Origin of the sequence: Streptomyces sp. NPDC005794 (assembly GCF_042871445.1) — a bacterium.
In the GTDB taxonomy this organism is placed as follows: Bacteria; Actinomycetota; Actinomycetes; order Streptomycetales; family Streptomycetaceae; genus Streptomyces.
Genome location: NZ_JBIAIN010000001.1, coordinates 1 through 57,671, shown reverse-complemented (window position 1 = coordinate 57,671; position 57,671 = coordinate 1). Strand labels below are relative to the sequence as shown.

General features: G+C 69.3%; 44 protein-coding genes, 2 tRNA genes and 5 pseudogenes (1 of these 51 running past the window's edge). 25 read left to right on the top strand and 26 right to left on the bottom strand.

The window, feature by feature from the left end; genetic code table 11:
• Positions 1–1,109, bottom strand: the 5' portion of a protein-coding gene (locus ACFYQ5_RS00255) for a LacI family DNA-binding transcriptional regulator (RefSeq protein ID WP_389190890.1). Its footprint begins 4 nt before the window's first position; only the first 1,109 of its 1,113 coding nucleotides appear in the window; it begins with the start codon at positions 1,107–1,109; its stop codon lies off the left edge, out of view.
• Positions 1,110–1,510: 401 nt separating this feature from the next.
• On the opposite strand from ACFYQ5_RS00255, the gene hisC reads away from it, so the two are divergent.
• From hisC to ACFYQ5_RS00230, 5 genes are all read left to right on the top strand, one after another.
• Complete coding sequence (gene hisC, locus ACFYQ5_RS00250) at positions 1,511–2,590, top strand: histidinol-phosphate transaminase (protein WP_389190888.1); 1,080 nt, start codon at positions 1,511–1,513, stop codon at positions 2,588–2,590.
• 288 nt (positions 2,591–2,878) lie between these two features.
• Complete coding sequence (locus ACFYQ5_RS00245) at positions 2,879–4,387, top strand: cytochrome ubiquinol oxidase subunit I (protein ID WP_389190886.1); 1,509 nt, start codon at positions 2,879–2,881, stop codon at positions 4,385–4,387.
• A 19-nt stretch (positions 4,388–4,406) separates the two neighbouring features.
• Positions 4,407–5,408, top strand: a complete 1,002-nt coding sequence (gene cydB / locus ACFYQ5_RS00240) for a cytochrome d ubiquinol oxidase subunit II (protein WP_389190884.1) — start codon at positions 4,407–4,409, stop codon at positions 5,406–5,408.
• Between the two features lie 97 nt (positions 5,409–5,505).
• Complete coding sequence (cydD, locus tag ACFYQ5_RS00235) at positions 5,506–9,087, top strand: thiol reductant ABC exporter subunit CydD (protein WP_389190882.1); 3,582 nt, start codon at positions 5,506–5,508, stop codon at positions 9,085–9,087.
• Positions 9,088–9,140: 53 nt separating this feature from the next.
• Positions 9,141–10,847, top strand: a complete 1,707-nt coding sequence (locus tag ACFYQ5_RS00230) for a GAF domain-containing sensor histidine kinase (protein ID WP_389190880.1) — start codon at positions 9,141–9,143, stop codon at positions 10,845–10,847.
• 89 nt (positions 10,848–10,936) lie between these two features.
• Here ACFYQ5_RS00230 and ACFYQ5_RS00225 read toward each other — a convergent pair whose 3' ends face one another.
• Together ACFYQ5_RS00225 and ACFYQ5_RS00220 are read right to left on the bottom strand one after the other, a co-directional pair.
• Positions 10,937–11,779: a Cof-type HAD-IIB family hydrolase gene (locus ACFYQ5_RS00225; RefSeq protein ID WP_389190879.1), complete on the bottom strand. Its 843-nt coding sequence runs from the start codon at positions 11,777–11,779 to the stop codon at positions 10,937–10,939.
• A 130-nt stretch (positions 11,780–11,909) separates the two neighbouring features.
• Positions 11,910–12,068, bottom strand: a pseudogene (locus ACFYQ5_RS00220) (LLM class flavin-dependent oxidoreductase); the annotation flags it as partial.
• Here ACFYQ5_RS00220 and ACFYQ5_RS00215 point away from each other — a divergent pair.
• Positions 12,063–12,287, top strand: a pseudogene (locus ACFYQ5_RS00215) (MobC family plasmid mobilization relaxosome protein); the annotation flags it as partial. The pseudogenes ACFYQ5_RS00220 and ACFYQ5_RS00215 sit on opposite strands and share 6 nt — an antisense overlap.
• Positions 12,284–13,995, top strand: a pseudogene (locus ACFYQ5_RS00210) (relaxase/mobilization nuclease domain-containing protein). The pseudogenes ACFYQ5_RS00215 and ACFYQ5_RS00210, both read left to right, overlap by 4 nt.
• A 610-nt stretch (positions 13,996–14,605) precedes the next feature.
• Here ACFYQ5_RS00210 and ACFYQ5_RS00205 read toward each other — a convergent pair.
• The 5 genes and pseudogenes from ACFYQ5_RS00205 to ACFYQ5_RS00185 all read right to left on the bottom strand — a co-directional run.
• Complete coding sequence (locus tag ACFYQ5_RS00205; protein WP_389190877.1) at positions 14,606–15,388, bottom strand: serine hydrolase domain-containing protein; 783 nt, start codon at positions 15,386–15,388, stop codon at positions 14,606–14,608.
• A gap of 87 nt (positions 15,389–15,475) precedes the next feature.
• Positions 15,476–15,883: a thiol-disulfide oxidoreductase DCC family protein gene (locus ACFYQ5_RS00200; protein ID WP_389190875.1), complete on the bottom strand. Its 408-nt coding sequence runs from the start codon at positions 15,881–15,883 to the stop codon at positions 15,476–15,478.
• A gap of 216 nt (positions 15,884–16,099) precedes the next feature.
• A complete protein-coding gene (locus tag ACFYQ5_RS00195; RefSeq protein ID WP_389190873.1) occupies positions 16,100–16,594 on the bottom strand; it encodes a hypothetical protein in 495 nt (164 codons plus the stop codon).
• Between the two features lie 323 nt (positions 16,595–16,917).
• Positions 16,918–17,406 (bottom strand): hypothetical protein, encoded by a 489-nt coding sequence (locus ACFYQ5_RS00190; RefSeq protein ID WP_389190871.1) that lies wholly within the window; start codon positions 17,404–17,406, stop codon positions 16,918–16,920.
• Between the two features lie 68 nt (positions 17,407–17,474).
• Positions 17,475–17,951, bottom strand: a pseudogene (locus tag ACFYQ5_RS00185) (transposase); the annotation flags it as partial.
• Positions 17,952–18,362: 411 nt separating this feature from the next.
• On the opposite strand from ACFYQ5_RS00185, the gene ACFYQ5_RS00180 reads away from it, so the two are divergent.
• The 3 genes from ACFYQ5_RS00180 (at position 18,363) to ACFYQ5_RS00170 (ending at position 20,169) form a co-directional block, all read left to right on the top strand.
• Entirely contained in the window at positions 18,363–18,842 is a 480-nt protein-coding gene (locus tag ACFYQ5_RS00180) for an NUDIX domain-containing protein (protein ID WP_389190869.1), read from the top strand.
• Between the two features lie 117 nt (positions 18,843–18,959).
• Positions 18,960–19,862 (top strand): LLM class flavin-dependent oxidoreductase, encoded by a 903-nt coding sequence (locus tag ACFYQ5_RS00175; RefSeq protein ID WP_389190867.1) that lies wholly within the window; start codon positions 18,960–18,962, stop codon positions 19,860–19,862.
• Positions 19,863–19,884: 22 nt separating this feature from the next.
• Entirely contained in the window at positions 19,885–20,169 is a 285-nt protein-coding gene (locus ACFYQ5_RS00170) for a hypothetical protein (RefSeq protein WP_389190865.1), read from the top strand.
• Between the two features lie 13 nt (positions 20,170–20,182).
• Here ACFYQ5_RS00170 and ACFYQ5_RS00165 read toward each other — a convergent pair whose 3' ends face one another.
• Both ACFYQ5_RS00165 and ACFYQ5_RS00160 read right to left on the bottom strand, forming a co-directional pair.
• Positions 20,183–20,725 carry an RNA 2'-phosphotransferase gene (locus ACFYQ5_RS00165; protein ID WP_389190863.1) on the bottom strand — a complete coding sequence of 181 codons (543 nt, stop codon included), beginning with the start codon at positions 20,723–20,725 and terminating at the stop codon, positions 20,183–20,185.
• Positions 20,726–21,083: 358 nt separating this feature from the next.
• Positions 21,084–22,865 carry an SDR family oxidoreductase gene (locus ACFYQ5_RS00160; RefSeq protein ID WP_389190861.1) on the bottom strand — a complete coding sequence of 594 codons (1,782 nt, stop codon included), beginning with the start codon at positions 22,863–22,865 and terminating at the stop codon, positions 21,084–21,086.
• 289 nt (positions 22,866–23,154) lie between these two features.
• Between ACFYQ5_RS00160 and ACFYQ5_RS00155 the strand changes: the two genes are divergently transcribed.
• From ACFYQ5_RS00155 to ACFYQ5_RS00130, 6 genes are all read left to right on the top strand, one after another.
• Positions 23,155–24,129 (top strand): ABC transporter ATP-binding protein, encoded by a 975-nt coding sequence (locus ACFYQ5_RS00155; RefSeq protein WP_389191908.1) that lies wholly within the window; start codon positions 23,155–23,157, stop codon positions 24,127–24,129.
• Positions 24,119–25,027 carry an ABC transporter permease gene (locus ACFYQ5_RS00150; protein ID WP_389190859.1) on the top strand — a complete coding sequence of 303 codons (909 nt, stop codon included), beginning with the start codon at positions 24,119–24,121 and terminating at the stop codon, positions 25,025–25,027. The genes ACFYQ5_RS00155 and ACFYQ5_RS00150 overlap by 11 nt, the downstream gene beginning before the upstream one ends.
• Complete coding sequence (locus tag ACFYQ5_RS00145) at positions 25,024–25,935, top strand: ABC transporter ATP-binding protein (RefSeq protein ID WP_389190857.1); 912 nt, start codon at positions 25,024–25,026, stop codon at positions 25,933–25,935. Before ACFYQ5_RS00150 ends, ACFYQ5_RS00145 begins: the two co-directional genes overlap by 4 nt.
• A gap of 30 nt (positions 25,936–25,965) precedes the next feature.
• Entirely contained in the window at positions 25,966–26,685 is a 720-nt protein-coding gene (locus ACFYQ5_RS00140; RefSeq protein ID WP_389190855.1) for an ABC transporter permease, read from the top strand.
• A gap of 286 nt (positions 26,686–26,971) precedes the next feature.
• On the top strand, positions 26,972–27,664 hold the full coding sequence (locus ACFYQ5_RS00135) for a hypothetical protein (RefSeq protein WP_389190853.1): 693 nt from the start codon (positions 26,972–26,974) through the stop codon (positions 27,662–27,664).
• A gap of 292 nt (positions 27,665–27,956) precedes the next feature.
• Positions 27,957–28,042, top strand: a tRNA-Ser gene (locus tag ACFYQ5_RS00130).
• Between the two features lie 24 nt (positions 28,043–28,066).
• Here ACFYQ5_RS00130 and ACFYQ5_RS00125 read toward each other — a convergent pair.
• The 9 genes from ACFYQ5_RS00125 to ACFYQ5_RS00085 all read right to left on the bottom strand — a co-directional run bounded on the left by ACFYQ5_RS00125 (position 28,067) and on the right by ACFYQ5_RS00085 (position 37,747).
• On the bottom strand, positions 28,067–28,882 hold the full coding sequence (locus ACFYQ5_RS00125) for an HAD family hydrolase (protein WP_389190851.1): 816 nt from the start codon (positions 28,880–28,882) through the stop codon (positions 28,067–28,069).
• On the bottom strand, positions 28,879–30,156 hold the full coding sequence (gene serS, locus ACFYQ5_RS00120) for a serine--tRNA ligase (RefSeq protein WP_389190849.1): 1,278 nt from the start codon (positions 30,154–30,156) through the stop codon (positions 28,879–28,881). Before serS ends, ACFYQ5_RS00125 begins: the two co-directional genes overlap by 4 nt.
• A 558-nt stretch (positions 30,157–30,714) precedes the next feature.
• Entirely contained in the window at positions 30,715–31,650 is a 936-nt protein-coding gene (gene pheA / locus ACFYQ5_RS00115) for a prephenate dehydratase (protein ID WP_389190847.1), read from the bottom strand.
• A 39-nt stretch (positions 31,651–31,689) separates the two neighbouring features.
• Positions 31,690–33,003, bottom strand: coding sequence for an iron uptake transporter deferrochelatase/peroxidase subunit (gene efeB, locus ACFYQ5_RS00110; RefSeq protein ID WP_389190845.1), 1,314 nt, complete (start codon positions 33,001–33,003; stop codon positions 31,690–31,692).
• 5 nt (positions 33,004–33,008) lie between these two features.
• Positions 33,009–34,946 (bottom strand): copper resistance CopC/CopD family protein, encoded by a 1,938-nt coding sequence (locus ACFYQ5_RS00105; protein ID WP_389190843.1) that lies wholly within the window; start codon positions 34,944–34,946, stop codon positions 33,009–33,011.
• 14 nt (positions 34,947–34,960) lie between these two features.
• The gene (locus tag ACFYQ5_RS00100) at positions 34,961–35,407 is read right to left on the bottom strand and encodes a copper chaperone PCu(A)C (RefSeq protein ID WP_389190841.1); all 447 of its coding nucleotides are present in this window, start codon (positions 35,405–35,407) and stop codon (positions 34,961–34,963) included.
• The gene (locus tag ACFYQ5_RS00095; protein ID WP_389190839.1) at positions 35,404–36,060 is read right to left on the bottom strand and encodes an SCO family protein; all 657 of its coding nucleotides are present in this window, start codon (positions 36,058–36,060) and stop codon (positions 35,404–35,406) included. The genes ACFYQ5_RS00100 and ACFYQ5_RS00095 overlap by 4 nt, the downstream gene beginning before the upstream one ends.
• A 47-nt stretch (positions 36,061–36,107) precedes the next feature.
• A complete protein-coding gene (locus ACFYQ5_RS00090) occupies positions 36,108–36,839 on the bottom strand; it encodes a YcnI family protein (RefSeq protein ID WP_389190837.1) in 732 nt (243 codons plus the stop codon).
• 101 nt (positions 36,840–36,940) lie between these two features.
• Positions 36,941–37,747 carry a hypothetical protein gene (locus tag ACFYQ5_RS00085; protein ID WP_389190835.1) on the bottom strand — a complete coding sequence of 269 codons (807 nt, stop codon included), beginning with the start codon at positions 37,745–37,747 and terminating at the stop codon, positions 36,941–36,943.
• Positions 37,748–38,006: 259 nt separating this feature from the next.
• Here ACFYQ5_RS00085 and ACFYQ5_RS00080 point away from each other — a divergent pair, with 259 nt between their 5' ends.
• Positions 38,007–38,594, top strand: coding sequence for an ATP-binding protein (locus ACFYQ5_RS00080; protein WP_389190833.1), 588 nt, complete (start codon positions 38,007–38,009; stop codon positions 38,592–38,594).
• 48 nt (positions 38,595–38,642) lie between these two features.
• Here the strand turns inward: ACFYQ5_RS00080 and ACFYQ5_RS00075 are convergent, their stop codons facing one another.
• Positions 38,643–40,106 (bottom strand): aminopeptidase P family protein, encoded by a 1,464-nt coding sequence (locus ACFYQ5_RS00075; protein WP_389190831.1) that lies wholly within the window; start codon positions 40,104–40,106, stop codon positions 38,643–38,645.
• Between the two features lie 108 nt (positions 40,107–40,214).
• Positions 40,215–41,525 carry a PP2C family protein-serine/threonine phosphatase gene (locus ACFYQ5_RS00070; protein WP_389190829.1) on the bottom strand — a complete coding sequence of 437 codons (1,311 nt, stop codon included), beginning with the start codon at positions 41,523–41,525 and terminating at the stop codon, positions 40,215–40,217.
• Between the two features lie 688 nt (positions 41,526–42,213).
• On the opposite strand from ACFYQ5_RS00070, the gene ACFYQ5_RS00065 reads away from it, so the two are divergent.
• Complete coding sequence (locus ACFYQ5_RS00065; RefSeq protein WP_389190827.1) at positions 42,214–42,897, top strand: bifunctional DNA primase/polymerase; 684 nt, start codon at positions 42,214–42,216, stop codon at positions 42,895–42,897.
• A 586-nt stretch (positions 42,898–43,483) separates the two neighbouring features.
• Here the strand turns inward: ACFYQ5_RS00065 and ACFYQ5_RS00060 are convergent.
• The 3 genes from ACFYQ5_RS00060 to ACFYQ5_RS00050 form a co-directional block, all read right to left on the bottom strand.
• On the bottom strand, positions 43,484–44,449 hold the full coding sequence (locus ACFYQ5_RS00060; protein ID WP_389190825.1) for a DUF5926 family protein: 966 nt from the start codon (positions 44,447–44,449) through the stop codon (positions 43,484–43,486).
• A 126-nt stretch (positions 44,450–44,575) separates the two neighbouring features.
• On the bottom strand, positions 44,576–45,082 hold the full coding sequence (locus tag ACFYQ5_RS00055) for an ATP-binding protein (RefSeq protein WP_389190823.1): 507 nt from the start codon (positions 45,080–45,082) through the stop codon (positions 44,576–44,578).
• Between the two features lie 222 nt (positions 45,083–45,304).
• The gene (locus tag ACFYQ5_RS00050; RefSeq protein WP_389190821.1) at positions 45,305–46,141 is read right to left on the bottom strand and encodes a glycerophosphodiester phosphodiesterase; all 837 of its coding nucleotides are present in this window, start codon (positions 46,139–46,141) and stop codon (positions 45,305–45,307) included.
• A 197-nt stretch (positions 46,142–46,338) separates the two neighbouring features.
• On the opposite strand from ACFYQ5_RS00050, the gene ACFYQ5_RS00045 reads away from it, so the two are divergent.
• The 4 genes from ACFYQ5_RS00045 (at position 46,339) to ACFYQ5_RS00030 (ending at position 54,944) form a co-directional block, all read left to right on the top strand.
• Positions 46,339–47,838, top strand: a complete 1,500-nt coding sequence (locus tag ACFYQ5_RS00045; protein ID WP_389190819.1) for a S1C family serine protease — start codon at positions 46,339–46,341, stop codon at positions 47,836–47,838.
• 861 nt (positions 47,839–48,699) lie between these two features.
• Positions 48,700–52,692, top strand: coding sequence for a hypothetical protein (locus ACFYQ5_RS00040; RefSeq protein ID WP_389190817.1), 3,993 nt, complete (start codon positions 48,700–48,702; stop codon positions 52,690–52,692).
• 693 nt (positions 52,693–53,385) lie between these two features.
• Entirely contained in the window at positions 53,386–54,174 is a 789-nt protein-coding gene (locus ACFYQ5_RS00035) for a GntR family transcriptional regulator (protein WP_389190815.1), read from the top strand.
• Between the two features lie 5 nt (positions 54,175–54,179).
• The gene (locus ACFYQ5_RS00030) at positions 54,180–54,944 is read left to right on the top strand and encodes a glycosyltransferase family 2 protein (protein ID WP_389191905.1); all 765 of its coding nucleotides are present in this window, start codon (positions 54,180–54,182) and stop codon (positions 54,942–54,944) included.
• On the opposite strand, the gene ACFYQ5_RS00025 is transcribed toward ACFYQ5_RS00030, so the two are convergent.
• Both ACFYQ5_RS00025 and ACFYQ5_RS00020 read right to left on the bottom strand, forming a co-directional pair.
• Complete coding sequence (locus tag ACFYQ5_RS00025; protein ID WP_389190813.1) at positions 54,920–55,069, bottom strand: hypothetical protein; 150 nt, start codon at positions 55,067–55,069, stop codon at positions 54,920–54,922. The genes ACFYQ5_RS00030 and ACFYQ5_RS00025 overlap by 25 nt on opposite strands.
• Positions 55,070–55,074: 5 nt before the next feature.
• Entirely contained in the window at positions 55,075–55,998 is a 924-nt protein-coding gene (locus ACFYQ5_RS00020) for an FkbM family methyltransferase (RefSeq protein WP_389190811.1), read from the bottom strand.
• A gap of 351 nt (positions 55,999–56,349) precedes the next feature.
• On the opposite strand from ACFYQ5_RS00020, the gene ACFYQ5_RS00015 reads away from it, so the two are divergent.
• The 3 genes and pseudogenes from ACFYQ5_RS00015 to ACFYQ5_RS00005 all read left to right on the top strand — a co-directional run.
• Positions 56,350–56,919 carry a hypothetical protein gene (locus ACFYQ5_RS00015; RefSeq protein WP_389190809.1) on the top strand — a complete coding sequence of 190 codons (570 nt, stop codon included), beginning with the start codon at positions 56,350–56,352 and terminating at the stop codon, positions 56,917–56,919.
• A gap of 170 nt (positions 56,920–57,089) precedes the next feature.
• Positions 57,090–57,176: transfer RNA gene (locus ACFYQ5_RS00010), tRNA-Ser, on the top strand.
• Positions 57,177–57,249: 73 nt separating this feature from the next.
• Positions 57,250–57,579: pseudogene (locus tag ACFYQ5_RS00005) on the top strand (tyrosine-type recombinase/integrase); the annotation flags it as partial.
• Positions 57,580–57,671 lie beyond the last annotated feature (92 nt).

Below are 57,671 nucleotides of genomic sequence, written 5' to 3'. Positions count from 1 at the left end.
TCCCCGGCCGGTGATCGCGGAGCGCTGACCGTGGTGCGAGGCGGACGGCGCTGGGAGGACGTCCGGACGATGAGCTCCGTCGGTATCACCTGCTCCACCGGGCCGTCGTGTTCGACCCCTTCGATGGCGTCGATGAGGAGCTGGACGACCGCCGTGCCGATCCTGCGGGGCTTCAACGAGAGGGTGGTGATGGGGGGTTCGGTCGACGCGTACACGGTGGATTCGCTGCAGCAGACCAGCAGGAGGTCCTCGGGGACCCGTAGGCCGTAGCGCCGCGCCGCGGCGAGCAGATCGGTGCCGTTGGGGTCGAAGAGCCCGTAGACGGCGTCGGGGCGGTCCGGGCGGGCGAGGAGGCGGTCCGCGGCGACCGCGCCCGCGCAGGGGTCGTGGGCCGGATAGGACTCGTAGACCGGGTCCTGGCCGACCCGCTCGCACCAGTGGAGGTAGGCGGTGGTGGAGAGGCGGGTGTACGTGTCCGTGGTGGTGCCGGTCAGCAGCCCGATACGGCGGGCTCCCGCGGCCGCGAGGTGGTCCAGGAGGTCGAGGACGGCCGCCCGGTGGTCGTTGTCGACCCAGGCGGTGACGGGAAGTGTGCCCGCCGGGCGGCCGTCGGAGACGACGGGCAGACCCTGGCGTACGAGCTCGGTGACCACCGGGTCCTGGTCGGAGGGGTCGATGACGACCGTCCCGTCGAGGGCGACGTTCGACCACACGTCGTGGCGTGATGTGGCGGGAAGGATCACGAGTGCGTAGCCGCGTGCGAGCGCAGCCGATGTGGCGGCTCTCGCCATCTCCGCGAAGTACGCGAATTCGGTGAAGGTGAAAGGTTCATCCCCGTACGTGGTCACGGTCAGGCCGATGAGACCCGACTTGCCGGTGCGGAGGGTTCGGGCCGCCGCGGACGGGCGGTAGCCCAGCCGTTCGGCGACCTCGCGGACATGGTGGCGGGTGGCGTCCGGGAGCCTGCCCTTGCCGTTGAGTGCGTCGGACACGGTCGTGATGGAGACTCCGGCCGCTGCGGCTACGTCCCGGATCCCCGCCCGTCCTTGCCTGCCGTTGCGCCGGGGCGTCTCTGTCCGGCTCACCTGGTGCTTCCCTGCTGCTGTCATGGCGAGCCGATAGTAGGGCTCCGGCGCCGGGTCGGGCTGGTCGCATATGCCTGCGTTGACAGGCACGTTTTTGCATGATCAACAATGTGTAAATGCCTTGTGAAGCAAGGGCGTTGGGCCCATCGGCACCAATGTCTCACACATCGGCAGGCATGAACCTGCTGAATGGCCCAGGTCTCGTAGCGGTCGCAACTCACCTGTTCGAGGGATGCGCGCCACGGAGTGAGCGACCGGCGCGCGGCGGGATGCTCAGTGCTCCCCCTCCTGAAGGCTGCCGGAGTCGCCCAGGGCGGGCGCTTCCGGCAGGGCGGGGCGATTTCGGATCCCGGCCATTCGCACGGGCGCCCAATCCTCATAAGGTGAGCAGTATTGATGTGTACGGATGTCGAGGAGGACCCGCGGTGAGCGAGACGAGCCCGAAACTGCGCGCCGAGCTGGACGGCGTCCCTGCGTACGTGCCGGGCAAGCCGGCGTCCGCGGAGGGGCCGGTTGCCTTCAAGCTGTCCTCCAACGAGAACCCGTATCCCCCGTTGCCCGGTGTCATGGAGTCGGTGCTCTCCGCGGCCGCCGCCTTCAACAGGTATCCGGACATGGCCTGTACGGGTCTGATGAACGAGCTGGCCGACCGGTTCGGTGTGCCGGTCTCCCACCTGGCCACCGGTACGGGATCCGTCGGTGTCGCCCAGCAGCTGCTCCAGGCCACCTCGGGTCCGGGGGACGAGGTCATCTATGCCTGGCGCTCGTTCGAGGCGTACCCGATCATCACGCAGATCAGCGGTGCGACGTCGGTCAAGGTGCCCCTGACCGGCGGTGAGGTGCACGATCTCGACGCCATGGCCGGCGCGGTCACCGACCGGACTCGGATGATCTTCGTCTGCAATCCGAACAACCCGACCGGCACCGTGGTGCGCCGGGCGGCGCTGGAGCGGTTCCTGGACCGGGTCCCGGACGATGTCCTGGTCGTGCTCGACGAGGCGTACAAGGAGTTCATCCGGGACCCTGACGTGCCGGACGGGATCGAGATCTACCGGGACCGGCCCAATGTCGCGGTGCTCCGGACCTTCTCCAAGGCGTACGGCCTCGCGGGTCTGCGGGTCGGCTTCGCGGTGGCGCACGAGCCCGTGGCGGCGGCCCTGCGCAAGACGGCCGTCCCCTTCGGTGTCAGCCAGGTCGCCCAGGACGCCGCGGTCGCCTCGCTGCGCGCCGAGGACGAGCTGCTGGGACGGGTCGGTTCGCTGGTCGGCGAGCGTGCCCGCGTGTACGACGGTCTCGTGCGGCAGGGCTGGACCGTTCCGGAGTCCCAGGCGAACTTCGTCTGGCTGCGGCTCGGGGACCGGACGCTCGATTTCGCCGCGGCCTGCGAGCGGGCGGGTGTGGTCGTGCGGCCCTTCGCCGGTGAGGGTGTGCGGGTCACGATCGGGGAGGCCGAGGCCAATGACGTGTTCCTGAAGGTGACGGAGTCCTTCCACCAGGAGCCGTAGCGGCTCGGCCGTTGCGTGAGGAACCTCCGGTGGCCCCGGATCTCGGTGACCGGGGTCCGGGGCCACCGCTCTTTCCGCGCCCCGGAGGGCGCGGCGCCCCTGTCCGGTTTCGGCTGGCCCGGCTGGGTCGGCCGGAAAACACCCCCCACCCGATGGCTTCGAAGACATGTGCGCCATAATGCTTGTGAATGTGAACGCGTTCACAAGCGCGCCCTGCTTCCTCCCGTGATCGGGTGGAATGACCGGGCGATCTGCGGCTGTGATCACGGCGACGTAAGGAGAAGAGTCGTGGACCTGGCTCTGGCACCAGAGACTCTGGCGCGATGGCAGTTCGGCATCACCACCGTCTACCACTTCCTGTTCGTCCCTCTGACGATCTCTCTCGCCGCGCTCACCGCCGGCCTGCAGACCGCCTGGGTGCGCACGGACAACGAGAAGTACCTCAGGGCGACCAAGTTCTGGGGCAAGCTCTTCCTGATCAACATCGCCATGGGTGTGGTCACGGGCATCGTCCAGGAATTCCAGTTCGGCATGAACTGGTCCGACTACTCGCGGTTCGTCGGTGACGTCTTCGGCGCCCCGCTCGCCTTCGAGGCGCTGATCGCGTTCTTCTTCGAGTCCACCTTCATCGGCCTGTGGATCTTCGGCTGGGACAAGCTGCCGAAGAAGATCCATCTCGCCTGCATATGGATGGTGTCCATCGGCACGATCCTCTCGACGTTCTTCATCCTGGCCGCCAACTCCTGGATGCAGCACCCGGTCGGTTACCGGATCAACGAGGAACGCGGTCGTGCCGAGCTCACCGACTTCTGGAAGGTGCTCACCCAGGACACCGCGCTCACCCAGTTCTTCCACACCATCACGGCGGCCTTCCTCGTCGGTGGCGCCTTCATGGTCGGCATCTCCGCCTTCCACCTGGCCCGCAAGAAGCACATCCGGGTGATGCGCACCTCACTGCGGGTCGGGCTGGTCACGGTGGTGGCCGCGGGCATGCTCACCGCGGTCAGCGGGGACACGCTCGGCAAAGTGATGTTCAAGCAGCAGCCGATGAAGATGGCTGCGGCGGAGGCGCTGTGGGAGGGCGAGGAAGGAGCCCCCTTCTCGCTCTTCGCGGTCGGTGATGTCGCCGAGGGGCACAACGACGTGGAGGTCTCCATACCCGGGGTGCTCTCCTTCCTCGCGGACAACACCTTCACCTCGTACGTCCCGGGCATCAACGACATCAACGAGCAGTTGCAGGAGACCTACGGACCTGGTGACTACCGGCCCAACATCCCGGTCGCCTTCTGGAGCTTCCGCTGGATGATCGGCTTCGGAATGGCGTCCTTCGGGCTCGGTCTGCTGGGGCTGTGGCTCACGCGGAGGAAGTTCCTGTTGCCGGCGGCGCTGCGCACCGGTGAGGACGAGGTGCCGAATCTGGTCCTGTTCAGGAACAAGGCGCTGAGCCCGAAGCTCGCCAAGCTCTACTGGATCACTGCCCTCTGGACCATGATGTTCCCCTTGATCGCCAATTCCTGGGGCTGGATCTTCACCGAGATGGGCCGCCAGCCCTGGGTGGTCTACGGGGTGTTCCAGACCCGTGACGCGGTCTCTCCGGGGGTTTCGCAGGGGGAGATCCTCACCTCGATGATCGCCTTCACGGCGCTCTACGCGGTGCTCGCCGTCATCGAGGTCAAGCTCCTCCTGAAGTACGTCAAGGCCGGACCGCCCGAGCTCACCGAGGCCGACCTCAACCCGCCCACCCGGATCGGCGGTCACGACCAGGACGCCGACCGGCCGATGGCCTTCTCCTACTGAGATCAAGCGGAGCTGAGAGATGGAACTCCACGACGTCTGGTTCGTGCTCATAGCCGTCCTGTGGACCGGCTACTTCTTCCTGGAGGGATTCGACTTCGGTATCGGGGTCCTCACCAAGCTGCTGGCACGTGACCGCAAGGAGCGCCGGGTCCTGATCAACACGATCGGGCCGGTCTGGGACGGGAACGAAGTGTGGCTGCTCAGCGCGGGCGGCGCGACCTTCGCGGCCTTTCCGGAGTGGTACGCCACCCTGTTCTCCGGCTTCTACCTGCCTCTGCTGGCCATCCTCCTCTGCCTGATCGTGCGCGGGGTGGCGTTCGAGTACCGGGCGAAGCGGCCCGAGGAGCGCTGGCAGACGAACTGGGAACACGCGATCTTCTGGACCTCGCTGATCCCGGCCGTTCTCTGGGGGGTGGCCTTCGGGAACATCGTCCGCGGCGTGAAGATCGATGCCGACATGGAGTACGTCGGCAACCTCTGGGACCTGCTCAACCCGTACGCCGTCCTGGGCGGCCTGGTCACGCTGTTCCTCTTCACCTTCCACGGCTCGGTGTTCGCCGCGCTCAAGACCGTCGGAGACATCAGGAAGCGTGCACGCGGGCTGGCGCTCAAGCTGGGTTCGGCCACGGCGGTGCTCGCCCTTGCCTTCCTCGGCTGGACCCAGGCGGACAACGGAAACGGCTGGAGCCTGACGGCGATGATCATCGCCGTGGTGTCGCTGGTCGTGGCCATCGGTGCCATCGCGGCGGGGCGTGAGGGCTGGTCCTTCGCGTTCTCCGGTGTGACCATCGCGGCAGCGGTAGCGATGCTCTTCCTTACGCTCTTCCCGAACGTCATGCCGTCCTCGCTGAACGACGCGTGGAATCTGACGGTCTCCAACGCCTCCTCCAGCCCGTACACCCTCAAGATCATGACCTGGTGCGCCGGCATCGCCACTCCGGTGGTGATGCTCTACCAGGGCTGGACGTACTGGGTGTTCCGCAAGCGCATCGGTACGCACCACATCGCGGACGCGCACTGAGCCCGCCCTGTGCCTGATCCCGCCCTGCGCACCGAGCGTGCCCTGAGCGCCGAACTAGCTGAGCGAAGGTCATGAGCTCACTGGGGAGCTGTTTCACGTGAAACCGATCGACCCACGTCTACTCCGTTACGCCCGGGCCACCCGGTTCTTCCTGGCGGCCGTGGTGGCGCTGGGGCTGGTCGGAGCCGCTCTGGTCATCGCCCAGGCCATGCTCGTCGCCGAAGTGGTGGTGGGCGGGTTCGAGGACGGGCTGACCGTTTCCGGGCTCCGCACACCGCTGCTGCTGCTCGCCGCTGTCGCCCTGGGGCGAGCCATCGTGGCCTGGCTGACCGAACTGGCCGCGTACCGGGCGAGTGCCGCGGTCAAGTCAGAGCTGCGCGGCCGGCTCATGGAGCGGGCGTCAGGCCTGGGGCCGGACTGGTTGAGCGGGCAGCGCACCGGGTCGTTGATCGCGCTGGCGACCCGGGGCGTCGACGCGCTCGACGACTACTTCTCGCGCTACGTCCCGCAGCTCGGCCTCGCAGTCGTCGTTCCGGTGGCGGTACTGGCCCGGATCGTCACCGAGGACTGGGTCTCGGCGGCGATCATCGTGGTGACGCTGCCGCTGATTCCGCTCTTCATGATTCTGATCGGATGGGCCACCCAGTCCCGGATGGACCGGCAGTGGAAACTTCTGTCACGGCTCTCCGGGCACTTCCTCGACGTGGTCGCCGGACTCCCGACGCTGAAGGTCTTCGGGCGGGCCAAGGCGCAGGCCGAGTCGATCCGTAGCATCACCTCGCAGTACCGCCAGGCCACGCTGAAGACCCTGCGGCTCGCCTTCCTTTCCTCCTTCGCCCTGGAGCTGCTGGCGACGCTCTCCGTGGCCCTGGTCGCCGTGACGATCGGGATGCGGCTCGTTCACGGAGAACTCGACCTCTACACGGGCCTGGTGGTGCTCATCCTGGCGCCGGAGGCCTATCTGCCCATCCGCCAGGTCGGCGCGCAGTACCACGCGGCCGCGGAAGGGCTCTCGGCCGCGGAGGAGATCTTCGCCGTACTGGAGACCGAGCCCGCGGCCGGTGGATCCCAGGCCGTGCCGCAGTCGCTGCGGCTGGAACTGGAGGGGGTTTCGGTCCGCCACCAGGGCCGGACCGAGCCCGCGCCGGCTGCCGCCTCCCTCGTGGTCGAGCCGGGTGAAACCGTCGCCCTCGTCGGTCCCAGCGGCGTAGGCAAGTCCACGCTCCTCGGTGTGGTGCTCGGTTTCACCGCCGCCGACGAGGGGCGGGTGCGGGTCGGCGGGACCGATCTGTCCGCCCTCTCCCCCGAGCGCTGGCGTGAGCAGATCGCCTGGGTTCCTCAGCGCCCCCATCTCTTCGCCGGGACGATCGCGGAGAACGTACGGCTGGCGCGCCCGGACGCGGACGACGCTGCGGTCATGACCGCGCTGCGGGAGGCAGACGCGTACGACTTCGTGGACGCGCTGCCGGACGGCGTCGGGACGCTGCTGGGAGAGGACGGTGCCGGACTCTCCGCGGGGCAGCGGCAGCGCCTCGCACTGGCCCGGGCCTTTCTCGCGGACCGGCCTCTGCTGCTGCTCGACGAGCCGACGGCGAGCCTGGACGGCGAGACGGAGGCGGGCATCGTCGACGCGGTGCGGAGGCTGGCCGAGGGGCGCACCGTGCTGCTGGTCGTGCACCGGCCGGCGCTGCTCGCGGTCGCGGACCGGGTGGTGGTGCTGGAACCGGGGGCGGGCGGGACGCCGGCCGGCCGGAAGGATCCGGACGGCGGGACGGTTCGGGGCCCTGGCGATCGAGGCGACCGGGGCGATGCCGAGCGGGTGAGCGCGGGGGAGCCCGCGCTGTTCGCGGAGACCGCCGAACTGCTCAAGGACACCGCCCCCAGGGCCGGTGGCCGCGTGCTCGCCCGGGTCCGGGAGGCCGCCGGTTCGCAGCACGGGAAGCTGGGTCTGGCTCTGCTGCTGGGCAGCCTCGCCGTGGCGTCCTCCGTCGGCCTCATGGCCGTCTCCGGCTGGCTGATCTCACGCGCCTCCGAGCAGCCCCCGGTGCTGTATCTGATGGTCGCGGTCACCGCGACCCGGGCCTTCGGGCTCGGGCGGGCCGTCTTCCGTTACGCGGAGCGGCTGGTGTCCCACGATGCGGTGCTGAGGATGCTCGCCGAGCTCAGAGTGGCCGTGTACCGGGGGCTGGAGCGCATCGCGCCCGCCGGTCTTCGAGCCACGCGACGAGGCGACCTGCTGTCCCGGCTGGTCTCCGACGTGGACGCGCTGCAGGACTACTGGCTGCGCTGGCTGTTGCCCGTGGGGACCGCGCTCGCGGTCGGCGTCGGATCTGTTGCCTTCACCGGCTGGATGCTGCCTGAGGCAGGCGCCGTCCTGGCAGCAGGGCTGCTCCTGGCGGGCGTGGGCGTGCCGTGGCTGAGCGGCTCGTTCGCCCGGCGCGCCGAGTTCCAACTGGCGCCCGCCCGGGCCGCGCTGGCCGTCCGGGTCGCCGACCTTCTCGGGGGTACGGCCGAGCTGACCGTCGCGGGTGCGCTGCCCGCCCGTAAGGAGGAGGTGCGCACGGCGGACGGCGTCCTCACACGGATCGCCTCGCGAACGGCGGCCGCGACCGCGCTGGGTGGCGGGCTCTCCGCCCTGATCTGCGGGCTCACCGTCGTGGGCGCGGCGCTCGTCGCGCTGCCCGCCGTGTACGACGGACGGCTGGCGGGTGTCGAGCTCGCCGTCGTCGTACTCACTCCGCTCGCCGCGTTCGAAGCCGTGACGGGGCTGCCGCTCGCGGTGCAGTACCGCCGGCGGATCAAGCGAAGCGCGGAGCGGGTCTTCGAGGTGCTGGATGCTTCTGTACCGGTCGACGAACCTGTCGAGCCGGCCGGGGCGCCGGTGTCTCCCTTCCCGCTCGACGTTCGAGGGCTGTCGGCCCGGTACGACGGCGCGGAGTGCGATGCCCTGGACTCCGTCGATCTGACGCTGACCCCCGGGAAGCGGGTCGCTGTCGTGGGCCCGTCCGGCTCGGGGAAGACCACGCTCGCCCAGGTCCTGCTCCGTTTCCTGGAGGCCAGGGAGGGCACGTACCGTCTCGGCGGTGTCGAAGCTTCAGCGCTGGACAGGGACACGGTCCGGACCTTCGTCGGGCTGTGTGCTCAGGACGCTCATGTCTTCGACAGCTCCATCCGCGAGAACCTGCGGCTCGCCCGCACCGGCGCGACCGACGGTGAGCTGAGAGACGCCCTCGCCGCGGCCCGGCTGCTGGACTGGGCCCAGTCGCTGCCCGACGGCCTCGACACGCTGGTGGGTGAACACGGGGCCCGGCTGTCGGGCGGCCAGCGGCAGCGGCTGGCACTGGCCCGCGCGCTCCTCGCCGACTTCCCCGTACTCGTACTCGACGAGCCTGCGGAGCACCTCGACCTGGCGACGGCGGACGCGCTGACCGCGGATCTGCTGGCGGCCACTCAGGGGCGCACGACCGTGCTGATCACCCATCGGCTGGCCGGGCTGGAGGCGGTGGACGAGGTCCTGGTGCTGGACGGGGGCCGGGTGGTGCAGCGGGGCCCGTACGCCGCTCTGGCCGCGCAGGACGGCCCACTGCGCCGGATGCTCGAACGCGAACAGGCGCCGGTGCGTACGGGACCGGAGCGGTTGCGGGCGGTGCCTGCGGTTGTCGGGGGCCGAGGGTGGTGAATCCGCCCAGGTTCTGACTTTCCGGACTGTTCGGTGCTTACTAGGCTCGGATCATGCCCGAGCCGCATGCGAAGGACGCGCCCGAAGCGGCGCAGCAGAGCACCGGAAGTCTGCGAGGGCTCTCCGCGGAGCTGACCGCACGCGTTCCCCAGCTGCTGGAGGCGACGAGATCCGTGGGCGCGGGCCTCGAGCTGCATTCCACCCTCGAGCGCGTCTGTGAGACCGCGGCCGAACTCGCCCACGCCCGCTATGCGGCCATCGGCGTCGTCGAGAGGCCCGGTGAGGCTCTCAGTGACTTCATCACCCATGGGGTGCCCGAGGAGACCGCCCGGGAGATCGGCCGCCCTCCCGACGGGCACACCGGTCTCCTGGGCGCACTGATCCAGGAAGGCGTGCCCATCCGGCTGGAGGATCTTGAGGACGACCCGCGCTTCGGCGGGTTCCCGGCCGCCCACCCGAAGATGCGCACCTTCCTCGGGGTCCCGATCCGGGTCCAGGGCAAGATCTTCGGCAACCTCTACGTGATGGAGAGGCACGGCGGGGGCGCGTTCGGCGATGACGAGCTGCGCATGCTGCGCGTGCTGGCCACGGAGGCCGGGATCGCCATCGGCCACGCACGGACGTACGACGCCGCCCGACGGCGCGAACAGTGGATCGACGGCTCGGTGGCCGTCACCACCGCACTGCTCTCGGCCGGGGACGCCGACGAGGCACTCGCCGTCGTCGCCGAACAGGCGCGCCGCCTCGCCGACGCCGCGGCCGGCATCGTGCTGCTTCCCACCGAGGGAGGAGGCCTGGAGATCGTCGCGGTCTCCGGGGACGAGCCGTCCGCGTCCCTCGGGTTGATCATCCCGCCGCAGAGCCCTGTGGCGGCGGCCCTTCTGAGGGGGGAGGAGGTGGTCCTGGACGATTCGGGGACGGACCCCCGCCTGATCACCAGGCTGGCCGATCAGTTCGGCCCGCACATGCTGCTCCCTCTGCGCAGTGGTGGCCGGGTACTCGGAGCGCTCTCCATCCCACGGGTCCGGGGCGGCCGGCCGTTCACCCGGATGGAGCGGATCCTGGCCACGCACTTCGCCGGGCAGGCCGCCCTGGCGCTGAAACTGGCCGAGGCCCAGCGGGACCGGGAGAGCCTCGCCGTCTACGAGGACCGGGACCGGATCGCCCGGGACCTCCACGATCTGGTCATCCAGCGCCTGTTCGCCACCGGGATCATGCTGGAGGGCGCGCAGCGTCGCTCTCCGCTGCCCGCGGTGCGGGCAGGCATCGGACGGGCGGTGGACGAGCTGGATGTGACCATCCAGGAGATCCGTACGGCCATCTTCGCGCTGCAGCAGGAACCGGCTGAGGCGCCGTCAGGGCTGCGGACCCGGGTACTGCGGGAGATCAACATGGCGGCGGTGCCCCTGGGTTTCATGCCCTCGCACCGGTTCCTGGGACCGGTCGACTCCCTGGTGGGGGAGCTCGCGGGCAAGAACCTCGTCGCGGCTCTGCGTGAGGCGCTTTCCAACACGTACCGCCACGCTCGGGCCTCACACGTCGAGGTGAGGGTGGACGCGACCGCGGTACTGCCCGACGGGCGGGACGCGGTGCGGCTGACGGTCACGGACGACGGGGTGGGGATCCCGGACGGAGGCCGGCGCAGCGGCCTGCGCAACCTGGCCCGGCGCGCCGAGTCCCTGGGTGGCGCCGGCTGGTTCGGGCCGGGGGCCGGGGAGGACGGCAGCGGCACGACGGTGACCTGGCAGGTCCCGCTCTGATCGGACGGGCCCCGGCGCCCGGTCTCGGCGTGCGTGCTCGGCGTGCGGTCGCGGCGTGCGTGCTCGGCGTGCGGTCTCAGCGCGCGGTCTCAGCGTGCGGCGAGGATCCGCTCGATGACCACCGCGACACCGTCCTCGTCGTTCGTCAGCGTCACGCCGGACGCGGCGGCCACGGCGGCCGGATGGGCGTTTCCCATGGCGAACGAGGCGCCGGCCCAGGTCAGCATCTCCACGTCGTTGGGCATGTCCCCGAAGGCGACCACCTCGTCCGGGGCGATCCCGCGCTCCGCGCAGCACGCGGCGAGCGTGCGGGCCTTGGAGACCCCGAGGCCACTGATCTCCAGCAGTGCGGTGGGGCTGGACCGGGTGAACGACGCACGGTCCCCCGCGAGTTCGCGGGCCAGCGCGAGGAAGGCGTCCGGGGTCATCTCGGGGTGATGGGCCAGGACCTTCAGGACCGGTGTGCCGGTGCCGGGAGCCTCTTCGTGGAGCAGCTTCTCCGCGAGGGCGACAGTGGCACCCGGGTCCATGTGGAACGGGGGGTAGGCCGGTTCGTAGTGGATGCCCGTGGCCAGTTCGACGGCGAACGACACCCCGGGCGCCGCCTCGCGCAGGACGTCGACCACGTCCAGGGCGATCGCACGGTCCAAGGGGTAGACCTCGAGCAGCCGGCCTTCGTGAAGATCGGCGACCGCGGCGCCGTTCGCGCAGATCGCCATGCCGTGGCCCTGCACATGAGGGCTGACGACGTCCATCCAGCGGGCGGGCCGCCCGGTGACGAAGAAGACCTCGATGCCCGCCGCTTCGGCGGCTGCCAGGGCGGCGGTCGTACGGTCCGACAAGGTCTTGTCGTCGCGTAGGAGGGTGCCGTCCAGATCGGTGGCGATCAGCCGGGTCACGGCAGGCAGAGGCGGGTCGGTAGCTGAGGTCACCCGGTCATTCTCCCGTACGGAGTCGCACGGGCGTGCAGAGGGGCGCCCATCTGAGAAGGCGGGTCCCTGAACTGCGGAACATGACTTCGGCATATGCCGAAGGCCCGTCACGCGTCCGTCCCCGTCGTGGTCAGCCGAGCTGGGCCAGGGCCTCGGTGGCGATCCGTTCGAACACGTCGGGGTCCACGGCGAAGTCGGAGTCCGGCACCGGCCGGTGGACGACGATCTCGGTGAACCCGAGGTCGAAGTGCGTTCCCGCGAAGTCCACGAACGCGTCGAGGGACTGCAGCTGTCCGAGGACCGGCGCCGCACCCACATGTTCCGCGCCCAGGTGCTGCGTGAGCTCAACCGCACCGGCGTCAACATCAACCAGATCGCCCGGGCCCTGAACAGCGACTACACCCCGCCCGACATCCGCCGGCGCCTCGACGAACTCCAGCGCCTACTCGCCCTGACAGCCGAGGCCCTGCGTGAGCCCGCCGAACCGACGAAGGACTCGTCCGCGTGATCGCCGCCATCAAACCGGCCGGATCCAACACCCGGGGCCTACTCGCCTATCTCTACGGCCCCGGACGCCACGACGAACACCTTGACCCCCACCTCGTCGCCGGGTTCGCAATGCTCGGAATGCCCGACCCCGGCCGTAACCAGGACGCCACGCTCACCCAGCTCGGCCACCACCTCGACGCACCCGTACGCCTGCGCAACAGCGAGTTCGGCAAACCCGTAACCGACCACGTCTGGCACTGCCCCGTGCGCGCCGCACCCGAGGACTGCCGCCTCTCGGACACCGAGTGGGGCGAGATCGCCCAGCGCATCATCCACGCAGCCGGCATCGCCCCCGCCGGCGATGACCTGGCCTGCCGGTGGATCGCCGTACGCCACGCCGACGACCACATCCACATCCTCGCCACCACTGTCCGCGAAGACGGCCGCCGCCCCAAACTCCACGGCAACGGTGTCCGCGTCGGCGACGAATGCCGAAAGATCGAGAAGGACTACGGACTACGGCAGTTGAAGAAGGGCGACCGCACCGCCGCCCATCGCCCCACCCAGGCCGAGATGCACAAGGCCGAGCGCCTCGGCTGGGACCAGACCAGCCGCGCATGGCTCCAGGACCGTATCCGCGCCGCCATCCCGCACGCGAGGAGCGTCGAGGAACTGCTCGCCTACCTCGAAGCCGGCGACATCCTGGTCAAGCCCCGCCGCGGCCCGTCCGGAGACCTCCTCGGCTACGCCGTAGGCCGGCCCGGCGACGTGAACAAGGACGGCGAGCAGATCTACCACCCCGGCGGAAAGATCGCCCCGGACCTCACCCTCCCCAAGCTCAAGGCATGGCTGGAGACCACGGCACCGGAGGAGCACCCCACCGCACGCCGCAACCACCCCACCACTCCGTGGCATCGGGCTACCGACGCTCTCGACACGCTCCACGCCGACATGGCCGACTCCACCCACGCCCAGGCCCACATCACCGCCCTCGGCGATCTCCTCGAAGCCATCGCCCAGAAGGCTCCCGTTGACCTTCGCGCCGAACTGCGCTCCGCCAGCCAGACATTCGCCCGCGCTCAACGCTCCCAGACCCGTGCCGGCCACCAGGCCGCCCACGCTCTACGCACGGCGCCCGCGACATCGCCGGCGCTGCCACCGGCCCTGACGGCAGCGCTCTCGCCGCTCTGACCGCCGCACTCGTCTGGGCCGCCATCCTCGCCGCACGCTGGCACGACGCCCAAGGCCACGCCCACCAGGCCGACGCCGCCCGCCAAGCCGTCCACCACCTCCAGGCAGCAGCCGCCACCGCACTCGTCCCGACCCTCACCGAACTTGAAACCCGCCGCCCCAAGCAAGAAACCCGCCGCACCCTGGCCAACGACATACGCGCAGCCATCCCCGAACACGCCAATCGGATCCTCGCCGACCCCGCCTGGCCGGCCCTCTCCACCGTCCTCGACGACGCCGAAGCCGGCGGCCACCAACCCCACCGACTCCTCAAGGAAGCCGCCGCCCGCCGCGGACTCGGCACCGCACACAGCCCCGCCCGCGTCCTGATCATCCGCATCCAGCACACCAGCCGCAACCCCGCGCTCAATCTCCGAGCCGAAGCAGCCCGCCTGCGCAGCACCACCGCGTCAGCCTTCAGCACACCGTCCCCCGGCACCCAGCCGCCCACGGCAACAGCGGCCCGCACGAGCCAGCCGCGCCGTCCCCGCCGCTGACCCTGAGGAGGACTGGGCGGCTGCACTCATGCACATACCTCTTGCTCAATAACCCGAGCGATAACCCGAGCGATCTCTGGCCAGGAACGAGCGGAGGGCTAAGAAGCGACCAATAGTCGTAGAGGTCTCGGACCACGGCGCTGACACCGAGGCGCACAGCGTTCGAGTCGATCGAACCGATGACCCGCCGCATGATTCCACCGGCCCCTCGAGGCGAGGAGCGATCCCATGGCCCAGGAGGAGAGTGGCAGTGCGGATGGCGTCCAGCCGCGCCCAAGCTCGGCATCCGAAGTCTCGCTCTAGGTGTCCGCCTGATCAGGCGCTGGGAGTCCGCCACACCGGCCTGGTCTCAGCCAGACGTGCACCGTGTCCTGCCCCACTTGCTGGGCCTGGGCTTCACCCCGCCCTGGGGAACTGAGGGCCGCCTGCTTGAAGTGACAGTCAGCGACACATCGCGCCGACGCCGGCCCGGAGCGCGGCTGGCCTCAGTCCCTGCGCAGTCCACCATCGCGACGCAGCCGGCCACCGTCGGCAAGGGCTTCGAAGCCGTCACACGTTCTCACAGTCACCCGTACTGGTCCTTGGCACCAGCCACCAACCCCGGCGCGGTTCAGGTTTCGCTGGACGGCGGTTTGGTTACCGCGTCCTTGAGGATCTGGACGGCCAATTGCTCCGTCGGCGCCGGCTTCCCGGACAGGCGGTGGACCATGACCCAGGTCCCGTCCGCCATGGCTCCCGCGAAGACGGATGCGTCACGGGTCGCGCCGTTGTGCCAGCGCAGCGGGCCGGTTGTCTGCCAGGAGGGGGCAGGCTCGCCCAGTCTCCGTTCCACGAGCAGCCGGGTCACCAAGTGAGCCGTTTCGCGCGGGGTGGCCCACATTCCTCCAGCGGGCAGGATCGCGCCGCTCATGGTCCAGGGGCGTAGTGGGCGGCCCAGGAGTCCTCGTCCGCCCAGCCGCCTGTCCTGCGGCGGGTTCGAGGTCACATCTGTGAGGCCCAAGGGAGCCAGCACGTACTCGTTCAGCAGTTCCTCGTAGGGTGCGCCCGCTGCCGAGCTGAGCGCGGCGCCGAGAACGGCGTAGCCGAGGTTGGAGTACTCGGCCTCCCCGCCGGGAGGGCCGGTGGTGAGGAAGTCAAGGCGCTGTACGACAGCGCTCAATGCCTCGGTGTCGAATGCGGCGTACGGGTCGCGCCTTCGCAGACGGGGTGGGACCCGGGGCAGGGCCGCCGTGTGCTCCGCGAGGTGGCGCAGGGTGATGCCGGTGCCGGCCGGGGCGGTCAGGAACTGTTCGACGGGATCGTCGAGTTGCAGCAGCCCGGTCGATGCCAATTGGACGAGCAGGGTGCCCGTGAGCGGCTTGGTCAGCGAACCAATCTGGACGAAGCGGTCCACATCGTGGCCGTGGCTGGCTCGAGGTGTGGAGGAACTGCTGAGAACGCACGTGGGGACGGGAGGCATAGGAGCGGAGCCTATTCAGTTTCAGTGGTTTGGACGGGGGACCGCACAGGCCGCTGTGCCGCCCGGCATGCGGTGCCGGTTCTTGGCCACACCGCGGTAGATGAGGTGCGCGACCAGAGAGATCAGGGGAAGCTGCAGGCACCGGCCCGCGACCTGGTAGGGGCGGGCGGGGGATGAGCCGAGGTAGTCGGCCAGAGCTCGGGCGCCGCCGTAGCGCACCCGGCGCCCGTCGAAGAGCAGCACTTCGCGGTCCAGGCGCTGCAGATGCGGTTCGGTGAGCTCCGGAGGGAGGGTCTGCCAGGCGGCGGCTTCTGTCCGGGGCTTGGCATGGGTCTGGATCTGCCGGACAGCGGCCTGGCAGAAGCCGCAGTCGCCGTCGAAGGCGAGCACGGTGCGCTGTCCTGCGTGGTGGGGCGCAGCGTTACTCATGGCGGTGTCCTCTTTGATGGGAGGCCCTTCTCCTTCGCACGAGCGAGAAGGGCATGGAGGTGGGAAGAAGCGCGGGAACAGGGGGCGCCCGTGCGCGGGGCGGACCCGGGGCGGTCGGCAGCCAGAGGTGCCTCCGTGCGAGGGCACGTCGTCAGCCCTCCTGATCAGGAGTCGTCGTGGCCGTGTGATGCGGGGCGTAGGCGTGCGGGCCGCATCTCACAGCAAGGGAGCGAGCCAGTCTTCCAGAATGTCCTCCCGTTGGCGTGAGCGCAGGACTTCGACCGGCCGGTTCTCCGCCCACCATCGGGTCAGCGTGGTGGGCGAGGCGCTGCCACGCACAAAGTGGGAGAGCAGACCGTGCGAGAGGTCGACCTCCCGTTGCGTGTACGCGTTGGCCGCAGCGGAAGCCGGCGTCTCGACACGCTGGCCCGGGGTGTGCACCACCACGGTCAACTCCGACGGGCTGTCGGGGCCCCAGGCGTTCAGTGCCGCAGCGGCGAAGGTCGTTGCCCGGGCCGCCCACCGTGCGGCCGCGGAGCGGACAGGAACGTCGAGCACCTGGACATCCATCACGTCCGCCCAGGACCACGCCAGTTGCGTAGGGCCGACCATCGAGAGCCCGGAGGGGGAAAGGAACACGCCAGGGGCATCGTCGGCCGGAGGCGCACCCAGGCAGACCGTGTCCTGCTCTATCCAGAAGAGGCCGATCATGCTCCCCTCCCGGTCGGGTCCGTCGTTCTGGGACGATGGCGCTTCCAATTCCAGCTCCGTTCCTCGATCACAGAAATGGATGTCTCCGCACTCACCGAGCGACGGGCCTTCCATTCGTGCCCCGCCGCGCTCAGGGGCCGCCCAGACATGCGCGGAGCACCGACTCTGTCAGCCGGACGGGGAGGTGCCGCACCGTACCGGCCACGCCAGGGATCCCGGTACCCGTCGCGGCACCGGTACATCCGAAGGTGTGCCGGCATCTTGGAAAGTTGCGCGCGTCAGCCCCTCACCGATGCGAGATGCGGGTGACTGACGGCCTGTCCTCAAGCGGACAGGTGCACGGGCAGGTCCTTTTCTCCGGGCTGCCTGTCTTCGGACGGGTGCTCTTCAGGCGCTTTTCGATCCACGGCGTTGCCCCCGGACGTGCGGGAGCGAGCCTTCTGAATCAGCCGGGTGCTGAAGAGTACGGCCTCGTCCAGCCCTTTGCTCAGGAAGACCAGATCGCAAGCCACCATGGTCAGGGCGAATCCGGTCAGCCCCATGAGCAGCCCGATCCCCAAGTGGAAGCCGATCGACATGACCGTGGCCCAGGGCCGTAGGGCAGGGACGAGGATGCCCAGGGGGAAGTAGACGAGGAAGAGCACCGTCACGTAGGTGCCCGAGAAAACGAGGAGGTCATTCTCGTAGACGAAGTGCGACAGCTCGGGGAAGCTGAACTCCGGCACTCTGAGGACGTAGAAAAGAGCGGTGCCATCCTGCCACATCTGCCCCTGTACCTTGTAGAGGCCGCTGACGACATAGACAAGACACATCTGCAGGGCGATCGCGAGTATGCCGATATTGTGCAGCGGCGTTGCGACTGCGCGAACTTGACTTCTTCATTTTCTCCCCTTTGTGCTCCGTCGGAGACCATGCCAAGTGGGACGCCGCAGGCATCGGAGGCGACTGAGCGCTTCAGCCCCTGCTTGCCTCGGTCCACCGGTGAGCGCCCCGCCTTCTCGCCGCCGGACGGGGCCTTGGTGATGCAGCCGTCGACCGAGATCTCGGTCAGTCCCAGTCCGATCAAGCGGTCGTAGGCTTCGAGGGCCGGAGCGTGCACTCTCTGCGCTATTCCCAGCTCAGCCCACTGCTTGACCCGACGTCGGATCGTTCGGTCCGAGCATCCAGTACTTGCGATGCGTTCGTATCCCGATCCGTGGACCAGAGCCAGCACGACGTGCTCGAACACCACGCGGTCCGGGACTCGACGACGGTGACACCCCAGCGGATGACTCGCCGAGAACCCCTGCCGCGTCGGCAGGAGAGCGGCGAACTGGTCCCACAGGGGTTCGAGCAGGCAAGATGGCACCGCAGGCACGGGTCCTCCGTGTGATCACTGAGCGTCGAGAACTCCATGATCACGCAGGGCCCGTGCCTGTCTCACGTCCGGGACCCCGCACCGACTCCCAGCCTCACCATTTGCCGGTCGGTCTAAGCAGGGCGAGAGCGCCGCCGGCATCATCAACGCCCTCCGCGAACATGGCTTTTACGCTTACGCGCTCACGAACGACTACGACCCGGCCACCTACCCCCGGGCCATGCGCCGACCGCAATCGCCCGTCCGATGCACCGAAACGCCGACCCACATGACCGACCTGGTCTTCTCCCGCATCAACGCCGACCGCCTAATGCTCGGGTGCTGAGATGCACTCGTACATTCCGAGCGGCGGGCCCAGGCCCCACCACGCACCGGACTACCGACATCTTCTGGCATCAAGGAGTGGGCACTGTGCCGAGCACCAGCGTGATGAACAGCCGCAACATGGTCAGCGTGATCGTCCATGACAAGCGCGCCCGCACGATCGCCGCGGTGCACTACGCCGCACGCAACTGGTCCCCACAGCCGGCCTGGACCCTCCCGGGTGGCAAGGCCGAACCTGGCGAAGCCCTCGATGAGGCAGCCGCCCGCGAACTCAATGAAGAGACCGGCCTGCTCGTCGACCCGACGGATCTCGCACTCGTCCACGTCATGCACATCGAACAGGGCCGGGACCAGGCCGGTCAGTTCGTCCTGTTCGTCTTCGCAACCGACATGTGGGCCGGAGAACTGACCAACGCCGAGCCGGACAAGCACCTGACCGCCCAGTGGGTCCCTGCCGACCGCCTGCCCGAGCCTGCGTTCCCGACCTCTGCACAGGCCCTGGCCGCGTATCGGAACAGTGGCCCCGTCTTCTCCCGCTACGGCTGGTCGGTCACCGGCGCGCGATGAGCGGACGCCACGGGACCGACGATCTCGCCGCCACGTGCGACGTCGAGCAGCCCGTGCAGCCCCGCTCGTCTTCGCGCGGGAGGAGACGAGGGCCGAGTCCGGCATAGGCTCGGTGGCATGAGCCTGCGCCTGAGCACCGTGATCCTTCCCGTCGACCGTTGGCACGAGGGAGGCTGCGCCAAGTGGCAGCGCGCCGAGGAACTCGGCTTCCACGCCGCGTACACCTACGACCACCTCTCGTGGCGCACTTTCCGGGACGGTCCGTGGTTCGGCGCTCTGCCCACCCTCACCGCCGCGGCCACGGCAACGGACCGCCTGCGCTTGGGCACCCTCGTTACGTCGCCTAATTTCAGGCACCCGGTGACGCTCGCCAAGGAGCTGATCTCACTCGACGACATCTCCGGCGGGCGGATCACCCTCGGCATCGGAGCCGGCGGCAACGGCTTCGACGCGACGGCGCTCGGCCAGGAGGCGTGGACACCGAAGGAGCGGGCGGACCGGCTCGGGGAATTCGTGCCGCTGCTCGACCGCCTGCTCACCGAGAGCTCCGTCACGCACGAGGGGAACTTCTACTCGGCGGACGAGGCCCGGAACATCCCCGGCTGCGTACAGCGGCCCCGGCTGCCGTTCGCGGTGGCGGCGACCGGCCCACGCGGCCTGAAGCTGGCCGCCCGCCACGGGCAGGCGTGGGTGACGACCGGCGACCCGAAGCTGTACGAGATGGGCACACCGGACCAGTCGGTGGAAGCCCTTCGCGGCCAGATTGAGAAACTCGGCAAGGCATGTGCGGAGATCGACCGAGACGTGGCCGAACTCGACAAGATCCTGCTCCACGGCTTCACTCCCGACCGGAACCGGCCGCTAGATTCCGTAGATGCCTTTGTTGATTTCGCTGGCCGCCACCGTGAGCTCGGTTTCACCGAAATCGTGTTTCACTGGCCGATTCCCGACTCGGACTTTGCCGCTGACCAGGCGGTCTTCGAGTTGATTGCCACCGAAGGTCGCAAACAACTCGGCTAATTGCTGCGCTATCGAAAGTAGGATGCTGCTCACCGCGCACATGGACACCGAGACGGCAAACCGTGCGGTGTCCGACGGCAGCATGACCAAGATCATTCAGGAGATGGTCGAGCAGCTCAAGCCCGAAGCGGCGTACTTCACGATCCAGGACGGCCGGCGCACCTGTCTGATGGTCTTCGGCATGAAGGACTCCGCCCAGATGCCGCCGCTCTTGGAACCCTTGTTCCACGCGCGTTCCGAGATCGCCCTCCAGCCCGTCATGAACCTCGACGATCTGCGTGCGGGCCTCGGCGGAATAGAGCGCTGACCTGCCGGACGTGTCATTCACGCAGGCGCAGGAACTCCGGCGGTACGGAGTCCGTCAGCCATACCCCGTTGGCGCTGACGTGGAAGACGTGACCTGCCTGGTGCATGGCCCCCGTGTCCACGGCGAGGACGACCGGGGCGCCACGCCGGGCACCGACCCGGACCGCCGTCTCGCGGTCGGGGGAGAGATGGACGTGGTGGCGGTTCATGGGCCGGAGTCCTTCGGTACGGATGGCGCCGAGCGTCCGTGCCACGGTGCCGTGGTAGAGGTACGCGGGCGGTTCGGCCGGAGGCAGGCCGAGATCGACCGTTACGGAGTGGCCCTGGCTCGCGCGGATGTGATCGCCGTCCACGGCGAAGCGCTGTTTGTCGTCGGCCGCGACGACGTGGTCGAGTTCGTCCCGGGTGACGGCGACGCCATGCCGGGCGCAGGCCCGCAGAAGCTCGTCGACGGCAACCCAGCCCTGGGGGTCGAGACTGATCCCGATCCGGTCGGGGCTGTGGCGCAGGTGTTTCGACAGGTATCTGGACACCTTGACGGTGCGTCGTTCGTCCATCTCCTCAGCGTGCCCGTTGCGCTGTTTTCGGCGCACCTCGATTTCACTCGACGTTTCGGTATTCACGACCGTCATCAGGTTTGATCCACAGCCAACTCGGGTTATCCACAGGCTTTTTGGCTGCGCTGTGGACAAGTGGCGTGCCATAAAGGCTGTTTGCCCAACTTGGTGGATATCATGCCCATATGGTCACTGAGATGTATGTGTATGCCCAACTGGGGCCTGCACTCAGGCGTTCGGCGAAGTAATCTGCTGCGGCGCTCAGTTGGGGTACGAGGGCGCCGAAGCACGCCAAGCCGGGCGTCCGCACGAAGGCTTGGCCGGGCACGAGCGCTGACCACCGGTCCCGGCCCCGGACTTACAGAGGCGGCCTCAGCCGAGCCACGCGACGGCGTATCCGAGGGCTGATCCGGGACAGCAGGCGTGCGCCTCGGGCCTCGGTCGTCACCGGCACCACGGCCCGGTCGTGCACCACGGCATCGAGGATCGCCTGAGCGACCTTCTCCGCGGGGTAGTTACGCAACGAGTACAGCCGCGACGTCCGCCTCCGCAGCCGCTCCTCCTCCGCGTCGTCAGCCCCGGCGAAGTGTGCGGTACCGGTGATGCCCGTGTTGATGAAACCCGGGCATATCGCGCTGACTCCGATCGACCGCTCGGCCAGTTCCGCGCGCAGGCACTCACTGAGCATCAGCACCGCCGCCTTGGACGTGCCGTACGCGGACAGCACACGTGACGGCTGATGAGCGGCCGCCGAGGCGATGTTGACGATGTGGCCGCCCTGGCCCCGGTCGGCCATCTGTCTGCCGAAGATCCGGCATCCGTGGATGACTCCCCACAGATTGACGTCGAGGACATTCCGCCAGTCCTCGATCGTCGTCTCGAGGAAGGGACCCGACAGACCGATACCGGCGTTGTTCACCAGGACGTCCACGACGCCGTGTTCGGAGGCGACCTTCTCCGCGAGCTTCTCCATCGCCCGTTCGTCACCGACATCCACCACCTCGCCCCACGCGGCGGGCGCGCCGATCAGCCGGGCCGCCTCCGCCGTCCGGGCCACGCCCTCCGCGTCCCGGTCCACGGCCACCACCCGCGCGCCGGATTCCGCGAACGCCAGTGCTGTGGCACGCCCGATGCCGGCTGCCGCCCCCGTCACCAGCACCAACTGGCCGCCGAACCGCTCCGCATGAACACCCGTGGCCACCGCGCCGGACGTGCCTGCTCCAGCGGTGCCCTCCCGGCCGCCGCTCTCCACGTCGTCCACGAATTCGCTGATCCAGGCGGCCAGCTGATCCGGCCTGGTGCGCGGGACCCAGTGCTTCGCAGGCAGGGAGCGGCGCCGCAACCGGGGCACCCACGCGTCCAGTTCGTCGTGGAGCGACGGTGAGAGGAAGGCGTCACCGGTCGGTGTGATCAGCTGCACCGGTACATGGGCGTACGCGTCCGGGCGGGGCCTGCACAGGCGGTCCCGGACATTGTCCCGGTAGAGCCAGGCGCCGTGTGCCGCGTCCTGCGGGAGCGATGCCGTGGGATACCCGTCCGCGGGCACCTTCTCCATGCGCCGCAGAATCCGCGGCCACTGTCTGCCGAGCACCCCACGCCAGGCCAGCTCCGGCAGTACCGGCGTGTGCAGCGCGTACACGTACCAGGACTTGACGCCCTGGCCGAGCAGCTGCCCGACGCGGCGCGGACTCGGATGGGACATCCGCTGCTTGATCCAGTGCCCGAAGTGGTCGAGGGACGGGCCGGACATCGAGGTGAACGAGGCGATACGTCCCTTGGTCCGCTCCACCGTCGCGAACTCCCACGACTGGACCGAGCCCCAGTCGTGGCCGACCACATGGACGGGACGGTCCGGGCTCACGGCGTCCACGACGGCCAGGAAGTCGTCGGTCAGCTTCTCCAGCGTGAAGCCGCCGCGCAGCGGCCGGGGCGCCGTCGACCTGCCGTGCCCCCGCACGTCGTAGAACACCACATGCCACCGCTCCGCCAGTCGTTCCGCGACCTGGGACCAGACCTCCTTGCTGTCCGGATACCCGTGCACCAGCACGATCGTCGGCCGTGACGGATCGCCCGTCTCGGCCACGCACAGCTCGACCCCGCCCGTACGCACCCAGCGCTCGTGCGCGCCTCGCAGATCCACGCCGCCTCCTCGGTCCCGTGCCGGCGTTGCGGTACGCGTCCGTAACGTGACACCGCTGAATGTGGCAAGCGACGTACGGTCACGTCAAGGGATGCCCCGAACCTGTGGACAACGCGGGATCGGCCCGGACCGCGGTGTCCTCCCTCGTGGGGTTCCCCCTACGGGTCCGTACGCCTGGAGTCGGACGCGGATACAGCCGTCTGGTCTGACGACTCCTGTGGTGCGCGCCACTACCTTCGTAGACGTGACTGTGATCGCAACCGAAAGCCTGAGCAAGCGGTTCCCGAGGGTGACCGCGCTTGACCGGCTCTCCTTGGACATCGGACCGGGCGTAACCGGCCTGGTGGGTTCCAACGGGGCCGGCAAGTCCACGCTGATCAAGATCCTGCTGGGTCTGTCCCCCGCCACCGAAGGCCGGGCCGCGGTGCTCGGGCTCGACGTCGCCACCGAGGGCGCCGCCATCCGGGAGCGGGTCGGATACATGCCCGAGCACGACTGCCTGCCTCCCGACGTGTCGGCCACCGAGTTCGTCGTACACATGGCGCGGATGTCCGGACTGCCGCCCACCGCGGCGCGCGAACGCACCGCCGACACCCTGCGCCACGTCGGGTTGTACGAGGAGCGTTACCGCCCCATCGGCGGCTACTCGACCGGTATGAAGCAGCGGGTGAAGCTGGCCCAGGCACTGGTCCACGACCCGAAGCTGGTCCTCCTCGACGAACCGACCAACGGCCTGGACCCCGTCGGCCGGGACGAGATGCTCGGCCTGATCCGTCGTGTCCACACCGACTTCGGCATCTCGGTGCTGGTCACCTCGCACCTCCTCGGTGAGCTCGAGCGGACATGCGACCACGTCGTCGTCATCGACGGCGGCGCGCTGCTGCGCTCCAGCTCCACCGGAGACTTCACCCGGACCACCACGACGCTGGCGGTCGAGGTCACCGACAGCGACAGGCACCCGGACGGCACCGACGCGCTGCGCCAGACCCTCACCGGGGCGGGGGTCACACTCATCGGGCACGACGGCCTCGACGCCGAGGGGCTGCCGGGAGCCGGCCACATCCTCCTGGTGGAGGCCACGGGCGAGGAGACGTACGACGTGGTCCGCGACAGCGTCGCCGACCTGGGACTGGGCCTCATCCGGATGGAACAGCGGCGCCATCACATCGCCGAGGTCTTCCGCACCGAACAGGCACCGCAGGCGGCCGTGGCCGCGACAGCGGGTGCCGGACAGCAGAAGGGGAGCGGTCGCGATGAGCACTGAGACCGGGACCGCCACCGGGAGCGACAGCTCCCGGATCCACAACATCGGATACCGCTCCTACGGCGGAGCACGCCTGGGACGGGCCTACGCCCGCCGCTCGCTGTACTCGCAGTCCCTGCGCGGCTCGTTCGGACTGGGCAGGTCCGCCAAGTCCAAGGTGCTGCCGATGCTGCTCTGCGGGGTGATGTGCCTGGTGGCGCTGATTCTCGTCGCGGTCGCCATCGCCGCGCCCGGTATGACGAAACTTCCCATCGGCTACACGGACTTCGCGATCTACCTGCAGGCCGTGATCGGACTCTTCATCGCCTCCCAGGCGCCGCAGTCCGTGTCCAGGGACCTGCGCTTCAAGAGCGTGCCGCTGTACTTCTCGCGGCCGATCGAACGCGTCGACTACGTACTCGCCAAGTTCGCCGCGATGGCCTCGGCCCTGCTCCTCCTCACCGGGCTGCCCCTCGTCATCCTCTACGTGGGCGCGCTGCTGGCCGAGTTCGACTTCGCCGATCAGACCAAGGGCTTCGGACAGGGGATGGTCTCGGTGGCCCTGCTCTCCGTGCTGTTCGCCGGACTCGGACTGGTGGTCGCCGCCCTGACCCCGCGCAGGGGCTTCGGCGTGGCCGCCGTGATCGCCGTACTGACCATCACCTACGGCGCGGTCTCCACCGTCCAGGCCATCGCCTGGCAGACGGACTCGGCCGATGCCATCACCTGGCTGGGGCTGTTCTCGCCCATCACGCTGATCGACGGGGTGCAGACCGCGTTCCTCGGCGCCTCCTCCGCCTTCCCCGGTGGTGAGGGCCCCGGAGCCGCCGCCGGTGTGGTCTATCTGATCGTTGTTCTCGCGCTCGTCGCCGGCTCGTACGCCGTACTGATGCGCCGCTACCGGAGGGTCGGGCTGTGACCACCATCGAGATCGACCACACCTCCCGCTGGTTCGGCAACGTGGTCGCCGTCAACGACGTGAGCATGACCGTGGGTCCGGGAGTCACCGGGCTGCTCGGCCCCAACGGAGCCGGTAAGTCCACGCTGATCAACATGATGGCCGGTTTCCTCGCGCCGTCGACCGGCAAGGTGACGCTCGACGGCACCCAGATCTGGCGCAACGAGGCGGTCTACAAAGCGATCGGCATCGTGCCGGAGCGGGAGGGCATGTACGACTTCCTGACCGGCCGCGAGTTCGTCGTCGCCAATGCCGAGCTGCACGGACTGGGCGACGCGGCCGCGGACAAGGCGCTGGCCACCGTCGAGATGGAGTACGCGCAAGACCGCAAGATCTCGACGTACAGCAAGGGCATGCGCCAGCGCGTGAAGATGGCGTCCGCGCTGGTCCACGACCCGTCGGTGCTGCTCCTGGACGAGCCGTTCAACGGAATGGACCCGCGGCAGCGGATGCAGCTCATGGAACTGCTGCGCCGGATGGGCGCCGAGGGGCGCACGGTGCTCTTCTCCTCCCACATCCTCGAGGAGGTCGAGCAGCTCGCCTCGCACATCGAGGTGATCGTGGCGGGCCGCCATGCCGCGTCCGGTGACTTCCGCAAGATCCGCCGGCTGATGACGGACCGGCCGCACCGTTATCTCGTCCGGTCCAGCGACGACCGTGCCCTCGCCGCCGCGCTCATCGCGGACCCTTCGACGGCGGGGATCGACGTCGATGTGACGGAGGGGGCCCTGCGCATCCAGGCGGTCGACTTCGGGCGGTTCACGACGCTGCTGCCGACCGTCGCGCGCGAACACGGCATCCGGCTGCTCACCGTCTCCCCGTCCGACGAGTCCCTCGAATCGGTCTTTTCCTATCTCGTAGCGGCCTGAGTAGTGGCCTGAAAGGAGCTGTGAAGCGTCATGTACGACCCCACAGTCGCCCGGCTCACCTACCGGGCCCTGCTCGGCCGGCGCCGGGCCGCCATCCTGTTCGTCCTGCCGGTCCTCCTGGTGGCCATCGCCGTGGCGGTGCGGACGTTCGCCGGGGCCGATGACGGCGTCGCGTCCGGCGTGCTGGGCGGTTTCGCCATCGCCACCATGGTGCCGCTCATCGGCGTCATCGCGGGCACCGGCGCCATCGGGCCGGAGATCGACGACGGTTCGATCGTCTACCTGCTGGCCAAGCCGGTGAAGCGGCCCACGATCATCTTCACCAAGCTGATCGTCGCCGTATCCGTGACGATGCTCTTCTCGGCGCTGCCGACGTTCGTCGCGGGCCTGATCCTCAACGGCAACGGCGGACAGATCGCCGTGGCCTACACGATCGCGGCGCTGGTCGCCTCGATCGCGTACAGCGCGCTGTTCCTGCTGCTGGGCACGGTCAGCCGGCACGCGGTCGTCTTCGGCCTGGTGTACGCACTGGTGTGGGAGGCGCTCTTCGGCAGCCTGGTCCCCGGGGCCAGGACGCTCAGCGTGCAGCAGTGGTCCCTCTCGGTCGCAGAGAAGGTCGCCGGGGAGGGTGCGGTCACCTCGGACGTCGGCCTCCCGCTCGCGACCGTCCTGCTGATCGGCGTGACGGTCGTGGCCACGTGGTACGCCGGTCAGAAGCTGCGGGCACTGAAGCTCGCCGGCGAGGAGTGAGACCGGCCGCCGCGCACACCCTGCAACCCCCGCCCACCGGGCGGGGGTTGTTCTGTGTGCGGCGAGAGGACCGCGTGACTGTGCGGTCGTCGGCTCGTTGCGCAGAGTGCGTGGAGGCAGTTGGAATCTGTGGCGTCGAGCTTTCGTGAATTCGGGGAATGCCGGCAGCGGTGAGGCAGAGCCCGCCCGGCCGGTCATCGAGTGAGTGGCAACCGTGAGCGTCCTCCGCCCTCGCAGCCCGGGGACAGGGCTCTCCTTGTCGTTCCCACGCACGAGAGGCACACCCATGCCCACGGAAGTAGCCCTGCTCGAATCCCAAGCCCTCCGGGTTGAGCAGATGGGGCGCGTCGAAGTCCTCGACAAGGTCAAGAGCCTTGTCATGCTCCCTGATGGAATTCACCTTCGCACAGAGGAGGTGGCGCAGTACTTCGAAGTATCCACAGAGGTCGTCAAGAAGCTGACGCAACGCCACCGAGTCGAGGTGGAGCAGAACGGCCTCAGGCTGCTGCGCGGCGCTGAGCTGCGCATCTTCCATAGGGACATGGTGTCCCTATGGGGCGGCGATGCGGCGGAAAGTTATCCACAGGCGGCCACGCAGCTCACGCTCTACACCCGCAGGACCGTGCTCAACGTCGCCATGCTTCTTCGCGACAGCGACATCGCGCGCAGCGTCCGGACCCACCTGCTCGACGCGGAGGAGGACCTCAGGGCGTCCTACGTCTCGCTCGACCGGCGCGTCACCCGCATCGAGGGCTGCCTGGCAGACGTGGGAAGCGCGCTCCAGGAGCTCGGCCCCGTGCTCGGCCGGATGTCGCAGCGGCTCGACTCGCTCGACCGGAAGCTCGATGTCACGCACCAGGCCGTCGGTGCCATCAGCATCCGGCTCACCGACGTCTCGCACGACGTCATCCGGCTCGATGCCCGCATGGACGAACTCGCCCACCGGCTGAGGGATCTGGGTCGCCGAAGGAGCGGCTGACGTACGTCCGGGGGCCACCTGAAAAAGGGGCCACCTGAAAAAGGGGCCACCTGAAAAATGGGTGGCCCCCGGACTCCGGTCTCCGGCACAGTGAGGGGGCGGCACGGGGGGAAGGTGCCGATCATGGGACGGGGAGAGGAGCACGGCGATGACCAGGAGTCCGAGTCCGTCGTGTTCCCGACAGGGCGGTCCGCAGCCGGCGCCGCGGTAGCTTCATCAGCTGCCCGCGGGCGCCCGCAGCAGGACCCCCGGGTGGCCCCCGCCGCGCGTCGCGCGGGTGGCCACCCCCCCCGGAGGATTGGCCGAGTGGTAAGGCAGCGGCTTGCTAAGCCGTCGTCGGGGCGTAACCCCGCGCGCGTTCGATCCGCGCATCCTCCGCCGGAGCCCGAAGAACAGCCCCGTCTACGCGCGCGTGGCCGTCCGGAGCAGCTCCTCCAGCACCACCGCGATGCCGTCGTGCTCGTTCGACGCGGTGATCTCGTGCGCCACGGCCTTCAGGTCGTCGTGCGCGTTGGCCATGGCCACGCCGTGCCGCGCCCAGCCGAACATGGGGATGTCGTTCGGCATGTCACCGAACGCCAGCGTGTCCGACGCCTTGAGTCCCAGGCGGCGGGCGGCCAGCGAGAGGCCGGTCGCCTTGCTCAGTCCCAGGGGCAGGATCTCCACGACCCCCGGGCCCGCCATGACCACGTTCACCAGGCTGCCGACGGCCTGCTGTGCGGCCAGAGCCAGAGCGTCGTCGTCGAGGCCGGGATGCTGGATGTAGACCTTGTTCAGCGGAGCGGTCCACATCTCGGCGGGGTCGTTCATGAAGACAGCGGGCAGCGGCCCCTCCTGCACCCGGTAACCGGCCCCGACCAGCACCTCGCCCTCGAGGCCGTCACGGCTCGCCGCGAGCGCGAGCGGACCGACCTCCGCCTCTATCTTGGACAGCGCGAGCCCGGCGAGCTGCCGGTCCAGGGTGAGGGAGGTCAGCAGCTTGTGCTCGCCGGCGTGGTAGACCTGCGCACCCTGACCGCACACCGCGAGGCCCTGGTAGCCCAGGTCGTCCAGGATGTGCCGGGTCCACGGCACCGCCCGCCCGGTGACGACGATGTGCGCCGCGCCGGCCGCGGTGACCGCGGCCAGCGCCTCACGGGTGCGTTCGGAGACCGTGTGGTCGTCGCGCAGCAGCGTGCCGTCGAGATCGGTGGCGACGAGCTTGTAGGGGAAGGTCACTTGGAGACCGGCTCCAGAACCTCGCGCCCGCCGAGGTACGGACGAAGGACCTCCGGCACACGCACCGAACCGTCGGGCAGCTGGTGGTTCTCCAGGATCGCCACGATCGTGCGCGGTACGGCGCAGAGCGTGCCGTTCAGCGTGGACAGCGGCTGGACCTTCTTGCCGTCGCGCATGCGGACGGAGAGCCGACGCGCCTGGAAGCCGTCACAGTTCGACGCGGAGGTCAGCTCGCGGTACTTGCCCTGGGTCGGGATCCACGCCTCGCAGTCGAACTTCCGCGAGGCCGACGCCCCCAGGTCACCGGTGGCGACATCGATCACCTGGAACGGCAGCTCGAGAGCGGTGAGCCACTGCTTCTCCCAGTCCAGGAGCCTGCGGTGCTCGGTCTCGGCGTCCGCCGGGTCGACGTACGAGAACATCTCGACCTTGTCGAACTGGTGGACGCGGAAGATGCCCCGGGTGTCCTTGCCGTACGTACCGGCTTCGCGGCGGAAGCACGGCGAGAAGCCCGCGTACCGCAGCGGCAGCTTGTCCGCGTCGAGGATCTCGTCCATGTGGTACGCCGCGAGGGGTACTTCGGACGTGCCGACGAGGTAGTAGTCGTCCTTCTCCAGGTGGTACACGTTCTCCGCGGCCTGGCCGAGGAAGCCCGTGCCCTCCATGGCGCGCGGACGGACCAGCGCGGGGGTCAGCATCGGGACGAAGCCGGCCTCGGTGGCCTGCGCGATCGCCGCGTTGACCAGGGCCAGCTCGAGCAGCGCGCCGACGCCGGTCAGGTAGTAGAAGCGCGACCCTGACACCTTGGCGCCGCGCTCCATGTCGATGGCGCCCAGCGCCTCGCCGAGCTCCAGGTGGTCCTTGGGCTCGAAGCCCTCCGCGCCGAAGTCACGGATCGTGCCGTGCGTCTCCAGGACGACGAAGTCCTCCTCGCCGCCGACCGGCACGTCCTCGTGGACGACGTTGCCGAGCAGCAGGAGCAGCCGCTTGGCCTCGGCGTCGGCCTCGTCCTGTGCGGCGTCGGCCGCCTTGACCTCGGCCTTCAGCTGCTCGGCCTTCTTGAGGAGCTCGGCACGCTCCTCGGGGGTGGCCTTGGGGATCAGCTTTCCGAGCGACTTCTGCTCGGAGCGGAGTTCGTCGAAGCGGACGCCGGACGACCTGCGCAGCTCGTCGGCGGAGAGCAGGGCGTCGACGAGCGCGACGTCCTCTCCACGGGCGCGCTGGGAGGCGCGAACACGGTCGGGGTCCTCACGGAGCAGGCGAAGGTCAATCACCCCTCAAGGCTACCGGTGCGGGGATCCACCGCTCGAACCGATATCGACCAGCGTGGCACTTTGTCTGAATTGCCGGAATCGATAATTCAGGTGAGAATCGCGGCCGGGTCGGAGGGCGGAGACGTCAATAAAAGTGCCCCATTGCCTCGAAAGGGGAGTAAGTGCCCCTGTCGTCTGACGCATGATCCGTGCACGGTCGGGGAGTTGGGGCGCCGGAGGGGATGTGTTGTCCACAGGCTTCCCTTAATCCCATTAGTTATCCACAGGCTGTGAAGAAGATCTGTGGATGCGGGAGGGGGTATTCCGAAACCGGCATGACGGGACAGGGGTTCGCGCCTCAAACCCGACCCGTGCACTCATTCGGGTGGGTATTCCCCACTCTGGCGGGGTGACCAGTGGAATGGGAGGGGTGCGAGGAGGTTGGGGCTCCCTGGGTGATCCAGGGTCACCGGGGCGATTTGTCGACCATGTCGGGTTGTGGTGTCGACTTGTCCCCAGGCGAAAGAGGTGACCTGTGGATAACTCTGTGCGGAAGGGCGATCTGGATCTCCGCAGGGTTCAGACCCGGCCGTCCTGGCTGCGCGCCAGCCAGTCGGATGCCTCGGCGAAGTCCGTGTCCGACGTCCCGATCCGCAGATCACTCACCTCGTCGGGCGTCACTCCTGCGCGCGGGTACGAACCCAGGAACCGCACTTCCGGGCAGATCCGCTTCAGCCCCATCAGAGCCTCGCCGACGCGACGGTCCGCGATGTGTCCCTCCGCGTCCACGGCGAAGCAGTAGTTCCCGATGCCCTCCCCGGTGGGCCGGGACTGGATCAGCATCAGGTTGACCCCTCGGACGGCGAACTCCTGGAGCAGTTCGAGGAGAGCCCCCGGCCGGTCGGCACCGAGCCAGATGACCACGGAGGTCTTGTCGGCTCCTGTGGGCGCGGACGGCCTGGCCGGGCGTCCGACCAGCACGAAGCGGGTCTGGGCGTTCTCCGCGTCGTGGATTTCGGTCACCAGCGGCTCCAGCCCGTAGGTGGCCGCGGCGAACTCACCGGCGAAGGCGGCGTCGTAACGCCCTTCCTGGACCAGCCGGGCAGCGTCCGCGTTCGAGGCCGACGACTCCCACAGCGCGTCGGGCAGATGGGCCGCCATCCAGTTGCGTACCTGGGGCTGCGCGGCCGGGTGGGCACTGACGGTCTTGATGTCCGACAGCTTCGTCCCAGGACGCACCAGCAGCGCGAACGTGATGGAGAGCAGTACTTCGCGGTAGATCATCAGCGGAGCGCCCGTGGTCAGCTCGTCGAGGGTCGCGCTGATCCCGCCCTCCACGGAGTTCTCGATGGGGACGAGCGCCGCCGCGGCCTCCCCGCCGCGCACCGCGTCCAGGGCGGCCGGAACCGAGACCATCGGGACGAGTTCACGGGTGGCGGCTTCGGGGAGCGTGCGGAGGGCCACCTCGGTGAAGGTGCCCTCGGGGCCGAGATAGGCATAGCGCGTGGCTGACATACGGTCACCCTAATGGGACGCCGGACGGGGCCTTGCGCCTCACGCCTCCAGCAGCCGCTGCCCCACGTACTCCCCGGACGCGGCACCTCCGGGGACGGCGAAGAGGCCGCTGGCCTCGTGCCGGATGAACGGCGAGAGCGCGTCACCACGGTCGAGTTTGCGCTGGACCGGGATGAAGCCCTTGAACGGATCGGCCTGCCAGCAGATGAAGAGCAGCCCGGCGTCCGGGGCGCCGTCGTCCGAGATGCCGTCGTGGTACGAGAACGGGCGGCGCAGCATCGCGGCGCCACCGTTCTTCTCGGGGGAGGAGATCCGGGCGTGGGCGTTGTCGGGGATCAGCAGCCTGCCGTCCGGCCCCGCCTTGTCCAGGTCCATCGCGGTGTCCTCCGAGCCGCCGCTGAGCGGGGCGCCGTTCGCCTTGCGCCGTCCGATGACCTGTTCCTGCCGCTTGACCGTGAGTTCTTCCCAGTCGTCCAGGAGCATCCTGATCCGCCGGACCACGGCGTACGAGCCGCCTGCCATCCAGGCGTACGCCGATGAGCTGCCGGACGGCACGAAGATCCGCTCGTCGAAGTCGCTCTCGGCCGGCTTCGGGTTGTTGGTGCCGTCGACCTGGCCCATCAGATTGCGTGTGGTCATGGGCCGGCCCGTGGCGCCTGGGGTGCGGTTGAAGCCGTTCATCTGCCACCGCACCCGGGCCGTCGAGCCGGCCTCCTTCTGCAGGGCGCGCAGGGCGTGAAAGGCGACGAGGGCGTCGTCGGCGCCGATCTGGACCCAGAGGTCGCCGTCGGACCGCTTGGTGTCGAGGTGGTCGGAGGAGAAGGCCGGCAGCGGGTCCAGGGCGGGCGGCCGGTGGCCGGTCAGGCCGGTGCGGGTGAAGAAGGTCCGTCCGAATCCGAAGGTGACGGTCAGGGAGGACGGCCCGGCGTCCAGGGCCACCCCGGTGTCGTGTCCCCGGCTGTCCGACGGCTCACCGGCCATCAGCCGTTCCGCCGCGGCCGACCAGCGGCGCATCAGGGCGGCTGCCTCCCGGCGCCCCGTGCCGGGCGTCAGATCGAAGGCGACCAGGTGCCCCCGGGCCTGAAGCGGAGTGGTGATCCCCGCTTGATGTTTCCCGTGAAACATCGCCTCGGTCGCGCCGACCGTGGTCAGCGGCGCCGGCTCCTCCCCGCGCGTCGCCGCATAGCCGCCCGCACCGCCCGCCGCGCCCAGGACAAGGCCGGCCGCCCCGGCCGCTCCCGCGCTGCCGATCAGCCGTCGTCGGGAGACGATGCTCGCGCCGCCGGGACCGGATCCTTCGCGGCGGACGGCGGGGGTGCCGCTCTCCTCGGTGCCGTTCTTCTTCTTGCTCACCCTGCTCAGCCGATCTTCACGTTCTTGTCGATGGTGGTCTGGTCGATGTCGGACGTGCGCACCGTCACGGCGACCGTCCAGTCGCCCGCCATCGGAATCTGCACACCGCTCGCCGTCCAGTGCCCCTCGGCGAGGCGTTCGGGGACGACCGGCAGCGGGCCGATGTCCTTGGACTCCAGCGTGAAGGCGAGCTTCACCTCGGGGACGTCCATCGGGCGTTCGTCGGGTCCGTCGATCCAGAGGTGCACGCTGTTCGAGCCCGTTCCGCCGGGCGAGATGTCCAGGCGCACCGTCCCCTTGCCGTTCCGGCCGCCGGTGTCGAAGGGCAGGCTGAGATTCACCTGCCCGCCGGTCACCGGCGCCGCCGCCGTGCTGCCGCCGCGGGCGGCTTCTTCCTCGGTGCGGCCGGGCTCGGTGGACGTCAGGATCGTCGTGACGACGAGCAGCACCACGGCGATGCCCGTCTCCACCAGCACGGAACGCCGCAGCCCGGAGCGCTCCGGATCGGCGTCGCGGTCGCGCTTCTCCTTCGTCGCCGTCAGCGCGGCGCGCTGCCGGGAGAGCTGGGCGGCACGCTCGGGCGCCAGTTCCTCCTCGGGGGCGGCGGCCGGCTCAGGTGATTCCACGGGTTCCGCCGAAGTGGCCTGGTCGGCGTCCTGGGCGGACACGGATGCGGCGCGCTCGGCCAGCCGCCCCGTCCAGCGCCGGGATATCCACGCGACCCCGACGAGCAGGGCGACGAGCGCCACCTTGACGAGCAGCAGCTGTCCGTACCGGGTACCGGTCAGCGCCGACCACGAACCGACCTGACGCCAGGACTGGTAGAGCCCGGTCGCGGCCAGGACGAGCACACTGGCGAACGCCACGCGCGAGAACCGTCGTACCGCGCTGCTCGTGATGTCCGGCGTCCGGTACAGGGCGACCAGCAGCGCGGCGAGTCCGCCCAGCCAGCCGGCGACGGCGAGCAGGTGGAGCACGTCGACCGGCATGGCGATGCCCGGCTGGATCCCCGTCGAGGCGTGTTCGGCCAGGGCCCACGTACCGGCGATGCCCACGGCGATGACCGCTCCGCCTGTCGCGAGTCCGAAGGTGAGGTCCTGCTTCTCCTTCTTGTCCTCACGCTGTGCGTACGCCCCGAAGAGGACGGCGATGAAGAGGGCGGAGGCGCCCAGGAGCAGCAGCCGGGAGACCAGCGCGGCTCCCGGCTTGGTGTCGAGCACGGACTGCAGTCCGTCGAGATCGAAGGCATCCGCGAGCTTGCCGGATCCGGTGTACGGGTTGCGCAGGAGCAGCATGGCCAGGGTGGCCGCGGTGAGCGTGATCCAGCCGCGTACGACGAGCCGCTGCAGCGGCCGCGCGCCCGCCCCGCGCTGCCAGCAGGCGAGCACGAAGGCGGACCCGCCCGCGAGCAGGATGAAGCCGGCGTACGCGGCGTAGCGCGCGATGCCGTAGAGCGCACCCACGAGACCGCCGCCGGCTTCGTCCGACGGCAGCACCACGGTGGTTTCCGAGGGGGCGCCGACGGAGAAGGTGAAGGCTCCGGAGACCGGATGGCTGTCCGCGGACACGGCCTGCCAGGCCACGGTGTACGTGCCGTCGGGCAGACCGCTGTGGAGCTGGACGCCGTACCGCACGGCGCCGCCGCCGGTCAGATCACGGGGAGCGCCGTTGTCGGCCCGTTTGCCGCTGGGATCGAGGACTCGGATCGAGTCTTCGCCCATGGCGATCTGCTCGGAGAAGGTGAGGGTGATGTCCTTGGGGGCGGTGGCGACCACCGCCCCGTCCTGCGGGTCGCTTCCCGTGAGAGCGGCGTGCGCGGACGCGGGGCTCGCGCCGGCCAGCGCCAGGCCGAACAGCGAGCTGATCAGCGCGGCGAGGAGCGCGACCGCGGCGAGCGGCCGTCGTGTCGGAGAGGGCCCGAAGCGCGGGGCGGTGGCTGTCATGGGGTGTCAGTACCTCACTGCTTCTTCGGGTTGTAGGTGGTCTCCTTCACGGGAATGTCGACCGTGATGGGGTCGGCCTTCTCGAAGTGCAGTTCCACGGAGACGGTTTCCCCCCGCTCGGGCCGCTGCTTCAGTTCCGTGAACATGATGTGGCTGCCGCCGCGTTCGAGATCGAGCTCGCCACCGGCGGGCACCTCGAACGACGTGACCATCCGCATCGTCTGGTTCTTCGTCTCGTGGATGGAGACGTGGTCCGAGAGCGAACTGGTCACCGAGGTGAGCCGGTCGTCGGCGGCGCCGGTGTTCTTGACGAGGAGGAAACCGGCCGCCATGTCGCTGACGGGCTGTGGCATGAAGGCCCCGGTCACCTCCAGCTGCGGCACGGTGTCCGAGGAACACGCCGTCAGCGCCAGCCCGGTGGTGAGAGCCAGGACGCCGGCGACGACTGTGCGGCGGTTCACGGGGTCTCTCCCTTGACGAGCTCCGGGAGGTCCTCGGTGTAGTTCTCGGCCGTGGTGTCCTCGCCGTAGAGCACGTACCCCTTGTCGGTCTTCGGAGAGAAGGCGATGACCTGGGCGCCGTGCATCGAGACGACCGTGCCGTCCTTCTCCTTCTTCGGCGCGTCGATGCCGATGCCGATCTGGCGTGCTCCGGCCTGGATGGTCGGGAAGTCGCCGGTGAGGCCGGTGAAGTCGGGGTCCTGGGCCTTGAGCCAGGTGCCCAGGGACGCCGGGGTGTCCCGTTCGGGGTCCGTCGTGACGAAGACGACCTGGAGCTTCTCCTGGTCGGCCTCGGGCAGTGCACGCTTCGCGATGGCGATGTTGCTCATGGTCAGCGGGCAGACGTCGGGGCAGTTGGTGTAGCCGAAGTAGATGAGTGTCGGCTTGCCCTTGGTCTGCTCGCGCAGGTCGTACTTCTTGCCGTGCGTGTCGGTGAGGACGAGGTCGGGCTTGGTGTACGGCTGGTCGAGCACGGTCGCGGGCTTGGACTCGGTCTCGGAGGAGACCTCGGCGACGGAGTTGTCCGCCGAGTCGCCGCCGCTGCCGCAGGCCGACAGGGTCAGTGCGGCCACGGCGGCGAACGCTGCGGCCAGCACCGTCTTCTTGCTGTGCATGGAGCTGATTCCTGATCTGTGAAATGCGGGTGGGTGAGTCTGCGGGATCAGGCGCTGCGGCGACGGCCGGCGAGGACGCCGAACGCCACTCCCGCGATGCCGACGACGATGCCGACGATGCCGAGGACGCGGGCGGTGCCGTCGGTGCTCGACGAGGACGCGTCGTCCGAGGACGCCGTCGTTTCCTTCGTCTCCTGGGCCTCACCGCTCTTGTGGTCCGCGGCGGCACCGTGGGTGTCGGCAGCCGGGGCGGTCAGCGCGAGGACGGGAGCCGGGCTCTCAGGCTCCTCGCCGCCCTCGGTGGGCTCCTCGATCCAGCGGACGACTTCCTTGTTGCTGTACGTCTGGAGCGCCTTGAAGACGAGCTGGTCGGCGTCCTCGGGCAGCTGCCCGACCGAGAGCGGGAACTGCTGGAAGAAGCCGGGCTCGATACCGTCGCCGTCCGCGGTCCAGGTGACCTTGGAGACCGCTTCGTTGATCTTCTTGCCGTGCACCTCGAGCGGCTTGGCCAGCTTGCTCCTGGTGACGTCGATCTTCCAGCCCGCCACCGGTTGCGGGCTGACGGAGGCCAGCGGGTGGTCCGTCGGGAAACTGACCTCGAGCTTGACGGTGGAGGCGTTGTCGCGCTCGTTGGGGACCTTGAAGTTCACGGTGGCGTAGCCGCCCTTGGCGGCCTCGCCCTGCGGCTGCACGCTGACGTGCGCGGAGGCCGTACCGGCGAGGAGCAGGACGGTGGACGCGGCGACGCCGCCGGCGAGGGCGATGCGGGAAACGTTCATGGCAGGGGTCACTCCACTGGAGACGGGAAAGGTGGTCCGGCGCGCGGAGACGCGACGGCATCACGACCACCTCGTCACCGGAATCCGGCGGAGGGGTCGTTTCAGGCTGCGGGTACGTACACGGGCGGCGGCCCGCGCCTGATCACCATGTGCTGCAGAGGGTCCCCGGTGGCCGGCGCGGGAGCGTCGACGGCGCTGCGGAGGGGGTGCGGCCCGGTGGTGGGCCGCCCCGGAAGTCCCGCTCGCAGCGCGCGTACGAGAGCCATCGCCGCCCGCAGCGCGCGCAGCCTGGCTCCGGCCGCGAGCTGCCGGCCGCCCTGCGCGGAGAGCCTGGCCAGCCGGAAGAGCGCGATCTCACCGCGGCGCAGCAGCCAGCCGGTGGCGAGCGCGGCGAGCAGGTGCCCCAGGAACATGGACAGGCTGGGCAGGCCGGACATCACCGTGGCCAGGAACGTCGGGTCGGCCGCGCCGGACGCCACATGTGTGTGCCCCTGGGCCACGGTCGCGGGGTCCAGGCCCGCCGTGGTCACGATGCGGTGGGCCTCACCGGCGCTCAGTTGAGCCGGTCCGGCACCGCACATCAGCCCCGCGGCGAAGCGGATCAGCGAGTCGTCCCCGGACCCCGTCGCACCGGCCGGTATGTGGCGCCCGGCCCCGAAGAGGATGTGCAGGGCCAGCTGCCCGGCCGCGAGGGCGGCGGTGATGGAGAGAAGGGTCCGCTCCCGCCCGGCGAGCGCCGCCGCGACGGCGAAGACCCCGGCGAAGCCCGCCAGCAGACTCCACCCGGACACACCGGCGCCTGCGGCGAGGCCATGTCCGCCTGCGGCGAGCACGACGCAGACCGCGGTGAACACCGCGGTCCTCAAGAGCCGCATACCGGCCCCGGCGCGTGCGACAGGCATAGACATGGCCGGGTCATCATCCCACTGCGTACCCGGCCTCCGTACGGCAGGTCCGGAAGGTCGGCATCCGTCCCCATCAGGGAGTGATCAGGGGGTGTTGCACCTGTTCATGGCTGATCCGAGGCCGCGGTCGGGGGCCCCGTACACCGGTGGACGGAATATCCGCATCCGCCGAATGAGGGCTGTCACAGCGGATCTGTGCTTACGACGTGCTCATCGCGGCAATACGTATCGGTATGTCGAGCCGCAGCCAGGAGGCCGGAGCATGAGCATCTGGTGGTCACTCCATTTGCGGCGCGAAGCCGCGAGCGTTCCGCTCGCCCGTCGTTTTCTGCTCGGCACCATGGAGACCGCGGGGGTGGATCCGGACATCTCCTACGACCTCTCGGTCGCGCTCAGCGAAGCCTGTGCGAACGCCGTCGAACACGGCGGCGACCGACGTGACGCGGGTGGGGCCGGAGACGAGGTCCCCGCCTCCGCCGGTGACGAGCAGCCCGGGAAGGACAGCGGTCAGTACCGGGTCACCGCATATCTGGACGGCGAGAAATGCCGTATCGAAGTCGCCGACTCGGGGCCCGGGTTCCCCTTCCGGCGCAGGCTTCGCACCGCCGCACAGCCATCCGCCGGGTATCCGTCGGATCCGCAGACGTCCGCCGTTCGCCCGGCGGCCGGTCCTTCGCACACGTGCAGCGCGATGCACCCCCCGGCCACGGCCGAGAGCGGCCGTGGACTCTGCCTGATCGAGGAGCTCGCCGATCACGTCCACTTCGGCAACCGGCCGGGACACGGCGCGGTGGTGAGCTTCGACAAGGTCCTGAAATGGCGGGAGGGCGCGCTGCTCATGGTGTCCTGAGCAGCGCGCCCTCCGGCACACGGGGGCGGCCGCCCCGCGTCGGCCGTGTCAGCCCTTGAGCCCGGCCATCCATGCCTCGACCTCGTCGGACCGGCGCGGCAGCGTGGCGGACAGGTTCCGGTTGCCGTCCTCGGTCACGAGGATGTCGTCCTCGATCCGGACGCCGATCCCCCGGTACTCCTCGGGCACGGTCAGGTCGTCGGCCTGGAAGTACAGTCCGGGCTCGACCGTCAGGCAGACCCCGGGCTCCAGGGTGCCGTCGACGTACGACTCCGTGCGCGCGACGGCGCAGTCGTGGACGTCCATGCCGAGCATGTGGCCGGTGCCGTGCAGCGTCCAGCGGCGCTGGAGGCCCAGTTCCAGGACCTTCTCCACGGACAGGTCGCCCAGCAGGCCCCACTCGACCAGCTTCTCGGCGAGGACCCGCTGCGCCGCGTCGTGGAAGTCACGGAAGGAAGCGCCCGGCTTCACGGCCGCGATGCCCGCCTCCTGGGCCTCGTACACCGCGTCGTAGATCTTCCGCTGCAGCGGCGAGAACGTGCCGTTGATGGGCAGCGTCCGCGTCACGTCGGCGGTGTAGAGCTCGTTGGTCTCCACGCCGGCGTCGAGCAGCAGGAGCTCGCCGGAGCGGACCGCGCCGTCGTTGCGGACCCAGTGCAGCGTGGTGGCGTGCGGGCCGGCGGCGCAGATCGAGCCGTAGCCGATGTCGTTGCCGTCGACGCGGGCGCGCAGGAAGAAGGTGCCCTCGATGTAGCGCTCGCTCGTCGCCTCGGCCTTGTCGAGGACCTTCACGACGTCCTCGAAGCCGCGCGCCGTGGCGTCGCAGGCCTTCTGCAGCTCGGCGACCTCGAAGGCGTCCTTGACCAGGCGGGCCTCGGAGAGGAAGACGCGCAGTTCCTCGTCACGTTCGGCGGTGACCTTGTCGGTGAGGGCGGCTTCGATGCCCGCGTCGTGTCCGCGGACGGTGCGCACCGGGCCGGTGGCCCCGGCCAGCGCGGCCGCGAGCTCCCGGACGTCCTTCGCCGGGATACCGAGCAGCTGCTCGGCCTCGGTGAGGGAGTTGCGCCGGCCGACCCAGAGCTCGCCCTGGCCGTCGAGCCAGAACTCGCCGTTCTCACGGTCGGAGCGGGGCAGCAGGTAGACCGTCGCCTCGTGTCCGCCGGCGGCCGGTTCGAGCACCAGGACGCTGTCCTGGGTCAGGTCGCCGGTGAGGTACGCGTACTCGGTGGAGGCGCGGAAGGCGTACTCGGTGTCATTGGAGCGGGTCTTCAGGTTGCCCGCGGGAATGACGAGCCGCTCGCCGGGGAAGCGCGCGGAGAGCGCGGCGCGGCGGGCGGCGGTGTACGAGGCCTGGGCGATCGGCTCCAGGCCGTGCAGCTCGGTGTCGGCCCAGCCGGACTTCATGTTCTCGGCGAGCTCATCGGAAATGCCCGGGTACAGGCCGTTCTTCCGCTGCTTGATCGGCTCTGCTTCTGCTGCTTCCGGGGTCTCCGGGGCGAGCTCCTCAGACACGTTATGTCCTCCTTGTACGACACTGGACCCTCTCCATCGTACGGGCGTACGGAAGGGCGGCCAGGTGCCGGAAGACCTCTTACCGCCTGAGGCCGCTGTCCGTGGCCCTCAGTCGAAGCGCGCGGCCAGCAGAGCGACGTCCTCGGTGCCGTCCGGCAGGACGGTTCGCAGGATGTGGTCCGCGACGGCTCCGGGATCCAGGCGCAGCGCGTTCGGCACACCGGCCGCCGCCGCGTGCAGCCGCGCGAACGCCCGGTCCATGGTGTCTCCCGTCCGGTGCAGCAGTCCGTCGGTGTAGAGCAGCACCGTCTCGCCGGGCCGGACCGCGACCTCCACGCTCGGCGCCTCCCAGCAGGAGAGCATGCCCAGCGGCGCGGAGAGAGTCGTCTCCACGAATTCGGTGCGCCGGTCGCCGGTCACCAGGGGCGGGGTGTGCCCGGCGCCGGCGAGTACGAGAGTGCGCCGGTCGGGTTCGCAGTACGCGTAGAGGGCGGTCGCCGCGCAGGCCGGTTCGGTCAGCCGCAGCAGCAGTTCGAGGTCGGAGAGTACGGCGACGGGGTCCTCGCCCTCCATCACGGCGTAGGCCCGCAGTCCGGCGCGGAGCCGGCCCGTGGCAGCCATGGCGGCCGGCCCGGATCGGCCGACCGAGCCGACGGCCAGGCCGAGCGCGTTGTCCGGCAGGCTCAGCGCGTCGTACCAGTCGCCGCCGCCCTCGGGTGCGGCCCGGCGGCGGGCGGCCAGCCACACTCCGGGGATCCGGGGCAGCCTGCTGGGGAGGAGTTCCTCGGCGATGACGGCGGCATCGGCCCTGGCGCGTTCCAGTTCGAGCAGGCGGGCCAGGTGCTCGGAGGCGTAGCGGGCGTACACCCCGACGAGATGACACTGGCGTTCCAGTGGTTCGGCCGGTTCGTCGTACAGCCAGACGGCCGCACCGAGCCGGCCGGCGGTTTCGGTGGCGAGGGGCTGCGCGTAGCTGGCGGCGTATCCGAGCCGGGCGGCGACCTCGCGGCAGCGGGGGTCGAGGCCGGTGTCGCCGAGGATGTCGGGGGTGGCCCGGGGGCCGTCGGTGTCCGGCAGTCCGTCGAGGAAACGGCCGTACGGGGTGGCGCTGCGGGGCACCGTCTCGATGTGGCCCAGCTCGGCGTGGGCGAGGCCCAGCCCGATCGTGCGGGAGGGGCCGCGGCCGTCGGCGGGTTCGAGGACGATGAGCCCCCGACCGGCTCCCACCAGGGCCGCCCCGGCGCCCAGGAGTTCATGAAGGGCGCTGTCCAGGGTGCTGGTTCCCGCCAGTCGTTCGGTGAGTTCGTGCAACGTGGTGAGGTCGGAGACCCAGCCGGCCAGCCGGTCCTGGATGAAGGCTCCCGGAGGGGAGGGGACACCCGCCACGGGCGCGGCAGTGTGCGTTGAAACGGGAACCATGGGATCGATTCCAGCCACTTTCGGAACGTGGGGGGCGCTCATGGCAGTCGGCTTTCCGACCGGTGCGTTCTATCGAATAGCATCGCAAACCCCCATGTCGCTCTGCGCCGCTATCGGTGCAACCACAGGTACACGTCCCCACATCTACACGCACAAGTAAGCTGATGTCCAGCATTGTCCGTACGGTGTTTATGGTGTCTGTGCGACAGTTAACTTGGCTGAAAAATGCACCCCCGGGCCGTTTTTTGCGGTCGACTGGGTGCGCTCGAACAAGGGGCGCCCTCGGGGTGAAATGCCGGAGGGAGCGTCATCCCGGACATCCTGGGTACGTAATCGTGGATGGCCAGGGGCAGTTGCCACCGCCCCGGAACCCGACAGCGAGCCCGGGCGTCCTCATGGATGACGGTCGCCCGCCCACCCCCGAGTGGCGGGGTTGCACAAGGGACGGCACGCGCGATGCGCACGCCGACCGCGCGATGTTTTGACTGGACTCGGCTCGGTTTCGACTCGGCTCGGCTCCATTCTGTTCGGTTCCACTCTGCTCGGCTCGGCTCACGCTCGGCACCGACTATCCGTCCGTACCGCAGACCCGATGAGCAAGCACGCACAGCGAAGAGACGCACACGTGCTGTAACGAGCACGTGGTGTGATGTGGACCTCGGCGTTCAACGGAAAGGAACGAGCGCTCATGCGCGAGATCCTCGGAAGGCGACGCAGGCACCGGCCCCGGCGCAAGGGAAGTTCCGCCCAGCTCGACGCGGCGCTGATCTGTGCCACCGTCCGGAAGTGGCCCGTGCTCCCAGGAGCAGGGCTGGCGACGGGAGTCGTGCGCGGCGAACGCGGCCGTGGCTGTGCCTGTCCCGACCCCGAGTGCGCCGTACCCGGCGCACACCCCTTCGACCCCGGTCTCCTCGCGGCGACCACCGACGCGCGCATGGTGCGCTGGTGGTGGACCAACCGGCCCACCGCCCCCGTCGTCCTGGCCACCGGGGGCCAGGCACCCTGCGCGCTGAGTCTGTCCGCCGTCGCCGGCGCGCGGGCGCTGACCGCACTCGACGGCATGGGGGTGCGGCTCGGCCCCGTGGTGGCGACCCCGACCCGGTGGTCGCTGCTGGTGGCCCCCTACACCCTGGAACGGCTCGGCGAACTGCTGCATGCCAAGGACCGGGTGCCCAGCTCCCTGCGGTTCCACGGAGAGGGCGGTTACCTCATCCTGCCTCCGTCCGAGGTGGGTTCGGGGCAGGTGCGCTGGGAGCGCGCACCGGCGGCGGGGGACGCCGCGCTGTGGCTCCCGGATGTGGAATCGGTCCTGGACGCGCTCGTCGAGGCGAGCAACGGAGCTCCGGACGGCGGCAGTCGGCTCACATACTGAGCGGGCGGCGCGTCCCGGCAGGCGTGAACCGCGTCCTCGTGAAAGCCGGTGACCGCAGGCTTCCTGGCAGCCGTTCGCGGATGGTCCGAACGGTGCGCGTGGTGCTTCCGGTGTGCATGATTCCCAGGTGTTCCATGTGCGCGTTTCCCGAGTGCTGTGGGCCCATCGACGGCGTCCGGCGCGCATCCCGGGTTTTCTGTCCGAAAGCGAACGCGTGGTGCGACCGGCCGGCCGGTGCGCGCGCCGCTCCGGCGCGGAGCGGAACCGGGTTGGCGCACAGGGGCTGTCGGGGTGCGGACCTGTGGCGGGACGGGGTGCGCGAGGGCGGGAGGCAGGTGCGGGGCCGGACAGGCGCCGCAGGCCGCCGATGCGACGAGTGCTCCGGCGTGCGCCCCGGCCTGTCCGGGCCCGGGAACGAGAATGTCCGGCCGCTGGCGACGGGGGATGCACCAGCGACCGGACTTCCAGAACCGTAACAAGAGATCTGCCGTTAGCAAATTCGATCTCGCCTATTCGGACACCGATTTACCGACGGGTACGGGGAGTTGTGACGGGGTCACCGACCGCCTCCCGGCTCTCGTCACTGTCAGCTGAGCGTCACTTGTCGGTTGGTGAGACCACCGCGGGCCCGGCGCTCCTCGCCCGTCAGCGGAGCGTCCGAGGCGAGGGCTTCGGTGAGCCGCTCGGCGAACCGCGCCGCGGGCTTCTCGCACTCCTCGGCCCCCATCGCGCTCGGCAGGTCCCAGACCGGGACCATCAGCCCGTGGGCGCGGAACGAGCCCACCAGACGGGTCCCTTCGCCGAGCGAGGAGGTGCCCGCCGCGTGCAGCCGTGCGAGGGCGTCGAGCAGCTGCTCCTCGGGGTGCGGCATGACCCAGCGGAGGTGGTTCTTCTCCGGAGTCTCGCACCAGTAGGCCGCGTCCACGCCGGAGAGCCGGGTGGTGGGGATGGCCGCCGCGTTGGCACGCTCCAGGGAGGCGGAGACCTCCGCCGTGGCGTTCTCCGCGTCCGGGACCCAGAATTCGAAACCGGAGTGCACGACCGGCTCGAACGCGGCGTCGGGGTCGAGGACGTCCTGCAGGCGCGGACCGTCGGCGGGCACCCGGCGGGCGGCGACCGGCGAGCCGGGCTCGGCCTCCAGCGCACGCTGCAGGGTGTCCGCGAGGTCGCGGCTGAGGTCGCCGGACGAGGTGTCGTTCTGCAGGGCGAGCAGGACGGAGCCGTCGTCCCGGCGCAGCGCCGGCCAGGCCATCGGCAGCACCGTCGCGAGCGACACGGACGGCACGCCCGCGGGCAGCCCGCCCTTCAGCGTCAGCTCGACGGTGGCTGCGGGGACCAGCTCGCGCAGGGCGATCCAGTCGCACTCTCCGGAGATTCCCTCGAAGGGGCGCTGGACCAGCTCGGTCACCGCGTGCGCGGCGGCGCGTCCGTGACACGCCTTGTAGCGGCGGCCCGAACCGCACGGGCAGGGCTCACGGGCCCCTACGACCGGGATTTCACCGTCCTTGAGCTGCGGCTTCCCGGCCTTGGACTGAGGGCGCTTCTTGGCCATGGTGGACGTTCTCCCGATTGCGACAGTGCGGTCTCGGGCGCGAGCCTAGCCGTCCCCGTCACTGCCGGGGCACACCTGCCGTGGCACCCTCCCGGCCTGTTCCGCCGCGCGCGTGCCGTACCGCTCTCAGCCCGCGTCGTCGAAGGCGTCGAGAGCGTCCGCGAGTTCCAGCCCGTCGAGCGAGCCGAATCCATGCATCGCGCGCCGTCCGCTCAGCCCGGACCGCTCGCGGCGGGCGGACCTCGCGGGGCCCGGGGCCGCCGTCGTGAAGCCGCCGTGTCCGTGGTCCGCGGAGACCAGGGCCCAGACGGTGACCTCACCGACTGCGTCGTCCCGTACGCCCCACTCCTGGGCGAGGGCACTGATGATGTTGAGTCCGCGTCCGCCGCGCGCGGTCACCGACGGCGTGGCAGGGACCGGCCTGGTCGGCCCGCCGCCGTCCGTGACCTCGACGGTCAGGTCGCCCCTTCTGTCCACGCGCCATGCGGCACGGATGTCTCCGTCCCCCACCTCCGAGTGCTGCCCCAGCGGTCTGCCGTGCCGGCAGGCATTGCTGAGAAGTTCGGAAAGGATCAGTACCGCGTCGTCGACCACGGTGTCCGAGACCCCGTTGCTGCGCAGCTGCTCACGCATACGATGCCGCGCCTGCCCCACGCCCGCAGGGCCATGGGGTACGGCCATGCTCGACGACGTGGGCACTTCCTGTGCCACCACAAACGCCACCCCCGAGACCTCCTTTGCCCCCACGCCACGGATTGGATGCCCCCCTGAACTGCGCCGGAAACCGGCCAAAGCCCTGTCAGTGATGCACTCGTAACGATCGATTGCGGAGTGAATGCGCCGGTGCACCCCCTGTCACTGATGTGAAGAGCGGCCAAGTTGCGCAAGGACCTGTTTCGGTCGGTTGGTGATGATTGCTTCCACTCCGAGGCGCACGCAGAGCTCGACGTCCTCCGGCTCGTTCACGGTCCACACGTGCACCCGGTGCCCCGCCCGGTGCAACCGCTCGATGTGGCCCGGGTGATTGCGTACGATCCGCATCCCCGGGCCGGCGATCCGGGCCCCGGCGGGGAGTCGCCCGTCACGCAGCCGTGGTGAGACGAACTGCATCAGGAAGACCGTGGGCAGGGTGGGTGCGGCGGCCCGGACGCGGTACAGGGACCGTGCGGAGAAACTCATGACGCGCACCGGGGACGGCCCGTCCGCAGGCGGGGCGTCCAGGCCGAACCGCTTGAGGAGATGGAGCAGTCGCTCCTCGACCTGGCCGGCCCAGCGCGTGGGGTGTTTGGTCTCGATGGCCAGCTGGAGCGGCCGGCCGGCGGCCCGGACGTCGTGAACCAGCTCGAGGAGCCGTTCCAGGGTGAGTACGGACGTGAGCTCACCCGGTACCGGGTCCCAGTCCGGGGACTCCTCGTGGTCCTTCCACGAGCCGAAGTCGAGGGCGGCGAGATCCGCCAGTTCCAGGGCGGAGACGGCGCCCCGGCCGTTCGACGTGCGGTTCACCCTGCGGTCGTGCACGCAGACGAGCTGCCCGTCCGCAGTGAGGCGAACGTCGCACTCCAGGGCGTCAGCCCCGTCCTCGATGGCCTTCCGGTACGCGGCCAGGGTGTGCTCGGGGGCGTCGTCCGAGGCCCCGCGGTGGGCGATGACCTGGATAGGAGGCTGGGGTGAGGGCAGACGTGCATGGGTCACCGCGCCATCGTGTCATCGGGACACGTCAGGTGTTGACACCTTGTGACAGGGGACCGTTTTGCCTGATGTAAAGATTGGTGTGCGGATGCACAGGTCCTGCTTACAGTGGCCTGACGTGCTGTGGGAAAAGCTGACCGCAGACACGTGCACAGCGGATCTCTTGCCGAATGCCGAGTGGAACCGAGGAGTAAAGAGCTGTGAGCACCGAGAACGAGGGCAACGAGGGCACCGCGGTTCCGTCCGTACCGTCTGTTCCGTCCGCACCTCCTGTGCCGGCTGCCGCTCCTGAGGGCACCCCGCAGGCAGGGCCGCCCGCGCCGGAGGCCCCGCCTGCCCCGCCCGCGGACGCGCCGACGGCCCCGATTCCGATGGCGACGCACCAGGAGAGCCCCGAGCCGTCCACCGCAGGGCACGAGCCGTACCCGTACGCTCCGCCGCCGTCGCAGCAGCAGCAGCCGCCGGCCGGCTCGGCCGCCTGGCCGCCGCCCCCTCCCGCCGTCCCCGCGTACGCCGACGGCGGCAGCTCCCCGGCCTGGGGAGCCCCGGTTCCCTCGGAGCCCGAGCCCCCGCGCAAGCGCCGCGCGAACGGTCTGATCGCCGCCGTCGCGGTGGCCGCACTGGTCGCGGGCGGCGTCGGCGGAGCCCTCGGCTACTGGGCCGCCGACAGCAATGACTCCAGCTCCTCCTCCGGGTCGACCACGGTCGCCGCTTCCAACAGCCCCAAGGACTTCAAGCGCGAAGCGGGCACGGTCGCCGGCGTCGCGGCGAGCGCGCTGCCCAGCGTCGTCACCATCGACGCGCAGTCCGGCGACGGCGAGGGCGGAACGGGCACCGGCTTCGTGTACGACAAGGAGGGCCACATCCTCACGAACAACCACGTGGTGGCCTCCGCGGCGGACAGCGGCCAGCTGACCGCGACGTTCTCCGACGGCAAGAAGTACGACGCCGAGGTGGTCGGCCGGGCCCAGGGCTACGACGTGGCCGTGCTGAAGCTGAACAGCCCGCCGGAGGGCCTGACTCCGCTGGCCCTGGGCGACTCCGACAAGGTCGCGGTGGGCGACTCCACGATCGCGATCGGTGCGCCGTTCGGCCTCTCCAACACGGTCACCACCGGCATCATCAGCGCGAAGGACCGGCCGGTCGCCTCCGGTGACGGTTCCAGCAACAAGAACTCGTACATGAGCGCCCTGCAGACCGACGCCTCGATCAACCCGGGCAACTCGGGCGGTCCGCTCCTGGACGCGGGCGGTGCGGTCATCGGCATCAACTCGGCCATCCAGTCCACCAGCGGCGGCGGCGTCGGCCAGTCCCAGGCGGGCTCCATCGGCCTCGGCTTCGCGATCCCCGTCAACCAGGCGAAGAACGTCGCCGAGCAGCTGATCAAGACGGGCCAGCCCGTCTACCCGGTGATCGGCGCGACGGTGACGATGGAGGAGAAGACCGGCGGCGCCGTCATCTCGGACGAGGGCGCGGCCGGTACCCCCGCCGTCACTGCGGACGGCCCGGCGGCGAAGGCGGGGCTGAAGTCCGGTGACGTGATCACCAAGTTCAACGACACGGTGGTCGACAGCGGCCCGACGCTGATCGGCGAGATCTGGACCCACAAGCCGGGCGACAGGGTCACGCTCACCTACGAGCGCGACGGCAGGACGGCAACGGCCGAACTCACCCTGGGCGAGCGCAAGGGTGACAGCTGACCGGCTGGGCGTGTCCCACGCATCGAGCCGGCCCGGGCCACCGGGCCCGGTGACGACGTGGGGTGGGCTGCCCCAGCGGCCCAAGGGAACGGTCTTGGGAACCTCGACCGCTCCCGGCCCGGTTTCCCGGGCGGGACCACAGAGTCTCGGCAGCTGAGAAAGCTGCGTGTGAGAGGGGCTGCCGAAGCACTCGGCAGCCCCTCTCACACGGCCTCGCTGTCCTGTCGTACGTCTACCGGTGGGTGCTACGGGCCTGGGCCGGGCGCTGAGCTCACGCTGCGACGGTGCCGCCCGCGACCGGATGACCGGATGTCGCCAGGACCGGACCCGGGCCGTGTCGCCGCCGATGGCGGGAACGGCGGCCCCTGACGCAGCTCCCGGTGCGTAGCGGAGTTCTGCGGTAGAGGGCTCGGCCTTGACCTGTGTCGGCTCCACACGCGCCGTTCGGTGCCGGTCCCTCCCCTCGTGGGGACCGGTGTCGAACAACGCGTGTGGAGCCGATCCGCGCTGTGTTCGGCGCGAATCGAACCAGAGGCCGGGCCCGTGGTGGATGCGACAGCGGTCCGGGTGGGACCGGCTCCACGGATCTCTCGAGCTCTGGTGGCGCGACCACCGCCCGTCTCGTGACTACGGCGGAATCCGGCGGAGAGCATGCAGCGGCATGATGGGCTCCGAGTGCTGAGCGTGTGTTTTCTTCCGGGCGACGTCCGGTTGATGCGCTACTGCTTCGAGATCCTGTCAGCTGTGACTCCCGCCCAGGACGTTCCGGAATCCGGGTTCACAACTATCCGCAGGTCAGGCAGATAAGCTGAGTTTTCCGGTCCGGATGTCCAGGCGCGGGGGAAGTAAGGGGTAGATACCTTGAGCTCCGACTCAGGGGCACGCACAGTCCTGGCGGAACGCCTTGCGCTGCTGTACAAGGAGGCGGGCAACCCGCCCCTCAAGAGTGTTTCCGAGGCGGTCGCCCGGCTTCAGCGGGTCGACGAACGAGGGCGCCCCGTGCGGGTGTCCGCTCAACGGATCAGCGACTGGCGACGGGCCAGGAACGTGCCGGCCCAGTTCGTCGCCCTCGCAGCCGTGCTGCACGTCCTGGTCCCCCAAGCACGGCGCTTGCGAACGGTGCCGGTGTCCACGGGCCTGTACGACCTGGCCCAGTGGCAGCGCCTGTGGGAGCGCGCGGTGGACGGCCCGGTCGGCGACCCACTCGCGGCATCCGCGGAAGAGAAGGAACGCCCCCCGGGCGAAACCCTGACCGTCCCCGGTGGTGTGTGCCCCTACCGAGGACTGGCTCCGTACCGTCAGCAGGACGCTCAGTGGTTCTTCGGCCGGGAGCGGAGCACGGAGGCCCTCGTCGCTCAGCTCCGGGCAGCGGAGAAGACGGGGGGCCTGGTCATGCTCGTGGGCGCCTCGGGAGCAGGGAAATCCTCTCTCCTGAACGCCGGCTTGGTGCCCACGTTACGGAACGGCGCATTGGGCGAGGGGGGCGTCCAGGCGCGGGAGGTTCTCCAACTGTTCCCAGGAAGCGATCCTCTCGCGGAGCTGACTCGCCGCATACCTGAACTTGCGCCCGTCCTCTCCGCCGCCGAGGAACCCGGTACACCCCCATTCGCGCACCTGGCGAGGGATGCTTTCTCAAAATGGGCGCACCGCGAGACATCGTCCTCCCGCGCCTGTCCGGTCGTCATCGTGGATCAGTTCGAGGAGACGTTCACCCTCTGCTCCGACGAGGCGGACAGGGGCACGTTCATCCAGCTCCTCCATGCTGCGTGCACGCCCGCCGACGCGGACGGCTCCGCTCCCGTACTGGTAGTCCTCGGCATACGCGCCGACTTGTACGAGCAATGTCTCGGGTATCCCGAACTGGCTGACGCGCTGCAGCACCGGCACATGGTTCTCGGGCCGCTGACCACCGCGGAGTTGCGCGAGGCGGTGACCAGCCCGGCCAAGGCCGTGGGTCTGGGACTCGAACCGGGACTGGCGGAGCTGATTGTCCGGGAAGTGAGCGCTGACGGCCCCCGCGGCACGCACGCGGGGGTGCTGCCGCTCCTCTCCCACGCCTTGCTCGCCACCTGGCAGCGACGCAGTGCGGGAAGGCTGACGCTGGCCGGCTACAGCGCGGCGGGCGGAATCCAAGGCGCGGTGGCGGCGACCGCCGAGCGGGCCTGGTCCAGCCTCGGACCGGCGGCACGCACGGCCGCGAGACTGCTCCTTCTCAGGCTGGTCCGCCTGGGTGAAGACACCCAGGCGACCCGTAGGCGGGAGACCCGGCGCCAGCTGGCGGAAGAGTCGACGGACCCTGACAAGACAGAGGAATCGCTCGAGGCGCTGGTGCACGCCCGATTGGTGACGCTCGACGCGGAGAACGTGGAGATCACCCATGAAGCACTGCTCCACGCCTGGCCACGCCTGCGTGACTGGATAGACGAGGACAGGAACGGCAATCTGCTGCGCCAGCAACTGGAGGAGGACGGGCGCGCCTGGGAGTCCGCGAATCGCGACGCGTCACTTCTCTACCGGGGTTCCCGGCTGGAGCAGGCCGGCAGCTGGGAAAAATCTGCCGGTGAAGGTTTTCTGACCAGGAGCGCGGTGGATTTCCTGGCCGCTTCGGCCAGGCTGCGCAAGCGCACGGTCTGGATCAGCCGTGGTGCGGTGTCGGCTCTGGTCGTCCTGGCGATCCTGGCCGTCGGTTCGGCGGTGGTCGCGTGGCAGGAGCGGGACGACGCCGTGTTCGAACAGGTGGTCGCCGAAGTCGATCGCGTCCAGTACACCGATCCGTCTCTGTCGGCTCAGCTCGGCCTGGTGGCACATCGTCTACGGCCGGACGACGAGGGCACGAACAATCGGCTGATCTCGATAGTGAACGCGCCACTGGCCACCCCCCTTCTCGGCCACGCCGGAGCCGTCTACCTCACCTCGTTCAGCCCAAGTGGACGGATTCTGGCCACCGCCAGTTACGACCGAACCGTTCGGCTGTGGGACGTGACGGACCCGACTCGTCCCGAACAGCTGGGCAAGCCCCTTACGGGCCATAAGAGCTGGGTGAGCAGCGCGGTCTTCAGCCCGGACGGCCACACCCTCGCCAGCACGTCGGACGACGGCACGATCCGGCTGTGGAACGTGCGGGATCCCAGCCGCCCGCAGCTGCTCGGTTCACCAGTGGCCGGCCGTGGCGGCACGGCCTACCTCCTCGCGTTCAGCCCCGACGGACATACCCTGGTCTCCGCGAACGAAGACCACACCGTGCGGCTCTGGGATGTGGACAATCCGAGCCGGCCACAAGCGATCGGTACCCTGACCGGCCACACGGCCGCCGTGCGCTCCGTGGCGTTCAGTCCTGACGGGCGGACGCTGGCAGCCGGCGGCGACGACGGCACGATCAGGCTGTGGGACGTGGCTGATCCGCGTCACCCGGATTCGATCGGATCAGCGCTGACCGGCCACGCGGGCACAGTGCATTCCGTGGCCTTCAGCCCCAATGGCCGCACTCTCGCCACCGGTAGCGCGGACGACACCGTTCGGCTCTGGAACATGACCGACCCACGCCGTGCCGCCCAACTCGGCGCGCCTCTCACCGGTCATACCGGCCCCGTATGGTCAGTGGCCTTCAGCCCCGACGGAACCATGCTCGCGGTCGGCAGTGCAGACAGCACGGCGAGTCTGTGGAACGTCATCAATCCGGCATACCCCTCACAGGTCGGCGAGCCTCTCACGGGCAGCAGCGGCGAGATGTACGCCGTGGGCTTCAGTCCTGATGGCCGGACTCTCGCCACCGGGAGCGGTGACAACAAGGTCCGCCTGTGGTCGATACCGGCGTCGGACATGATCGGCCGAATCGGAGCGTTCCGTCCGGATGGGCGGGTGCTCGCCACGGCCGCGCGCGACGACAAGGTCCGGCTGTGGAACGTGGAGTCCCCCAACCGGCCCGTCCTGGTGAGCAGACCGTTCATGCCGGGCGACGGCGACGTGCGGTCGCTGGCGTTCTCCCCCGACGGCCACACACTTGCGGTGCTGACCGGAAACCGCGCAGTGCAGTTGTGGAACGTCACAGACCCGTCCCGGCCTGTCTCCTACGGGCCACCTGTCATGCTGAAGACACGATTCGCGGGCCCCGACGCGCTGGCGTTCAGCCCGGACGGGCGCACTCTGGCAACCGCCCTCGACGACCGCACCATACGGCTGTGGGACGTGGGGGACCCGTCCCGCCTTCTTCCGGTTGGCGCGCCGCTCACAGGCCACAAGGGTTACGTCAACACCCTCGTCTTCAGCCCTGATGGCCGCACTCTCTCCAGTGGCAGCGCTGACGGCACGGTCAGGCTCTGGAACGTGACCGACCCACGCCATGCCTCCCAACTCGGCGCGCCTCTCTACGGGCACCTGGGACCCGTCAACGGGCTCGCCTACAGTCCGGACGGCCGCACACTGGCCAGCGGCAGCGACGACAGCACGGTCAGGCTCTGGAACGTCAACGACCCTGGCAAGGGAGCCCGGCTGGGTTCCATTCTCACGGGCCACACCCAAGCGGTGGTGTCACTGACGTTCAGCGGGGACGGGCGCACTCTGGCGAGCGGTGGCAATGACGACACGGTCCGGCTATGGAATGTCACGCATCCGTCCAGGGCCACTCCTGTCGGTCAATCGATGAGTCCGAATGCCAAGACAGGCAATTTCTTGTCGTTCAACCGGAGCAGCCACATGCTCGGAGTGTCGAGCGGCGCCGATACCGTCCGGCTGTGGAACCTGGATGTCGACAGGGCAATCAGTCGAATTTGCTCAGCCACTCAGGGTGTCTTGACGCCGGAAAAATGGCTCGAGTACCTTCCCCGCCTCTCGTACAAGCCTCCGTGCGATCAGTGACGGAGCTGAGAGTGGTGCGGACCGCGTGCATGACCTCGATCACAAATCATCGTTGCCGCCAGGTGGTTCTCCCGCCGGACAGACAGTCTTGTTACTGTTGACTACAGCCCGATCGCTGGTGCATCCCCCGTCTCCAGCGGTCGGGCGCTTCCATGCCCTGTGGACGCCGGGCATCTCATGGTGCGGGCTCTTGATGAACTGCGGGGCGGTTGGTCCGCATTCGGCGCTTCGATAGTAGTTCGCGACAGTAGCTGATCATCAGGGTGAATCATCCTGTGTGGGCGGTGTGCGGGTGAGGGCATAGCGCAGCTTTGCTGCTGCTTGTTTCGCTCCGTTTGCGATGTGGGGCGGCGCCCCTCTCGCGTGGCTGAGATCAGCGGCTTCCGGCCTTGAACGGCGGATGAATCTGTGCGCCTGCGTACCGGCTCCACTGGGGACGGGGCGGGGCTGTTGCATCGCTCGGGCGCTTCTGGCCCGACCTGCTCATCCGGGGCGGCGCCGGTGAGCTCGTCTGGTGCTGCCTTCGTGGCGGAGGGAGTGCGGCACCTCGGAGATCCGAGTTCGCGCGTCCCCCTCCTGGCTGGGCGGCGTCCCCCAAGCAACTCGACTGTGGCGTGCCTCTCTTGGACTCGTCAAGACCTCTTGAGGAGTCGTAGGCTGAGCCCGCCAGATCGACAGGACGGTGAGCACCACATGGCAGTCGCATACGAGCGGATCGCGGATGAGCTCAGGCAATCCATTCGTGCAGGTGAGCTGAGTCCGGGAGACCGCCTGCCGGCTGAGTCGAAGCTCGCCGAGCAGTACAGGCGCAGCGTTCCGACGATTCGGGACGCACTTCGCCTGCTCCGGGACGAAGGGCTGATCGTGAAACAGCACGGCCGTGGCAACTTCGTCCGGCAGCCCCGGACCACTGTGTCGCGCTCCGACGTCCGCCATCAGTGGGAGAAGGACCGGGCTCGCGAGCCGAAGCCGGAGCGGCTGAAGACGGGTGCGACTGAGCATGACACCGGGCTGCAGATCAACGATCTCGACTTCCGCGCGTCCTACCGCGAGATCAAGTCGGACGAGCGTCTGTCGGAGATCTTCGACGTCCCTGAAGGAACGGCCGTCCTGGAGCGGACGTATCGGACGCGGTACACCGTCGAGACGGCACCGTTCAGCCTGGTGACCTCCTACATCGTCCGGGACTTGATCGCGCAGAACCCGGACCTCCTGGACGGCGCCAACGAGCCCTGGCCAGGCGGCACGCAGAGCCAGCTCTTCACGGTCGGAATCGAACTCGGCCGTATAGAGGAGCACGTGACGGCTCGGCCCCCTACCCCGGAAGAGGCGGAGGAGCTGGAGCTCCCCCCGGGGACGTCCGTCCTGCTCCTCAGGAAGACATCGTTCGACACCACCGGACGCGCTGTGGAGATGTCCGACGTCACGCTGCCCGGCGACCGCACGGAAATGCTCTTCACTACTCCCCTGGAAAGGTGGTGAGTGCCGTGCGCCGGCGCGTCATCATCATCACCGCTGTGCACGCTCCGTCTGCCCCGTTCCTGGCCGACGCCTACAAGTCCCTGTGCGAGCAGGAGCTCCCGGACGGGTGGGAGTGGCACTGGCTCATCCAGGAGGACGGGCGGACCGATGACGTCGCCCCTCATGTGCCTGACGACACGCGCGTCACCTTCCGGCAGGGGCGTCCGGGCGGGCCCGGCGTCGCCCGGACGATGGCGCTCGCGCATGCGCACGGCGAGTACGTCAAGATCCTTGACGCGGACGACCAGCTGCCGGCCGGTGCGCTGGCGCGGGATCTGGCCGCTCTCGAAGACGACCCCAGCATCGGGTGGGCCACCTCGCGCGTCCTGGACCTGCTGCCCGACGGCTCGACGGCAGGGTTCCCCGGGGATCCCGAGGGCGGCGTCATCGAGCGAGGAGCCGTACTGGACTTCTGGAAGGAGAACGGGTTCCGGGCGCAGGTTCATCCCGCGACCCTGTTCGCCCGCCGCGGTCTACTCCTGGCGCTCGGCGGCTGGATGGCCCTTCCCGCGTCGGAGGACACAGGCTTGCTCCTGGCGCTGAATGCCACCAGCCGTGGATGGTTCTCACCCGAGGTCGGGCTGTTGTACCGGAAGTGGCCCGGCCAAGCCACCAGCCAGGCCGAGCACACCGATGCGGGCGAACGCGACGCACGCATGGCGGTCGTCGAGGCGAGGGCCCGCGAACTGGGCTGCCTGGGGTGGAGCTACCCGGCTACGGGCACTTCGTAGACGATCTCGCCGAACGCGGCAGGGACGACGATGTCCGCCGCCTCGACCGCCTGCCCATCACTGCTGCAGTACAGCGGCGCTTCCCTCGACGCCGCGGCCCGGCTCTCAACGGAGAGTCGGGCCACGCCAGTCAGGGGAGCGTTTCGGCGTCGACGCGAGAAAAGATCAGGTCGCTCTCCTCGACTACCGGCCCCCGCCATCGAACCGGCACGACGGACTCGTCACGCAGCATCCTCGGGTAGCTGCCCGGTGCGTAGTCGTTGGCCAGGCGGTAGGTATGGAAGCCGTGCCGGCTCATGGTTGCCAACAGCTCCTCCACCGAGTCACCGAGCTGAGCCATCCGCGAGGGGGTGACTTCCACGGTGACTTCTGCGTCCGGCCGGAGTTTGTCGAGGAGCGGCTCGAGCCCACGGACGACACGGCCCTCGGCGCCCTCCACATCGATTTTGATCACGCGCGCACGAGCGATCTCTGCCGGTTCAAGTACGTCGGTCAGCGGGACGGCCTCGATCTCGAACGTCGACTCGGCGGGACCGCTGTACGGAACGATGCTGTTGGCCCCCATGTTGGCTGAGCTGGCCAACACGAAGGTCAGGGTCCTGGGTTCGTCATCGACGGCCACATTCACCGCGCGGACGTTCTCGTAGCCGTTCAGCCGCACCTGCTGCAGGAGCCGTTGATGGAAGACCGGCGAAGCCTCGATGGCCACCACCCGGCCGTCCGCTCCCACGAGTTCTGAGGCGAGCACGCTGAAGTAGCCCACGTTGGCGCCGACATCCACGAACGTGTCGCCCTGGCGGAGCCTCCGGCTGAGCCAGCGGGACATGTGGGGCTCCCATACGCCGAACATGTAGATGTAGCGCTGGATGAGGTCCTGAGTGTCGACGGCGAACGTCGCTCCATGGATGGTGTCGACAGCGCGCCGGCGGGGATTGTCCCGGAGACGGGGGTTCAGGAAGTGGGCGGCGATCGGAGAATGACCGATCGAGCCAGGAGCGCGGCGCACGTACCCACGGCCCAAGGTGACCAGTGTTTCTACCAGGGGATGCATCATCCGCTCGTCTCTCCGTGGTGCGCCCGGGGACCGCGGCGTCGGAGGCCGGTTGCCTCCATGGTCCACCTCCGTCGACGCACGGCATCAGGGCCTCGATGTGGGGCGTGTACCCAAGAGCTGGATGCTGATTGAGGGCGTGTTCGGGAGCTCGAATTCAACCTTTTCTTGGAGGCCGTACGCAACCAGTGCCCGGACGGGGATGCGCGTGGTGTGGTCACGGGGGCCTGGCGAGTACATCGGCCTGGGATGCGGCACGTCGTGACTCCGCTCTTTCGGCCCTCCCTTACATCTGGACCGCCCCGCCTCGTACGATCGCCCAGTCATCGTCAGTAGCCTTACCAGGGGGACGAGTTGGGAAACGGCGAGCAACTCGTCACGATCGCGGCCGTGCTGCTGGGCGCGCTCACCACGCACCTGACCACGTACGTCATGGAGCGGAGCCGCAACAAGTACGCGCTGGTCACGCGGTGGGACGACAGGAAGATCGACGCCTACGAGGGCTACGTCGACAGGGTCAGGGCCGGCATCTTCCTGTCGGTACAGCTCTACGAGCACAAAGAAGGCATTCGCCCGAGCGGGAAGTCCGAGGGCGACTTGCTTGAGGAACTGCTGGAAGCAGCCCGCCTTCGGGGGCGGGCCTTCGAGCGGGTCATGCTTCTGGGTGGCGACGCCGTTGTGGAGGCGGGGCACGAGCTGAACACCGCGGCGCTCGCGATCGACTGGCAGGCCGAGGGTAAGACTGTCGGCACTCTGGACGAGTGGCGGTCGCGGAACCGAGCAGCCTTCCGAGAGATCAATGACTTCCACGAAGCTGCCCGCATGGACCTTGGGGTGCAGGGCAGCGTCAAAGGCGAACAGCATCCCCAGCGAGACCTCATCCTTCCGTCGTCGCGCAGGGAGGGCGACACCTCAGACACCTGAGGTGTGTGGCGCAGTGCGGGGGAGTGAGAAACTCGCACGGTCTGCGGGTTCCGGCAGAGCCGATTCCGTGGCCGGCAGGGTGGCCTGTGGCCAACCTCTGGCCAGGATCGCCCAGCAGGGTCGGCGAACCGGTACGCTGTAGGCGCTCCGCCGCAGGTAGGCGGGGCGAGGGTGGGTTGCCCGAGCGGCCTAAGGGAACGGTCTTGAAAACCGTCGTGGCAGCGATGTCACCGTGGGTTCAAATCCCACACCCACCGCAGGTGAACGGCCCCTGACCAGCTGAATCGGTCAGGGGCCGTTACCGTGTCCTCTCCCTGCTGGTCACCGACGCGGATCGGCCGGCACCTGGAGACGCTGCCCGGCGGGGAGGGCCCCTGCGCTACAACCCAGTGGCGCGAGGCCTACTTCGACCCTGCGGTGGCGGCGGCCGGGCTCACAAACATCACGCCGCACGACCTGCGCGCCTCGCACGGGACGTGGGTCGCCGACCGGTTTGGCGTGATGACCGCCGCGCATCGGCTCGGGCACTCGAACGCCAGCGTGACGACTCGGCACTACGCCCGGCCAGTTGTCGGACGTGACGACCAGGTGGCGGAAGCGGCGGACTCCTGGCTCGGCGGTCATGAGCCTGGGGCACGCAGCGATGATGATGACGGCTGAAGCTTCCCCTTGATCGTGAACACCTGGAAACTGGGACCTGAGTGGTTCCAGAGGAAGCAGTGACCAGGTGGCAAGCAAGTACCAGAAGCGGT

Bases quoted from the DNA above. Each gene is read 5' to 3' on its own strand.
- cydB (WP_389190884.1), top strand. From the start codon at position 4,407: ATGGAACTCCACGACGTCTGGTTCGTGCTCATAGCCGTCCTGTGGACC.
- ACFYQ5_RS00230 (WP_389190880.1), top strand. From the start codon at position 9,141: ATGCCCGAGCCGCATGCGAAGGACGCGCCCGAAGCGGCGCAGCAGAGC.
- ACFYQ5_RS00200 (WP_389190875.1), bottom strand. From the start codon at position 15,883: ATGAGTAACGCTGCGCCCCACCACGCAGGACAGCGCACCGTGCTCGCC.
- ACFYQ5_RS00195 (WP_389190873.1), bottom strand. From the start codon at position 16,594: ATGATCGGCCTCTTCTGGATAGAGCAGGACACGGTCTGCCTGGGTGCG.
- ACFYQ5_RS00190 (WP_389190871.1), bottom strand. From the start codon at position 17,406: ATGTGTCTTGTCTATGTCGTCAGCGGCCTCTACAAGGTACAGGGGCAG.
- ACFYQ5_RS00175 (WP_389190867.1), top strand. From the start codon at position 18,960: ATGAGCCTGCGCCTGAGCACCGTGATCCTTCCCGTCGACCGTTGGCAC.
- ACFYQ5_RS00170 (WP_389190865.1), top strand. From the start codon at position 19,885: ATGCTGCTCACCGCGCACATGGACACCGAGACGGCAAACCGTGCGGTG.
- ACFYQ5_RS00165 (WP_389190863.1), bottom strand. From the start codon at position 20,725: ATGGACGAACGACGCACCGTCAAGGTGTCCAGATACCTGTCGAAACAC.
- ACFYQ5_RS00150 (WP_389190859.1), top strand. From the start codon at position 24,119: ATGAGCACTGAGACCGGGACCGCCACCGGGAGCGACAGCTCCCGGATC.
- ACFYQ5_RS00140 (WP_389190855.1), top strand. From the start codon at position 25,966: ATGTACGACCCCACAGTCGCCCGGCTCACCTACCGGGCCCTGCTCGGC.
- ACFYQ5_RS00135 (WP_389190853.1), top strand. From the start codon at position 26,972: ATGCCCACGGAAGTAGCCCTGCTCGAATCCCAAGCCCTCCGGGTTGAG.
- pheA (WP_389190847.1), bottom strand. From the start codon at position 31,650: ATGTCAGCCACGCGCTATGCCTATCTCGGCCCCGAGGGCACCTTCACC.
- ACFYQ5_RS00105 (WP_389190843.1), bottom strand. From the start codon at position 34,946: ATGACAGCCACCGCCCCGCGCTTCGGGCCCTCTCCGACACGACGGCCG.
- ACFYQ5_RS00095 (WP_389190839.1), bottom strand. From the start codon at position 36,060: ATGCACAGCAAGAAGACGGTGCTGGCCGCAGCGTTCGCCGCCGTGGCC.
- ACFYQ5_RS00090 (WP_389190837.1), bottom strand. From the start codon at position 36,839: ATGAACGTTTCCCGCATCGCCCTCGCCGGCGGCGTCGCCGCGTCCACC.
- ACFYQ5_RS00085 (WP_389190835.1), bottom strand. From the start codon at position 37,747: ATGTCTATGCCTGTCGCACGCGCCGGGGCCGGTATGCGGCTCTTGAGG.
- ACFYQ5_RS00080 (WP_389190833.1), top strand. From the start codon at position 38,007: ATGAGCATCTGGTGGTCACTCCATTTGCGGCGCGAAGCCGCGAGCGTT.
- ACFYQ5_RS00070 (WP_389190829.1), bottom strand. From the start codon at position 41,525: ATGGTTCCCGTTTCAACGCACACTGCCGCGCCCGTGGCGGGTGTCCCC.
- ACFYQ5_RS00065 (WP_389190827.1), top strand. From the start codon at position 42,214: ATGCGCGAGATCCTCGGAAGGCGACGCAGGCACCGGCCCCGGCGCAAG.
- ACFYQ5_RS00060 (WP_389190825.1), bottom strand. From the start codon at position 44,449: ATGGCCAAGAAGCGCCCTCAGTCCAAGGCCGGGAAGCCGCAGCTCAAG.
- ACFYQ5_RS00055 (WP_389190823.1), bottom strand. From the start codon at position 45,082: ATGCGTGAGCAGCTGCGCAGCAACGGGGTCTCGGACACCGTGGTCGAC.
- ACFYQ5_RS00035 (WP_389190815.1), top strand. From the start codon at position 53,386: ATGGCAGTCGCATACGAGCGGATCGCGGATGAGCTCAGGCAATCCATT.
- ACFYQ5_RS00020 (WP_389190811.1), bottom strand. From the start codon at position 55,998: ATGATGCATCCCCTGGTAGAAACACTGGTCACCTTGGGCCGTGGGTAC.